Source organism: Tabrizicola sp. (assembly GCF_034366665.1).
Taxonomy (GTDB): domain Bacteria; phylum Pseudomonadota; class Alphaproteobacteria; order Rhodobacterales; family Rhodobacteraceae; genus Tabrizicola.
Genome location: NZ_JAXMMF010000085.1, coordinates 1 through 46,480 on the forward strand (window position 1 = coordinate 1; position 46,480 = coordinate 46,480).

The following is a 46,480-nucleotide window of genomic DNA, read 5'->3' on the forward strand; positions in this document are numbered from 1 at the left end:
AAGTCGGTCTACGTCATGGACGGCAACCGTTGGACCACGGCGGGCGGCATTTCCTCGATCGACCTGATGCTGAAGATCATCGCCGCAGATCATGGCGAGGATCTGGCCAATACCGTGGCCGACCAGATGATCTATTCGACGATCCGCACCGACCAGGACACTCAGCGCCTGTCGATCCCCACCCGGATCGGCGTGCGGCACCCGAAGCTGTCCCAGGTCATCCAGATGATGGAGGGCAACATCGAGGACCCGATGTCCCCGGCCGATCTGGCCGAGGAAGTGGGCATGTCGACCCGCCAGCTGGAACGCCTGTTCCGCCGCTACCTGAACCGCAGCCCAAAGCGCTATTACATGGAGTTGCGGCTGCAAAAGGCGCGCAACCTCTTGATGCAGACCGACATGAGCGTGATCAACGTGGCGCTGGCCTGCGGGTTCGCGTCGCCCTCGCACTTCTCCAAGTGCTACCGCAGTCACTACAGCACCACGCCCTACCGCGAACGTGGGACGCAAGGCATGCCCGGCGTCGTCCCGGTGCGGCTGTCGATCTAGCTGGCCGAGCCTGGCGCCAGCCGATAAACCGCGCCATCGAACACCGACAGAAACCAGATCGACCCGTCCGGGGCCTCGACCACGTCGCGGACCCGGCCGGTTTGCGGAGCAGCTAGCCGTTCCTCGGCAAAGCCGGTCCGGGCGGGGGTGTCCGGGTCCAGGCGACCGATGAAGTCGCTGTTTAGCGAACCGAAGAAGATGTCCCCCTGCCACTCGGGCACCAGCTTTCCCGAGTAGACCATCAGCCCCGACGGCGCGATGGAGGGGTCCCAGTAGTGCAAGGGCTGCTCCATCCCCTGCAGGTCCGTGCCGCGCCCGATCGGGTCGTCATTGTAGTTGCGCCCGTAGGAAATGACGGGCCAACCGTAGTTGCGGCCCAGAGCCGGGGCGTTCAGCTCGTCCCCGCCCTGCGCCCCGTGCTCCACCGTCAGAAGCTGCCCGGTAAGGTCCAGGGCCGCGCCCTGGATGTTGCGATGTCCCAGCGAAAAGGCGCCCGGCAGCCAGCCGTCCTGCGTGATTGCCGGAGTGCCGTCCCGGTTCAGAAGGATCACCTTGCCGGTCATCAGCATCGGGTCCTGCGCCTGCATCCCGCCCGGACCGGTGCCCCGATCACCGGTTGTCAGTGCGACAGTCCCGTCCGGCATCTCGACCAGCCGGGCGCCAAAGTGGCGGCCGCCGGGATAGCCCTCGCCCTGAAACACGATACGGAACCCTTCAAGCCGCGTGCCATCGTCCGACAGCCGCCCCACGCCTGCTGCCGTGGTGCCCCCGCCCTCGACCGCAGCGGCGAAGCTGATCCAGACCTCGCGGCTCGTGGCGAAATCCCGGGGCACCATCACATCAAGCAGCCCGCCCTGCCCTTCGGCCAGAACTTCGGGAACCCCGCCCACAGGCTGAGCCTGACCGTCGCGGACCAACAGAACGCGGCCGCCCCTTTCCGTCACCACGAACGCGCCATCGGGCAGGAAGTCGACGCCCCAGGGTTCATCAAGACCTTGCACCATCGGCGTGATCGCCATGACTCCGGCCGAGGTCTGGATTTCATCAGCCGCAACCGAAAGTGGCAGCAGGGCGAAAAGCGGCACTATTCCGAGCGAAATCTTCAACTGTTGATCCCTTCCTGATGAACGCAAACGCGCCATTGGCAACGCACGATGGAACGCTGTAAAGATAGAAGGCGCAAAGGTTGTGTCGACTCACATGCGGTAACAGTGTCGTCACCCTGTCGACAAAATGGGCCTTTTCTTTTCACGCAGCCCGCACTACCGTCGGCGCAGGATTTCGATCCAATCAGGGAGATACAATCAATGAAGAAACTTCTGCTGGCCGCTTCGGCCTGCGCGCTGATGGCTGGTGCCGCAGCTGCCGAGGACGTCAAGATCGGCATTCTGATCGGCTTCACCGGCCCCATCGAATCTCTGACCTCGCACATGGCGAACGCTGCCGAGACCGCGATGGCCGAAGTGAACGCCTCGGGCAAGGCCAAGAACACCTACACCTCGGTGCGCGGTGACTCGACCTGCACCGACGCCGCCGCTGCCACCGCCGCGGCCGAACGCATGATCACTGCCGAAGGCGTCAAGGGCATCATCGGCGGCGACTGCTCGGGCGTCACCCGCGCTGTCCTGACCAACGTCGCCATGCCAAACGGCATCGTGATGGTCTCGCCCTCGGCCACCTCGCCGGCGCTGACCGCCGACCCGGACAACGGGCTTTTCTTCCGCACCGCACCGTCGGACGCGCGCGAAGGCGAAGTCATGGCCGACATCCTGACCGAAAAGGGCATCAAGTCGATCGCCCTGACCTATTCCAACTCGGACTACGGCAAGGGTCTGGCCGAAGCCATCGCCGCGGCCTTCACCGCCAAGGGCGGCACCGTGACGATCAACGCGGCGCATGACGACGGCAAGGCCGACTACTCGGCCGAAGTCGCGGCACTTGCTGCGGCGGGCGGCGACCTTCTGGTGGTGGCGGGCTATCTGGACCAGGGCGGCAAGGGCATCATCCAGGCCTCGCTCGATACCGGCGCCTTCTCGACCTTCGGTCTGCCGGGCGGCATGGTGGGCGACAGCCTGCCCGCAGCCATCGGTCCGGCTCTGGACGGGTCCTACGGCCAGGTCGCCCAGTCCGACAGCCCCGGCGCTGCCGTGCTGCAGGAAATGGGCAAGACCAACGAGCCCGCTTTCGATGCGACCTCGCCCTACACTCCGGAAAGCTATGACGCCGCTGCGCTGATCATGCTGGCGATGGAAGCCTCGGGCTCGACCGATCCGGCCGTCTACAAGGACAAGATCCTGGAGATCGCCAATGGACCGGCCGACGGTTCGGGCACCAAGATCCTCCCGGGTGAGCTGGGCAAGGCGCTGGAGCTGATCGCTGCCGGCACCGCCATCGACTACGATGGCGCTTCGGGCGTGACGCTGATCGGGCCGGGCGAATCCGCTGGCCGCTACAAGCAGTTCGAGGTCAAGGGCGGCGTCTACGAGACTGTCCAGTTCCGTTGATCTGATCTTGATGTGAAGCGCGGCGCGGCCCGGGACATCCCCGGGCCGTTGCCCAAAAGAAAGCCCCGCCAGAAGGCGCAACGGGCTGCTACGGGGGAAGCGAATGATCCGGGTCGAGAAGCTGCACAAGCATTTCGGCGGCTTTCATGCCGTTGACGGCGCATCGCTGGAGATCAAGACCGGCACGATCACCGGCCTGATCGGTCCGAACGGCGCAGGCAAGACCACGCTGTTCAACGTGATCGCCGGCCGCTACACGCCGACCAGCGGCCAGGTCTTCATGGACGGCGAGGACATCACCGGGCTGCAGCCGCATCAGCTGTTTGCCAAGGGACTTCTGCGCACCTTCCAGATTGCTCATGAATTCAGCTCGATGACTGTACGCGAGAACCTGATGATGGTTCCGCCGCGCCAGACCGGCGAAAAGCTGTGGAACGCCCTCTTCTCGCGCGGGGCCGTGGCCGAGGAAGAAGAGCGCATCCGCCAGAAGGCCGACGAGGTGCTCGAATTCCTGACGATCAGCCATATTGCCGACCAGAAGGCCGGGATGATCTCGGGCGGGCAGAAAAAGCTGGTGGAACTGGGCCGCACGATGATGGTCGACGCCAAGATCGTCTTCCTGGACGAGGTGGGCGCGGGCGTGAACCGGACGCTCCTCAACACCATCGGCGATGCCATCGTGCGGCTGAACAAGGAACGCGGCTACACTTTCTGCGTGATCGAGCATGACATGGATTTCATCGGCCGCCTTTGCGATCCGGTGATCTGCATGGCCGAGGGCAAGGTCCTGGCCGAGGGCACCGTGGACGAGGTCAAGAACGACGAACGTGTGATCGAGGCCTATCTGGGCCGTGGCCTGAAGAACAAACTCAAGGAGGGTGTGGCGTGAAGCTTGGAAACCTGATCCTGGTCGCCTGCCTGGCGCTGCCGGGCGTGGCGCTGGCGCAATCCTCGGTCGGCAAGGCCGTCGTGGGTGGCAAGACGGTGACGCTGTTCGACGACGGCACCTGGAAATACGCGGATGCGGCGGCCGCCCTGACGCCGGGCGCCTGCGAGGATGTGACGCCCACCGTGCAGTTCTGTGCCGCAGCCCTTGGCTGGGCGACCACTCCGCCCGCCAGCCCCGAGATCAACGCCGCTTACCGGATCGACGCGCGCCACTACGCGCAGTATCTGATCGAGGATCTGGGCAGCGATGATGGCCTTACGCCGGAGTTCATGCGTCAGGTCGTGCTGGACAATGCCCAGATGGCGACCGGCAACACGCCCGAAGTCATAGACGTGCAGCCGGTGACCCTGGGCGCGCTGACCGGGGACACCGTGGTCTACAAGGCCAAGATCAATGGCCTGGATGTGGTCTTCGCCAATTCCGTCTTCGTCGAACCGAAGCGGGTCATGCAGATCATGACCTATGCCATCGGAAGCGAGTTCTCGCCGCAGCACGCGGGCTACCAGGCCGATTTCCTGGCGAACACCAAGCTGGCCGACTGATGCGCGCCGGTTCGCCCTTTCGTCTTCCGGCCCTGCAACTGGACCCCTCCGCATGAGCGCACCTTTTCTGATCGGCGAAAACATGACCGGCGGCTACGGCGCGGTCGATATTCTGCATGACTGCACGCTGGCCGTGGAACCGGGCGAGATCGCGGTCATCGTCGGTCCGAACGGCGCGGGCAAGTCCACGGCGATGAAGGCGGTCTTCGGGATGCTGAAGCTGCGCCAGGGCAGCGTGAAGCTGATGGGCGAGGATATCACCGCGCTCAGCCCGCAGGCCCGGGTCCGCAAGGGGATGGGCTTCGTGCCGCAGACCCACAACATCTTCACCGGCATGACCGTGGAAGAGAACCTGGAAATGGGTGCGTTCATCCGGACGGACGACACGATCCGCGACACGATGGAGCAGATCTACGCCCTGTTCCCGATCCTGAAGCAGAAGCGCTACCAGAAGGCGGGGGAACTGTCGGGCGGCCAGCGCCAGCAGGTCGCCGTGGGCCGCGCGCTGATGACCCAGCCCAAGGTGCTGATGCTGGACGAACCCACCGCCGGGGTCAGCCCGATCGTGATGGACGAGCTTTTCGACCGCATCATCGAGATTGCCCGCACCGGGATTTCGATCCTGATGGTGGAACAGAACGCCCGGCAGGCGCTGGACATCGCCGACAAGGGCTTTGTCCTTGTGCAGGGCCGCAACCGCTATACCGACACCGGGCAAGCCCTGCTGGCCGACCCGGATGTCCGCAAATCCTTCCTGGGAGGCTGACGATGACCCGCGCTGCCCTTGCCCTTCTGGCTTTGCTGCCCCTGCCCGCCTTTGCCGGGTTCGAATGCAAGGTCGACCGCCAATGCGGCGGCGGCTCCTGCGAGACCTATCCCGGCGGCCCCTTCGTGATCGAGCAGACCGGCGACACTTGGGCCATCACCGCCGATGGCCAGTCCTGGCAGGCGTTCGAGGCCGGCTTTATCGACGACACCGGCGAGCTGGTTCTGGTCATGCCGCCGCAAGGCGGGATGTCGGGCATGATCAGCATCTTCCCCGAGGGCCAGTTCCTCTTTACCGCCCATGCCGCCGGCCCGGTGGCCATCAGCGGTGAAGGCGCCTGCGTCGCCACCGGCGGCTAAGGCCGTTTCCCCTTTCTCTGACCAGCGTGACCTGATGGACCTCCTGAACGCCCTTGTCGCCTTTCTGAACTTCATCGTCGTGCCTGGCCTTGCCTATGGCAGCCAGCTGGCGCTGGGGGCGCTTGGCATCACGCTGATCTTCAGCGTCCTGCGCTTTTCCAACTTTGCGCATGGCGACACGATGGCCTTCGGCACGGCCTTCGTGATCCTCTTCACATGGTGGTTCCAGTCGATGGGGATCACCGCCGGCCCGCTCCCGACCGCGCTTCTGGCCCTGCCCCTTGGCATCCTCGTCACCATCGCGATGGTGCTGGCGACGGACCGGGTGGTCTACCGCTTCTACCGCAAGCAGCGCGCCAAGCCGATCATCGTGGTCATCGTCTCGACTGGGGTGATGTTCGTGATGAACGGTCTGGTGCGCCTGATCATCGGCACTTCCGAGCAGAACTTCACCGATGGTGAGCGGATGATGCTGAATCCGCAGGACTTCAAGGCCTGGACCGGGCTGGCCGAGCCCTTGGCGATCAAGACGACAGCGGCGATCTCGGTCATCGCGGCGGTCATCTGCTGCGCGGCGCTGTTCTGGTTCCTACAGAAGACGCGGACCGGCAAGTCGATGCGCGCCTATTCCGACAACGAGGACCTGGCGCTGCTGTCCGGGATCAACCCCGAACGCGTGGTGATGATCACCTGGATCATCGCGGGCGCGCTGGCCTGTATCGCGGGCACGCTGTACGGGTTGGACAAGTCCTACCGCGGGATCGTCTATTTCAGCCTTCTGATGCCGATGTTCGCCGCTGCTGTCGTCGGCGGCCTTGGCTCGCCTGTGGGGGCCGTGGTCGGCAGCTTCATCGTCGCCTTCTCAGAGCTGATCGTTACCAGCGCCTGGAGAAAGATCCTGGGCTATCTGGTTCCGCCCGACTGGCTGGGCGACGGGCTCTACCAGGCGCTGTCCACCGACTACAAGGTCGCGGTCAGTTTCTCGATCCTGATCCTGGTCCTGCTGTTCCGCCCGCAGGGCATCTTCGGAGGCAAGTGACATGGCCCAATATCGCAACCTTTTCCTCTTTGCCGGTGTCGCACTCCTGTTCATCCTGACGGGCGTGTTTCAAAGCTGGAACCTGTCACTGAACATCCTGAACCTGGCCCTGCTGTCCTGCATCATGGCGATCGGGGTGAATATCCAGTGGGGCTATGCGGGTCTCTTCTCGACCGGCATCGTCGGGTCGGTGGCGCTTGGAGGGCTGGCGGTCGTTCTGATCTCGGCCAAGCCGGTGCCGGCAGGCTGGGCGGCGGGCGGGTTGCAGATCGTGGAAGCGCTGCTGTTCGCGGCGCTTGCCATCGCCTTCGCAACCTGGCTTTACCGCCGCCTGAAGCCAGGGACCAACCGAGCGCTGGCGTTGGCGCTGTATCTGGTGGTGGCCTTTTTCATCTACCGTCTGCTGCTGGACCCCGGCGTCATCGCCGTGGAATCCAACAACCCCGCTCAGGACGGAAACATTGGCGGGCTGGGTCTGAACTCGCTGGTGGCCTGGCCTGTGGGGGCGCTGATGGCCGCTGCTGCTGCCTGGGTCATCGGCAAGATCGCCCTTGGCCTGCGCGAGGACTACCTGGCCATCGCCACTTTGGGCATCGCCGAGATCATCGTCACTGTCCTGCGCAACGAGGATTGGCTGGCGCGTGGCGTGAAGAACCTGATCGACCTGCCCCGCCCCTGGCCCGTGCCTTACGAGGTCGACCTGCAGGTCAACCCGACCTTCCTTGAACCCGTGGCGAATGCCGGGCTGGACCCGGTCACTGCCTCGACCATATTCGTCAAGCTCCTCTACGCCTTCATGTTCGGCCTTGTCCTGGTCCTGCTGGTCTGGGGCTGCGAACGGGCGCTGAACAGTCCCTGGGGCCGCACTGTCCGCGCCATTCGCGACAACGAGATTTCCGCCGCCGCGATGGGCAAGGACGTGAAGTTCCGCCACCTGCAGATCTTCATCATCGGCTCGGCCGTCGTCGGGCTTGCCGGGGCCATGCTGACCTCGATGGAAGGTCAGCTGACCCCGCCGTCCTACCTGCCCTTGCGCTTTACGTTCCTGATCTGGGTGATGGTGATCGTGGGCGGATCGGGCAACAACTGGGGCTCGATCCTGGGCGGCCTCCTGATCGGCTGGCTTTACCTCGCGGTCGAGTTCCTGGGCCCGCAGGTCATGGGCGCGATCACGGCAGGCCTGCCTGCGGGCGACTTGAAGGACCACCTGCAGGACACCGCCGCGCATATGCGCCTGCTGACCCTGGGCGTCGTCCTCCTTCTCGTCATGCGCTTTGCGCCGAAGGGACTGATCCCCGAGAAGTAAGCCCCTCGCGGCCCGGCAACTGTGTCTGGCCGCGACATTCTTTGTCGCAAATCCTCATGCCAACCGCCCTCTGCCCCGTCATGGTGCGGCAAAACCGGATTTGGCGGAGAGACTTGCAATGAAAACCCATGCGCGCGTGGTGGTGATTGGCGGCGGCGTTGTCGGCTGTTCGGTCCTGTATCACCTGACCAAGCTTGGCTGGTCGGACGTGATGCTGATCGAACGGTCCGAGTTGACCTCGGGCTCGACCTGGCATGCGGCGGGCGGGTTCCATACGCTGAACGGCGACACCAACATGGCGGCGCTGCAGGGCTACACCATCCGGCTTTACAAAGAGCTTGAGGCGATCACCGGCATGTCCTGCGGGCTGCACCATGTGGGCGGCATCACCCTTGCCGACAACAAGGAACGGTTCGACCAGCTGAAGGCCGAACGCGCCAAGCATCGCTACATGGGCCTGGATACCGAAATCCTGGGGCCGGAGGAGATCAACAAGTTTACCGATGGCATGGTGAACCTGGAAGGTATCGTCGGCGCGCTGTATGACCCGCTGGACGGTCACCTTGACCCCTCCGGGACGACCCACGCCTATGCCAAGGCCGCGCGGATGGGCGGGGCGGAAATCGTCCTGCACAACCGTGTGCTGGAGACGAACCCGACCAAGGACGGCTGGGAAGTTGTCACCGAAAAGGGCACCGTCACCTGCGAGCATCTGGTGAACGCAGGCGGCCTTTGGGCGCGGGAGATTGGCGCAATGGCCGGGGTTTACCTGCCACTGTTGCCAATGGCGCACCAATACCTGGTCACCGACGACATCCCCGAGATCATGGAAATCTTGAAATCCGGCCGCGAATTCCCGCATGTCATGGACCCGGGCGGCGAGTCCTACCTGCGCCAGGAAGGCCGGGGCCTTTGCATCGGCTTTTATGAAAAGCCCTGCGAACCCTGGGCCGTCGACGGCACGCCGTGGACCTTCGGGCATGAGCTTCTGAACGAACAGTTCGACAAGATCGAGGACAGCGTCAACTTCGCCTACCGCCGGTTCCCCGTGCTGGAGCGCACCGGCGTCAAGCGGGTGATCCACGGGCCCTTCACCTTCGCCCCCGACGGCAACCCGCTGATCGGCCCGGTGCAGGGCCTGCGTAACTACTGGTCGGCTTGCGCGGTCATGGCGGGCTTCTCCCAGGGTGGCGGCATGGGCCTTGCCCTGGCGCAATGGATGATCGAGGGCGAGGTCGAGCGTGACCCGCGCGGCTTTGACGTCAGCCGCTTCGGCACCTGGACTACTCCGGGCTACACCGTCCCGAAGGTGATCGAGAACTACCAGATGCGCTTTTCGGTCGGCTACCCGAACGAGGAACGCCCCGCCGCCCGCCCCTTCCGCACCACGCCGATGTACGACATCAACGACAAGCTGGGCGCGGTCTGGGGGCAACAATATGGCCTGGAAGTCCCCAACTACTACGCCCTGCCCGGCGAGCCGCGCTATGAAACGCCGACCTTCAAACGCTCCAACGCCTGGGAGGCGACGCGTCAGGAAGTGATGGCGGTCCGCGAAGGTGTCGGCATCAACGAATTGCAGAACTTCGGCAAGTATTCCGTCACCGGCCCCAATGCCCGGGCCTGGCTGGACCGGATCATGGCCGGCCGCATCCCGAAGCCGGGCCGGTTGTCGCTGACCCCGATGTTGGCCCATTCCGGCAAGATCATCGGCGACTTCACCGTGTCCTGCCTGTCCGAGACCGAGTTCCAGCTGACCGCCAGCTATGGTGCGCAAGGCTGGCATCAGCGGTGGTTCGAGCAGCATGAAGAACCGGGCGTAAACGTCCAGAATATCTCGGATTCCCGCTCGGGCTTTCAGATTGCAGGGCCGAAGGCGCGTGAGCTTCTGGCCCGCGTGACCCGGTCCGATGTCAGCGCCGAGGCGTTCAAGTTCATGGATGTGCGCCGCATGACCGTGGGCATGGCCAACTGCATCGTGCAGCGGGTCAGCTACACCGCCGACCTGGGGTATGAAATCTTCACCGACCACATGTCGGTCCGCCAGCTGTGGGACACGCTGTCTGCCGCGGGCCAAGACCTCGGCCTGCGTCCCTTCGGCATGCGCGCGATGATGTCGCTGCGGCTGGACAAGTGGTTCGGCAGCTGGGGCCGCGAGTTCAGCCCCGACTACACCCCGCTTGAGACTGGCCTTGACCGTTTCATCAGCTGGAACAAGCCCGCCGACTGGATCGGCAAGGCCGCCGCGATGAAGGAAAAGGCCGAAGGGCCCAAGCGCAAGCTGGTGCCGATCGTGGTCGATGCCAGCGACGCCGATGTCGTGGCATGGGAGCCGATCTGGCTGGACGGCAACGTGGTCGGCTGGTGCACGAGCGGAGGCTTCAGCCACTGGACCGGCAAGTCCGTCGCGCAGGGCTTCATCCCCGCCGACCGGGTGCAGGACGGGCTGGAGTTGGAGGTCGAAATCCTGGGCGAGCGTCGCAAGGCCCGCGTCCACCTTGCGCCCCTGTGGGATGACGGGGGCCGGATGCGCGCCTGACGTAGCGTCACGCCGCGCTTGACAACCGGACCGGGTCGGATGGAGCATTTGCCCATGCGACCCACCGTCCACATCCTTGTGCTTGCTGCCGGTGCGTCGTCTCGGATGCGCGGGGCCGACAAGCTTTTGCAAGCGGTCAAGGGCCGACCGATCCTGCGGCTGGTGGCCGAGACGGCCCTTGCCAGCGGTGCCCCTGTCCTTGTCACCCTGCCACCCACATCCGAGGCGCGGCGTGCGGCGGTCGCGGACCTTGCGGTCAGGGTGGTGGACATCCCCGATGCAGCGCAGGGCATGTCGCGGTCCATCATCCGCGGGCTGGCCGCTGTGGTCGAGCCGGGGCCGGAAGACGGGCTCATGATCCTGCCCGCTGACATGCCCGGGTTTTCCGCCAAGGCGCTGGCCGACCTTATCTCACGCTTTCGGGCCGAACCCGAGCTGATCTGGCGTGGCGGGACCACGGATGGCACTCCCGGTCATCCGGCGATCATCCCACGTGACTTGTGGCCCGAGCTTGCTGCGATCACCGGCGACGAAGGCGGCCGGTCGGTTCTGAAACGTCACGCCGACCGGGTCCGTCAGGTGCCCCTGCCCGGCCGGATGGCCACGCTGGACCTGGACACGCCCGAGGACTGGACGGCCTTCCGCAGCCGCCCGGCCCCTTAGCCCAGAATTAGCACCCGCGCCTCGTGCGCCTTCAGCGACAGGCGGGCGGCGGGGAAACTGGTTGCGTCCACACCCAGTTCGGGGAACAGCGCCAGCACTTCGGCGCGGGCTGCGTCCTCCAGAGCGTTCAGCGTTCGTTCGGCTGGCTGGAAGCTTTCAGTCCAGATCCCGTCCGACAGCACGATCTCATGCTTGTCGAACAGGATATGCACATAGGTCACCCCCTCGGCCGGCAGTGCGCGCGACACGTCGGACAGACCGATCAGGTGCTTGGCCGGAACCAGGACCTCGCTTTCGCCGAAATACATCTCGGCCCGCGCGCCTTCGACCAACACACGGTGCTGCGGAGACAGCATGATGCTGCGGTCGGGGCCAGAGCTTCCCAAAGCGCCCGCGCTGATCCGCACGGGCTGCAATTCGGGGCGGGCCTGCAAGTCGACCTTGCTGAGGATCCGACGCCCCACCCAGCGCAGCGGCTGCAGACCATTGTCGCGCGTGACCACCATGTCGCCTGCTGCCAGAGATTCGACCGGGACCGGTCCTTGGGCTGTCAGAATGCAGGTGCCGGCGGTAAAGCAGACGATCACCAGGTTTTCGATATCGGTGAAGTTCAGCGTGCCGATCGGGGTGATGCCGTCCGGCGCAAAGAAGGTAAGCGTCCCGTTCTCGGCGTTCAGCGGGTCATAGACCAGATCGATCCGCGCCCAGCCGAAGCCGGTGATGTCCACCCGCAGCGTGTCGTTGTCGTCACCACCGCCGCCGCCAAAGACGTTCTCGGGCCCGGTGACATCGACAAACCCCGCCGAGATCAGATCGCGGTCGTCGCCGCCATAGATCGAATCCGACCCAAGCCCGCCATAGAGGACGTCGTTCCCGACCTCGCCATACAGCGTGTCATTGCCGTCATCGGCAAAAAGCGTGTCGACCCCATCGCCGCCATAAAGCTGATCGTTGCCGGTGCCGCCGAAAACCCGGTCATTCCCGGCCTCGCCGTTAAGGACATCCGGCCCGGCGTCACCATAAAGCGTGTCCGCATCATCCCCTGCCCAGACAGTGTCGCTTCCATCTCCGCCATAGATCAGGTTGCTTCCAGCCAAGGCGGCAAACGGCACGTCGTCGATCGTGTCGTCGCCAGCGCCACCGTAGACCGTATCGTTGCCCGAGCCGAAGATCAGCCGGTCGTTGCCTTCCCCACCATCGACAAGGTCAGCCCCATCGCCGGCCTCTATGCTGTCATTGCCAAGCCCGCCGAAGACCCGATCCGCGCCGTCGCCACCAAGCAACGTGTCGTTACCGACATCGCCGTAAAGCGTGTCCTGGTCGGCCCCGCCGAAGACCTGATCGTCCTCGGTGCCTCCATAGATCAGGTCGTTCTCGACCCCGCCATAGAGCGTGTCGTTGCCCGCCTCACCCGACAGGGTGTCGCGGCCCTCATCGCCGTAGAGAAGATCCTCGCCAAGCCCGGCCTGCAGGAAGTCGTCGCCAAGGCCGCCAGCGACCGTGTCGTCGTCAGCCGTGGCCGCACTTTCCGGGATCGTCGTGAAATGGACATCGGAAACGTTGATGGCCTGGGGTGTTCCAGTTATGCCAGCGTCGCCGTACTGGATGACGATCGAGGCGACAGGTCCCGGAATGTAATAGAGGACCGAGCCGGCTTCCGCACCTGGCGAGGTGTTGAACCCGTCCGGATCGCCGGGTTGCGGGACAGCCGTGACGGTGTTCCCGGTCCGAACCAGCTGTGATGAGCCGACAGTGATCGTGACCGGCAAAAGGTTACCGAAAGCGTCGTAGGCGTTGACCGTGACCGTGTCGCGGAAACCGGTAGCATCGTTCGAGGTGTCAATGTCCGAGATACGGAAATAGACGTTGCTGACCTGATCGGTCACTCCGGATCCGGGCGCTGCCGCGAAGTCGATGGTGACTTCGGACACGCCTGGACCGCCGTCCCGGTAAAGCACACCCGCCGAGCCGGTGTCGAAAGTGCGTCCATCCGGGAAATCCGTCGGACCGGCATAGATCGGACCGGCTGCCCCGCCACCCGGAAGGTCGTCTTCCGTGAACTGGGAAGTCGGGTCATCTTCGGTGTAGGTCACCGAAACGCTTACCCGGGGCGTGCCGCCTGCTCCGGGGACCGTTTGGCTGAAGCCAGCCTCGAAACTTGTTGTCGTGCCACCCGGCTGAGCATCCCAATCCAGCCGCAAGTTTTCGGCTGGGGCGGGCGTCACGGCGGGCGGAGTATCCGGGCCCGCGTCGATGACATCATTTCCACTACCGCCGACGATGGAATCGTTGCCGAAGCCGCCGACAATCGTGTCCGCGCCGTCGCCGCCGAAGATGACGTTTGCATCGGACGTGCCGACCAGGGAATCGTTGAAGGCCGAACCGATCAGGCCTTCGATCCCGGTCAGGATATCGCCTGCCGCATGGGCGCCGCTTTCGGCAGCGCCATCACTCAGGTTGACCTGAACCGAGTTGTTCGATCCGCTGTAGTCGGCAAAGTCGAATCCCTGCCCACCAAACAGCTCGTCGCCGGCTTCACTGCCAACCAGCGTGTCACTACCCGACCCGCCGTAGAGAAAGTCAATGCCAGCGCCGCCATCCAGATAATCGTTGTCGATCCCACCATAAAGCCGGTCCGCATCAGCGCCGCCATAAAGCTGGTCGTTGCCCGCGGAACCCAGCAGGGAATCCGCCCCCGCCTCGCCGGAAATCGTGTCGTCGCCAGCCGCGCCATCAGAGGTATCGGCACCGCCACCCAGCGATATCCGGTTCGCCTGTGCATTCCCGGTTACAAAGTCGGCTCCGCTTCCGGTTAGGACGTTCTCGATGCCCACAAGGGTATCATTGCCAAGCCCGGTGGCCAGGCCTGTTGTCAAGTTGACGGTCACCGCCGATATGTTGGCCGAGAAGATGGGAATTGGCGAAAGGTCGGTCAGATTGCGGCTGTAGTCGGCCGTGTCGACCCCCGCACCGCCGTACAGCAAGTCACTGCCACCACCCGATCCGCCGATCAGCGTATCGTTGCCGGTACCGCCGTAGATGACGTCACTGCCCGTGCCGCCATCCAGGAAATCATCGCCGCCACCGGTACCGGGTCCGCCATACAGGACATCTCCCGAGCCAATGCCCCAAAGAGAGTCGTTCTCGGAATCATTGCCGGTGAGAGTCTCACCCGACCCCGAGCCTTCGATCGTCGCCATGTCTGTCTGTCCCCGTACGCCGTTCAGTCGTAGTCAGCTTTCGTGTCCGATCCGTGACCGAACCCGGTAAGCTTTGCGCCATTCTGATGACGTCTCTACCAATTGCGCGCCAAGTTACTCTGTATCCCGCGCCGCCTGCAACGGCGTTACCCGGACAATCGCAGGTGGCTAGCGACGTTATGCCTCAGGCGACAGCGACGGCGGGATGCGGGCCGTCGGCGAAGAAGCGGCTTTGCCCATAGGCGGCGCGGCCCGCTTCGGTTTTCAGTTCGGGGAAGATCTCGAAGATCTCCAGCCGCTGCGCGTTGCCGATACCCTTCAGCGAGGTGTCCTCGGGATGGAAGGTTTCGGTCCAGACCCCGTTGCTTAGAACCACCTCGTGCCGGTCGCACATGAAGTGGATGTAGGTCGTCCCGCTGGACTGCACCGTATGCACACCTTGCGCGGCCAGGTGCTTTGCGGCGACCAGGACTTCACGCTCGGCAAAGCGGACCGAGGTGCGGTTGTTGGCCACCAGGATACGGTGGTTGGGCGAGACCATCATGTCCCGCTCGGGTAGCCCCTTGCCAAGCGAGCCCTGCTGGATGAACACCGGCAGAAGATGCGGATCGGCCTGGAAGTCATGCAGGAACATCTGGGTCTTTCCCACCCAACGCACCGGCTGGATGCCGTTGTCCCGGGTCACGACCCGGTCACCGGCAGAGAGGAATTCGACCGGCAGTTCGCCGCGCTGCGTGGTGATCAGCGTGCCCGGAGTGAAACAGGGCGTGCACCGCTGGGGCTTGGGGGAATGGGTGGTGTCAAATGTCATTTCTGCATACTCGTCCAGGCGTCATTGTCCTGCTGCTTCAACCTGTCGCCCGGCGCGCCAAGAACCGGGGTCCTGCTTCTGGATAGTCCTGCCAGCCGGGGCATGGGAAGGGAAAAGTTCTTTGCAAAACAAGGACAACACCGGCTGAATTCAGCCGAGACGTGTGTCCGTCGCGGCAGCGATGTCGCCCTGCCTTGCGCCGCCTCGCCGAAACGACGAACCCACCCGAACGAACAGTCCGGCTAACTGGTCGTGACAGAAGTTCTTTCAATCTTGCCGTGTATTTTAATCAATCGCTCAACCCGATTTCAACGACACCCGGAACGGGTACTGTCACGCCTTGGTGAGGCGAAGGTTTGCAGCGCGTTCGGTGTCGCAGCGCGGGGTAGAGTGTTTCCCAAGACCGGGCAAACGGCGCCGGAAACAGGGACTGACCCTGAACCGCGAAGGATGTCCCGTCGCGCCGCCTGCACCCGCCGAATCGCTTTCAGGAGGAAAGTGGTGCCCGAGGCGAGACTCGAACTCGCAAGCCTTGCGGCGGAGGATTTTGAATCCCCTGCGTCTACCATTCCACCACTCGGGCCACCGAAGGCTGATCTACTGCCTTGGAACCGCGCCGTCAACGCGTCACAGATCGTCCGTGCCGAAGGTGTCGCAGTCGGACAGGCGACCGGACTGCAGGCCGATCATGAACCAGCGCGACCGCTGTTCCGAGGTGCCATGCGTGAACGTATGCGGCATCGGGCGCTGCCCGGCGTTGCGCTGCAAGGTGTCGTCGCCGATCTGGCGGGCGGCGTTCACTGCCTCTTCCAGGTCGCCGCGTTCGACCGTGCCCAGGTTTTGCGCCGCCTCACGCGCCCAGATGCCCGACAGGCAGTCGGCCTGCAGCTCGATCCGGACCGAGATCGCGTTCGATTCCTCCTGGCTGACCTGCTGGCGGATGCGGGTCGATTCCTCAAGAATGCCAAGCTCGTTCTGGATGTGGTGGCCGATCTCGTGGGCGACCACGTAGGCGGCGGCAAAGTCGCCCGAGGCGCCAAGCCGCTGGTGCATCGTCGTGAAGAAGGCGGTGTCGAGATAGACCTTGCGGTCCATCGGGCAGTAGAACGGCCCCGTCGCCTCGGACGCGCCGCCGCAGGCGGATCGGGTGGCCTCCTTGAACAGGACCAGGGTCGCGGGGCGGTAGGTCTCGCCCAGCTGGTCGCGGAAGACGCGGGTCCAGATTTCCTCGGTGTCGGCCAGGACGACCGAGACGAATTCACCCTCTGCGCGGTCCTCGGCGGTCAGCTCGACCGGGGTAGAAGAGGTGGTGCCGCCGGTCCCGCCCGGACCCAGAAGCTGGCTGGGGTCCACCCCAAGGAACATGGCGATCAGGAAGATGACGACGGCCCCAGCCCCGCCGATGCCGCCGACCCGGGCTGCCCCGCCGCCGCCCGTCCGGCGCCGGTCTTCGATGTTGCTGCTGCCCCTGCGCCCGCGCCACTGCATGCCGTCACCCTTTCCTGTGGGCGGGTGTCCACGGTGGACACTGCGCCCTTCCCCTGCAAATCCAATGCCTTGGCCGTGGGCATTCACGAATCCTGAACCCGCGGCCACCCCGGTTGCCGGAAATCCTATCCGCCCCGGGGCCACATCGGAAGCCGGAATGAGAACCCTTGCCCCGCGACTTCGGTTCCTCTTTCCCTTGCCGGTCCCCCGGCCTATGGTCGCGCCGCGCAGTTTAGTCCGAGAGAAGCCATGTCCTTGTCCAGCCGCACCCTTATCCTGGCCGCAACTCTGGGCTCGGCGGGCCTTCTGGCCGGAGCCTTCGCCTTCCAGTACATCGGCGGCCTTGCGCCCTGCCAGCTGTGCCTCTGGCAGCGCTGGCCACATGCCGCGGCAGTGCTGATTGGCCTGGTGGCGCTGCTGACGGGCTGGCGCGGTCTGGCCTGGCTGGGCGCGCTGGCCGCCCTTGCGACTGCCGGGATCGGGATCTTCCATGTCGGTGTCGAGCAGCTGTGGTGGGAAGGTCTGGCCTCGTGCACGGCGGGGTCGATCGAGGGGATCTCGGCGGCCGACCTTCTGGACCCGTCAAAGGATGTCGCGGCCGTCGTGCGCTGCGACGAGATTGCCTGGCAACTGCTTGGCATCTCGATGGCCGGGTGGAACGCGATCCTCTCGGTGATCTTCGCCGGGATCTGGGTCAAGGCGGCGCGGACGGTCTGAGACACGTCCCCCGGACAGCGCGCCACCCCGGATCAGGTCCTGCTCGGTAAGGCCGAGCTGAAAAGCCGGGCGTGTTCCTGAATGGCGAAGCGATCGGTCATCCCCGCCACGTAATCGGCGACCACACGGGCAAGCTGGGTCTCGTCCGTCGCGGACCGCACGTCGCCCTGCCATTCCGGGGGCAAGAGGTCGGGCTGTCGCAAAAACAGCGGGAAAAGGTCATCCACCATCCGCGTCACCTCGGCCCGGACCGCCATCACCGAAGGCGCGCGATACATGCGGTGGAACAGGAAACTGCGGACCGCTTTCAGCTCCTGATAAAGCGGCTTCGAGAAGCGGATCACGGTCGTGCCCATCTGGCGGATGTCGTCGACGGACTTCGGCTGAGCCGAGGTCAGGCGGTTCTGGGCGACGGCGATCACATCTTCGACCATGCGGCCAAAGACGCGGCGCAGGGCCTCGTGCCGGCGGCGCATCTTGTCCAGACCGGGATAGGTACGGTCCACCTCTTCGAAAGCCGGGCCGGTGACCGGAAGTTCCATCAGGTCGTCTTCGCTGAACAGGCCCGAGCGCAGCCCGTCGTGCAGGTCGTGGTGCGAATAGGCCACGTCGTCGGCAATGGCCGCGACCTGCGCCTCGGCGCTGGCATGAGTGTCAAGCCCAAGGTCCCACTGGGCGTTGACCTCGGCCAGGGCGTAGGGAAGCGGTCCGTCGTGTTTGGCATCGGCGTTCGGACCAGTGACCGGCCCGTTATGTTTCGCAATGCCTTCAAGGGTTTCCCAGGTAAGGTTCAACCCGTCGAAATCGGCGTAGTGGCGCTCCAGGCGCGTCACGATCCGCAGCGCCTGCGCGTTGTGGTCAAAGCCGCCATAGGGGGCCATCAGCCGCTCCATCGCGTCCTCGCCGGTGTGGCCGAAGGGGGTGTGTCCAAGATCGTGGGCCAGGGCCACGGCCTCGGCAAGGTCGGTGTTCAGGCCAAGCACCCCGGCGATGGTGCGGGCGACCTGCGCCACCTCGATCGTGTGGGTCAGGCGGGTGCGATAGTAGTCGCCCTCATGTTCCACGAAGACTTGCGTCTTGTGCTTCAGCCTGCGGAAAGCGCTGGAATGAATGATCCGGTCTCGGTCACGCTGAAAGGGCGAACGGAACGACGACAGGCGTTCCGGCCAAAGCCTGCCGCGGCTGGCATCGGGTTGGCAGGCAAAGGGGGCGAGCATGCGGGGCTTGTCCTTGTGAGGCGCGGTCAGAGTCCATATATTTGTCAGGCACGCCGAAGGATACGGGAACAGTCATGGAACTGACGCTGCCGCCGAAAGTCACCGACCGGGCCTTTGCACGGCTGGCCGAAATCGCAGAAGCCACGGGCGAGGTGAAGCCGCTGCGCGTTGCCGTGGATGGTGGGGGCTGTTCGGGCTTTCAGTATTCGATCACGCTGGACGCCCCTGCCGCCGATGATCTGGTGCTGGAAAAGGACGGCCAGCGTGTGCTGGTCGACCAGGTCAGCCTGCCTTTCCTGTCCAACGCGGTGATCGACTTCACCGACGAGCTGATCGGGGCCCGCTTCGTGGTGGAAAACCCGAACGCCAAGACCAGTTGCGGCTGCGGCACCAGTTTTTCGCTGTGACCCCTCGCCGCGCTGCAAGGGCGGGCTAGCTTTTGCAGCGTTGGTCGATTGAGGGACAGTCATGCGTATCCTGATGCTGGGCTCGGCGCCGATGGCGGCGTCGGCGGCGACTTGGCCGCGAGAACCATTCGATCTTGTGCTGGCGATCAACAACGCCTGGCGGATCAGGCCCGACTGGGACGTGGCGATCCATCCCTATGATTTCCCGCAGGACCGCCAGGCGGTGGCAGGGGTTGGCCAGCGCGTCGTGACCGAGGAGGAGTTTGTTCCGGCGCAAAATGACTACGGTGGGTTTGTATACGCTGGCGCAACAATGGCCTTCACGGCTGCCTATTGGGCGCTGCATGCGTTGAAGCCAAGCGTCATCGCGGTCTATGGCTGTGACATGCACTACCCGAAATCCGGCCCGACGCATTTCTACGGGACCGGGACTCCCGATCCCCTGCGCCAGGACGTCACTCTGCGCTGTCTTGAGGCAAAGGCGGCCCGGCTGATGCTTCTTGCCGCTCGGCAGGATTGCGCGATGCTGAATCTGTCCAGTGGCCCGTCGCGGCTGGTCTTCCCAAGGGCTCGGCAAAGCGATGTGGCGGGGGCGGTGCCTTTTGCGGGGAACGGGGCGGCGGTAAAGGCGGCACTGCGGTTCGAGGCCGAACTGGGCTATGTCGTGCCCTCGGGCCGCTACTGGGAAGAGCCGGGACGGTTCGACGTGGCCGCGCTGGACCGGCTGGATGCGATGTGGCTTGCGGCCGCGGCGCTGCCCTTGCGCCAGACAGCTTGAGCCTTGCGGTCGGTCGGCCTAGGGTTCCAGAGTGGAGGACCTGGGCATGAAACTGGCGACGTTCAACATCAACGGGATCAAGGCGCGGATCGAGGCGCTGAAGGCGTGGCTTGAACAGTCCGCGCCGGACGTGGTCTGCCTGCAAGAGATCAAGTCGGTGGACGAAGGCTTTCCCCGCGCCGAGATCGAAGCGATGGGCTACCGGGTCGAAACGCACGGGCAGAAGGGGTTCAACGGGGTCGCGATCCTGTCGAAGCTGCCTCTGTCCGACGTCCGCCGGGGGTTGCCGGGGGACGACAGCGACGAACAGGCGCGGTGGATCGAGGCGGTCGTGGATGCGGGGCGGCCGGTTCGTGTCTGCGGGCTTTACCTGCCGAACGGCAATCCGGCCCCGGGTCCGAAGTACGACTACAAGCTGGCCTGGATGGCGCGGATGGAAGCGCGGGTTCGCGCGCTGCTGGCGTCCGAAGCGCCGTTCATCTGTCTGGGGGACTACAACGTGATCCCGCAGCCGGTGGATGCGGCAAGGCCGGAGGTCTGGGTCAATGACGCCCTGTTCCTGCCGGAAAGCCGGGCCGCGTTCCGGCGTCTGGCAAACCTGGGGCTGACGGATGCGGTGCGGGTGCGTGACCCCTCACCCGGGGTCTACACGTTCTGGGACTATCAGGCCGGGGCGTGGGAGCGGAACAACGGAATCCGGATCGACCATGTGATGTGCAGCCCCCAGGCGGCGGACCGGCTGGAGGCGGTGGGGATCGACAAGGCGGTCAGGGGCGGGGACAAGCCCAGCGACCACGTGCCGGTCTGGGTGAAGATCGCGGCCTGAGGTCTCTTCCTGTGCGGACCGGTCGGGGACATTTCATCGGCTGGGCTGCAGGTGTTCCCGAACTGGAAAGGTTTCCTGGATGACAAGCAGCGAATTGAAGACGGGTGAAGTGCGACTGTCGGGTCGGCTGATCTGCGCTTCGGACACCGAGGCCGAGACCGTTCGGCGCCACCTGCCAGAGCATGTCCGCCTGTCGCGCGCCGAGCCGGGGTGCCTGTCGTTCAGCGTTGAGCCGACCGAAGACCCGCTGATCTGGCAGGTCGAGGAAAGCTATGTCGACCGGGACGCGTTTCGGCACCACCAGGATCGGCTGCGCGCCGCGACATGGGGCAGCGTCACGGTCGGGATCGGGCGGGAGTATCAGGTCTTCGGACTGGACTGACCCGCGCAACGCCAACCCAGGGCAAATGAAATCCTCAAGGCAGGATTGCGCCAAATTTCCTCGTCAGGAGACTTGGGTGACATCGTGACCGTAAAGCCATTCGAAGCGGCTGAGCATTCTACCAGGGGAAACGCGCCCCAGCACTCTTAGTCCGGCATGGCCCAGCATCCGCGGCAGGCCCGACAGGTGATAAGCCCGGGCATTGGCCGTAGCCGCGGCGACGATCCGGCTGGTGCGGGGTATTCTCAGCGACTGGTAGGCGGCAAATGCAGCGGCGGCGGTGTCGTGGGTGGCAAGCGCCTGGGCAAGGAGCCAGGCGTCCTCCAGTCCCATCGACGCGCCCTGCGCAAGGAAGGGCAGCGTCGGGTGGGCGGCATCCCCCAGAAGGGCGACGCCACCCTGCCCCATCGGTTTTACCCAGGTCTGCGCCACCGTGTGGCGGAACAGACCCCAAAGCCAGGGGTCCTCGACCCGGTCAAGCCAGGTGCGGACGCGGGGGGAAAAGCCTTCGAACGCCAGCCGCAGGTCCATGCTGTCGTCGCGCAGGGTCCAGCTTTCCTCGGCCCATTTCGCGCGCTCTTCGACGGCGACGATGTTTCGAAGGGTGCCGCCGCGCAAGGGATAGCTGACCAGGTGGCGGCCGGGGCCCATGTGGACCTCGGCGACGGGGGCCGCGCCGGGTTCGCAGGGGATCACCGCGCGCCAGGCGACCTGGTGGGTAAAGAAGGGCTGCTCCGCCCCGTTCAGCGCCGTGCGGGTCCTGGAGTGCAAGCCATCGGCACCGACCAGCAGCGGGGTCTCGATCCGCTCGCCTGACTCCAGGGTCACGGCCGGATGCGGGCCGGAAAGATCGACCGCCGCCACACGCGACAGCAGGCGAAGGGTGACGCCCGCCTCGGTCGCGCCCTGCAACAGGATCTGGATCAGGTCGGCCCGGTGCAGGAAGTGGTAGCCTTGGTCGGGACGCAAACGGACAAGGTCCAGGCGGGTGACCGGATCGCCGGTGGGGCCGTCGATCAGTTGCACCGCCTCGGCCCGCATCGAGGCCGCGTCCAGAGCCGCCTGCAGACCAAGCGCGCGCAGCACACAGGCCCCGTTGGGCGAGATCTGCAGGCCCGCGCCAACCTCGCGGATCGCATCGGCCTGTTCCAGGACGGTGACTTGCGCACCGCGCAGCGCCAAGGCGCGGGCGGCGGCGAGGCCCGCGACGCCTGCCCCGATGATGGTGACGGGTTGGCCGATCAATGACATCGTAAGGACCCCCGGAATCCTAGGACCCCTGACATGACAACGCCGGACCACCGGCCCGGCGTCAAGTGCGCATAGTGTCGCCGTCCGCCGTCAGTCGTCGCGGTGAACCTTTTCGCGGCGTTCGTGCTTTTCCTGGGCTTCCAGCGTCATCGTCGCGATGGGCCGCGCGTCAAGCCGCTTGAGGCTGATCGGCTCGCCCGTCACTTCGCAATAGCCGAATTCGCCGTTCTCGATCCGGCGCAGGGCCGCGTCGATCTTGGCGACCAGCTTGCGCTGGCGGTCGCGGGTGCGAAGTTCCAGAGCCCGGTCGGTTTCCTCGGACGCGCGGTCGGCGATGTCGGGAACATTGCGGGCGCTGTCCTGCAGGCTGTCGATGGTTTCTGCGGACTGGTCCAGCAGTTCCTGCTTCCACACCAACAGCTTGCGGCGGAAATATTCCAGCTGGCGGTCGTTCATGAACGGCTCGTCCTCGGCGGGACGATAGTCGTCGGGGAGGAAAACCTCGGCCTTCATCGAAACACTCTCCTTCGCGCCGGATGCCTCCGACAGGTGGGCTTCTGTCATCGACGCGCTCCTGTTGGGCGGGCATGTATCGCAAGCGATCCGGATTGTCACTAGCGGTTGCGACATTTTCTGGCCACAGGTAGGGTTTGTGAAACTGCGCCTGTCAGGATGTTGTAATCCCCATGAAATTCGCCACGACACCCACTTACGTCGCCTCGGACGATCTGGCGCTGGCCGTGAATGCGGCAGTCACCTTGCAGCGCCCCTTGCTGGTCAAGGGCGAACCCGGGACCGGCAAGACGGAACTCGCGCGGCAAGTGGCGGCGTCGCTTGGGCTGCCACTGATCGAATGGCATGTGAAGTCCACGACCAAGGCGCAGCAGGGGCTTTACGAATATGATGCGGTCAGCCGGTTGCGCGACAGCCAGCTGGGTGAGGCCCGTGTGCACGACGTGCGCAACTATATCCGCAAGGGCAAGCTCTGGCAGGCCTTCGAGGCCGAGGGCCGCGTGGTCCTTCTGATCGACGAGATCGACAAGGCTGACATCGAATTTCCGAACGACCTGCTGCAAGAGCTGGACCGGATGGAGTTCCACGTCTACGAGACCGGAGAGATGGTCCGGGCGCGGCACCGTCCGGTGGTGATAATCACCTCGAACAACGAAAAAGAGCTGCCGGATGCCTTCCTGCGGCGCTGCTTTTTCCACTACATCCGGTTTCCCGACGCAGACACCCTGGCGGCCATCGTGCGGGTGCATTTTCCCGACATCAAGGACCGCCTGCTGACAGCGGCGCTGACCCAGTTCTACGAGCTGCGCGAGGTGCCGGGGCTGAAGAAGAAACCTTCGACATCAGAAGTGCTGGACTGGCTGCGGCTGCTTCTGGCCGAGGACCTGGCACCCGAGGATCTGCGCCGGGACGCGAAGTCGGCGCTGCCGAAGTTGCACGGGGCGCTTTTGAAGAACGAACAGGATGTGCAGCTGTTCGAACGGCTCGCCTTCATGGCGCGCGGGCAGCGCTGAGGGCGCGTCGCGAATCGGCTCTTGGCAGGTTTGGGCCGCCGGACCCATTCCCGGCACGTCGCATTTGTAACATTCCGTGATGCGGCAGGACACATCCTGCGCCCGTCCCCACTTCAACCGCGAGGGGTAGTGGCCGGTAAAGTCGTGACTTTTCCCGAATTGACTCGATGGGGTCACCACCCGGACACTTGGCGCTGTCCCTGCTGCCCGGGGCCTGCTGCCTGACGGTACCCTTGATGCGCCTGCCCGCGATGATCGCCGCGCTTTGCGTGGTTTCAGCCTGTGCCCCCCCGGCGCAGGTGTCGAAGAACCGCCCTCTGGCCGAGGTGGGCGTGGGCTTCGGCACACCCGGTGCGCTGCGGCTGGCGGCGGCGCCGGTGGCGGGGGGCTCGGTCGTACGGGACTTCATGGACCTGACCTTCGCGATGGAAAGCGGGCGCGGGCTTGAGGTTTTCAGCCGGTTCGAGGGGCCGGTGACTGTCGCGATGACGGGCGATGTTCCGGCCAGCGCTCCGCGTGACCTGGGGGTGCTGATCGGGCGGCTGCAATCCGAGGCGGGGATCGACATCCGGCCCGCACAAGGTCCGGCGACGATCACGGTGGAATTCGCCTCGCGGGCCGACCTGCGCCGCCTGGCACCGACAGCCGCCTGCTTCGTGGTGCCGAACGTCGGTTCGCTGGCCGAGTATCGCCGCAAACGCGGGCAGGACGCGGTGGACTGGGCGCTGGTCACCCGGCGCGAGCGGGCGGCGATCTTCATCCCATCGGACACCAGCCCGCAGGAAATCCGCGACTGCCTGCATGAGGAACTGGCCCAGGCGCTGGGACCGCTGAATGACCTTTACCGACTGTCCGACAGCGTCTTCAACGACGACAATTTCCATTCGGTGCTGACCGGCTTCGACATGCAGATCCTGCGCCTGACCTATTCCCCCGCCCTCTCCAGCGGGATGAGCCGCGACGAGGTGGCCGCGCGTCTGGGGGCCGGACCGGGGGCTCGGGCGGGCAATCCGGCGGACTGGACGCGGGCGATCGAGACCTCGCTTGGCCGGACCGGGTCGGTCACGGCGCGGCGGGCGGCAGCGGAACGCGCGCTTGAGATCGCGCTTGCCTCGGGGTGGCGCGACAGCCGGTTGGGCTTCAGCTACTTCGCGGTCGGGCGCCTGATGGCTGGCAGCAATCCCGCCCAGGCGCTGGACGCCTTTGACCGGGCCAGGGGCGTCTTTGCCAGCCTGCCGGGTGGCGATCTGCAACTGGCCCATGTCGACATGCAGATGGCGGCAATGGCCCTGGCCAGCGGGCTTGCCGAAGAGGCCGTACGCCTGACCGACCGGGCGATCCCGGTGGTCGAGCGGCACCAGAACGCGGCACTGCTGGCGACGCTTCTTCTGATCAAGGCCGAGGCGCTGGAGGCTTTGGGCAACCCCCAGGCTGCGGCGGCGCTGCGCATGGACAGCGCAGGTCCCGCGCGCTATGGCTTCGGCCCTGACAAGGTGGTTCAGGCCCGGATGCGCGATATCGCGGCCGTGGCAGACCGCGCAGACAAGGGCTGAGGGGCGCAGGTGCGTCCCGGAAATGGGGCGGCATGTTCGTGATCGGCGGATTTCTGTTGGGGGCGCTTGCCGGGGGCTACCGTGCCCGGGCGCGGGGCGGCAAGACGGCGGACATGCTGCAATATGCCTTCGTCCACGGCCTGATCCTCGCCATCCTTGGCCTTTTCGTCACCATCGGCCTTGACCGGATGCTGCGGGCCTGATGCCGGGCGCAGTGGTCTTGCGACTTCCGGTTCGGAGCCATCGAAGGCTCCGGGCCGATCGTCGCAAAGAAGTCGGGGCCTAGACCATGTTCCTGCCATTCTTCCAGACGCTGCGGGAAGAAGGGGTACCGGTCTCCCTGCGGGAGTTCCTGAGCTTTCTGGAAGCGATGGCGGCGGGGCTGGTGATCTATGACCCGGAGGGTTTCTATCACCTCGCCCGACTGACTTTGGTCAAGGACGAACGCCATATCGACCGCTTTGACCGGGCCTTCGCGCGGGCCTTCTCGGGTCTGGAGAGCGTGACGGCGGACCAGGTGCTTGACGCCCTGGACCTGCCGCGCGACTGGCTGGAAAAGCTGGCCGAACGGCATTTGTCAGCCGAGGAGCGGGCGGCGATCCAGGCGATGGGCGGCTTTGACAAGCTGATGGAGACGCTGCGGCAGCGGCTGGAGGAACAGAAGGGTCGGCATCAGGGCGGGTCGAAATGGATTGGCACGGCAGGGACTTCGCCCTTCGGAGCCTACGGCTACAACCCGGAAGGGGTGCGGATTGGCCAGGACCAAAGCCGCCACCAGCGCGCCGTCAAGGTCTGGGACAAGCGCGAGTTCCGCAATCTGGACGGCGACGCCGAGATCGGCACCCGGACGATGAAGCTGGCCCTGCGCCGGCTACGTCGCTGGGCGCGCGAGGGCGCGGCCGAAGAGCTGGACCTGGATGGCACGATCCGTGTGACGGCGGCGCAGGGCTGGCTGGACGTGCAGACCCGGCCGGAACGGCGCAATGCGGTGAAGGTGCTGCTTTTCCTCGACATTGGCGGGTCGATGGACCCGCATGTCCGGGTGATGGAAGAGCTTTTCACTGCCGCCAAGGCCGAGTTCCGCCATCTGGAGGTCTTCTACTTCCACAACTGCATTTATGAGGGTCTGTGGCGCGACAATCGGCGGCGCTGGGACCTCCAGACCCCGACCTGGGACGTGATCCGTACCTATGGGTCCGACTGGCGGCTGATCGTGGTCGGCGACGCGGCGATGTCACCTTACGAGGTGACCCATCCCGGCGGGGCCAACGAACACTGGAACCCCGAGGCGGGCGAGGTCTGGCTGCGTCGGATCAGGGCGCAATGGCCGCATCATGTCTGGATCAACCCGGTCGAGGAACGCGCCTGGGGATATGCGCGATCCACCGCACTGATCCGCGAGATCATCGAGGATCGCATGGTGCCGATGACGCTGGACGGATTGGCGCGCGGCATACGGGAGCTGAGATGAAAAGACTTTTCACGGCCTGGCGGGCGCGGCCCTGGCTGACCTCGGCCTTCGTGCTGTCTTGCGCGGTCACGCTGTTCTTTGCCGGGCGTCTGATCTTCTTCACTGCCTACTGGGCCACCCACCGCGAAATGCCGGTCGAGCCCTGGATGACGGTGGGCTATGTCGCGCGGTCCTGGGGGCTGGACCCGCGCGCGCTGGACGCGGCGGCAGGCCTGCCAGAGCCGGAGGTGAAGGGCCGCCCGCAACCCCTGGCCGAGATCGCCCGGGATCGCGGCGTCCCGGTGGCACAGGTCATCGCCGACGTCGAAGCGGCCTTGCGGGACTTGCGGGCCGCTGAGGCCTCGGAATGACCGACTGGCTGCTGGCCCTGGTGCCGCAATACGGGCTTTGGCTGCTGGCGGCGACCACGTTCCTGTCCTGCCTGGCCCTGCCGTTCCCGGCCTCGATCCTGATGCTGACGGCGGGGGGCTTTGCGGCCGCGGGAGATATTGTGCTGTGGCAGGCCTTTCTGGCTGCAGCGACGGGGGCGGTGGCGGGGGATCAGCTGGGCTATTGGGCCGGGCGGGTTCTGGGGGTGTCGTTTCTGACCCGGCTGCGGCGTGATCCGGGACGCGACCGTCTTCTGGCGCGGGCGGATGGGCTGATGGACCGGCGCGGGGTGCTGGCGGTCTTCTTTTCGCGCTGGCTGGTCAGTCCGCTGGGACCTTGGGTGAACCTGCTGGCGGGCAGCACGGGCTATGGCTGGGTCCGTTTCACCGCAGCGGGCGTCGCGGGCGAGGCGGTCTGGGCCGGACTTTACGTCGGCACGGGGTACGGCTTTGCCGGGAATATCCAGGCGGCAAGCGACATGCTCGGCTCGGTCCTGGGGATGGTCGGGGGACTTGGGGCCGTGGTCGCGCTGGGATACTGGCTGTTCGGGGGCGCGCGGGATGGGGTTTGAACCGCACCGCGCCTGCCATATATCCGCAGCATGAGCGCAGTTGTTCTCTCTCTTCTGGTGGCGGTCGCCTATGCGATCGTGATGATGCAGGTCTCGGTCTGGCGCACACGCAAGATGCTGGACGAAAAGTCGGTGCCCCTTCGCGACCCGCAGTTGGCGCGGCTGGCTGACCGGATGGCCGCGGCGCTGGGGGTGCCGACAATCGAAGTGCGGGTCTTCGAGGTCGAGCCGGTGAACGGCCTCGCCTCGCCCGACGGCCGGATCTACCTGACACGCGGGTTTCTGGACCGGAGGGCGCAGGGCGAGGTCACGGATGAAGAGCTTGCCTCGGTCATCGCGCACGAGCTGGGCCATGTGGCAATGGGGCACATGCGGCGGCGGATGATCGACTTTACCGGGCAGAACGCGGTCTTCGTGATGCTGTCGGCGCTCTTGAACCGCTTTCTGCCGATCATCGGGATCTGGATCGCCAATCTGATCTCGACGGCCCTGATGGCGCGGCTATCGCGGCGTGATGAGTTCGAGGCGGATGCCTATGCGTCTGCGCTTCTGATCAAGGCGGGGATCGGGACGGGGCCGCAGAAGTCGCTGTTCCGCAAGTTGGGCGCGCTGACCCGGAACGCCGGTCAGGGAATACCGGCGTGGCTGATGAGCCACCCCAGGACCGAAGAGCGGATCGCGGCGATCGAAGCCAATGAGGCGCGCTGGGTCGGGTGAGGGCAAATTTCTTAAGCAAGAAATTTGACAAAATCCTTGCTTAAGGATTTTGGGTCCTAGACGCCCAACGCCTTTCCCAGGCGATAAAGCCGCGCGCGTTTCAGCAGCGGTTTCAACGCTTGTGGCTGTCCCGAGATTGCCTCGGCCTTCGCGCGCACAGCCTCGACGATCCGGGCCATGATGTCGGGGTGACGCGACTGCAGTTCCCACAGAAAACCGTCGGGATCGCGGCGGGTGATCTTTTCGGCGGCAAGGACGTGGCCAGGGAAATCCTGGGCGTTGAAGGTGACGATGGCATCGGCCCCGCTGGCGATGGCGCTGGCCAGGACGTGGCGGTCGTTGACGTCGGGAAGGATCAGGCGCGCCTCGATCTCGGGATGGTCGCGGACGAGGGCGCGGGGAAAGCTGGCGCGAAGCTGTGCCGCCTCACCTTCCGCGATGACTGGGGCGGCAGGGCCAAGCTTGGCTGTCGCCAGCACCCATTCCCGCAGGATGCGGTCCGAGAAGACCGGCTGGTAAAGCCCGGCCTCGGCAGCACCTTGCAGGATCTCGCGCAAGATGGTTGGGTAAAGCACGCAGGCATCGAGGACCGCCTTCGGCGCACCTGGGCCGGGCGTAGGGTGGGCAGTATTGCCCACCTTACCCGTCCAGCCGGAAGGCCAGCGCCTTGAGGTACGACGACTCCGCCAGTTGCGGCAGGACCGGGTGGTCGGGTCCGGCAAACCCGGTGTGGATGATCTGTCCCCGCCGCCCGCCGCGCCCGATGCCGCGCGCGCAGGCGTTGCGGAACGACTGCAGGTCCGCCGCATGGCTGCAGGAGCACAGGACCAGGTACCCCCCCGGCGCCACCAGCGGTGCCGCCAGCCGGGCGACGCGTTCGTAGGCGCGCAGACCCGCTTCCAGCGCGGGTTTGGCCGGCGCGAAGGCCGGAGGATCGCAGATCACCAGATCGAAGCGCGCGCCTTCGGTGCCAAGCGCCTCGAGCACCTCGAACGCGTCGCCCTGGCGGGTGGTCAAGCGGTCGCCCGTGCCCGAGGCCCCTGCCCCGGCTTTCGCCAGTTCCAGCGCCGCAGCCGAGGCGTCAACCGCCAGCGCGCTTTCCGCCCCACTGGCCAAAGCGGCAAGAGCAAAGCCGCCGACATGGCTGAACACGTCCAGCACCGTCGCCCCACGGGCAAGCCGGGCCGCAAAGCGATGGTTTTCGCGCTGGTCGAAGAAAAGGCCGGTTTTCTGACCGCCCAGAAGGTCGGCCATGTACGTCGCACCATTCATCGGCACCGGGATCGGACCCGCAGGCCCCGGCCCGTGGATCACCGCCATCTCCTCGGCCAGCCCTTCCAGCCCGCGCGACCGGCCCGAGCCGTTCTTGATGACCGTCGCAACCCCGGTCACCGCAATCAGGCCCGCAACCAGGTCGGAGAGGTGGCTCTCGGCCCAGGCGGCGTTGGGCTGGACCACGGCGACATCCCCGAAACGGTCGATCACCACGCCCGGCAAGCCGTCGGATTCGGCATGGACAAGGCGGTAGTACGGGTCCGCGTAAAGCCGCGAGCGGTGGGCCAGCGCGCGAGCAAGCCGGGTCTCGAACCATGCCTGGTCGATCACCGCATCCGGGTCGCGGTCCAGCATCCGGGCGATGATCTTCGATTTCACATTGACGGTCACGAGGCCCAGGGGCCGCCGCTCGCCATCCTCCAGCACCGCAAGCGCGCCGGGGTCCAGCCCTTGCGTCCTGCGGTCGGTCACCAGTTCGTCGGCATAGACCCAGGGAAACCCGTGCCGGATCGCCCGCGCCTCGGCCTTTGGCTTCAGCCGCACGACGGGATAAGCCCGGACCTGACCTTCATCTTCCGACATGGCTCTCCCTTTCGCGCGGACGCTGCTTTGCGCTCGCATAGCCGCTTTTGCGGCCACCCGGAAGGCATCGTTGGCCGAAGTGCATCCCATGCCGCTGTCCTGGCTTTTTGTGTGAAAGCAGCCATGCTGCGATCGGCACCCGGTCTTGCGGATGCAGGACCGCCCCCATGCCCTTTGGCAAGATTGTGAAGGGGTCACACCCGATTGCCGGTTGTTAGCGCTAACAGGTAATGGTATATCCCGCAGGACTGACCTCGGCAGGACCTGACCATGACACTGAATCCCAAGATTGCCCGCGTCACTGACCGCATCCGCGCCCGATCAGAAGCCAGCCGCGGTCTCTATCTGGAGCGGATGGCAAAGGCCGTGTCGAATGGCCCGGTGCGCGCGCACCTCAGCTGTGGCAACCAGGCCCATGCCTACGCCGCGATGGGTCAGGCCAAGGACGCCCTGGTTGCGGCCCGGGTGCCGAACCTGGGCATCGTGACGGCCTACAACGACATGCTGTCGGCGCACCAGCCGTTCGAGCGCTATCCCGACCTGATCCGGGCAGCGGCGGCGAAGGCAGGGGTGACTGTGCAGGTCGCGGGCGGGGTTCCGGCGATGTGCGACGGGGTCACCCAGGGCCAGCCGGGGATGGAGCTGTCGCTTTTTTCCCGCGACGTGATCGCCCTGGCGGCGGGCGTGGCGCTCAGCCACAACTGCTTTGACGCGACCTTGTATCTGGGCGTCTGCGACAAGATCGTCCCCGGCCTGATCATGGCGGCGGCGACCTTCGGGCATATCCCTGCGGTCTTCGTGCCTGCGGGCCCGATGACATCCGGCATCGCCAATGACGAAAAGTCGCGGGTCCGGAACGCCTATGCCGAGGGCAAGGCAACCCGCGAAGAGCTGATGGCCGCCGAAATGGCCAGCTACCACGGGCCGGGGACCTGCACCTTCTACGGCACGGCGAACACAAACCAGATGCTGATGGAGGTGATGGGTCTTCACCTGCCGGGCGCCAGCTTCGTGAATCCGGGCACCCCATTGCGCGATGCGCTGACCACCGCTGCGGTCGAGCGCGCGGCGGCGATCACGGCCTTGGGCAATGATTTCCGCCCGGCGGGCGAGATCCTGGACGAGCGGGCCTATGTCAACGGCATCGTCGGGCTGATGGCAACGGGGGGATCGACGAACCTGGTGCTGCATCTGCCGGCAATGGCGCGGGCCTCGGGCGTGATCCTGGACCTGCAGGATTTCGCGGACCTGTCCGAAGCGGTGCCGCTGATGGCGAAGGTCTATCCGAACGGCTTGGCGGATGTGAACCATTTCCACGCGGCGGGCGGCCTGCAGTTCCTGATCGGCGAGCTTCTGGACGCGGGCCTTTTGCACCCAGACGCAAAGACCATCGCGGGCGACGGCCTGGCAGCCTACCGGCAAGAGCCGGTGCTGGACGCAGGCCGCCTGGCCTGGCGCGACGGGCCGAAGACCAGCCTCAATGAAAAGGTGGTGCGCCCGGCGCAAGACCCATTCGCGCCGCAGGGTGGATTGAAGCAGCTGACCGGCAACCTCGGGCGCGGGGTGATCAAGGTTTCGGCCGTAGCCCCCGATCGGCAGGTGATCGAGGCCCCCGCGCGGGTGTTCCACAGCCAGGACGCGGTGAAGGCCGCGTTCAAGGCGGGCGAATTCACTGGTGACACGGTTGTGGTTGTCCGGTTCCAGGGCCCGCAGGCCAACGGCATGCCGGAACTGCACTCGCTGACGCCGACGCTTTCGGTCCTGCAAGACCGCGGGCTGCGCGTGGCCCTGGTGACGGATGGTCGCATGTCGGGGGCATCGGGCAAGGTGCCCGCAGCAATCCATGTCGCCCCCGAGGCCGCCGCGGGCGGCCCGCTGGCGCGCGTGCGGGATGGCGACATCCTCCGGCTGGACGCGGTTGTGGGGACGCTGTCGGTGCTGGCCGAGGATTTCGAGCAGCGCCTCGCCGTGACGGCAGACCTTACAGCGAACGAATTCGGCATCGGCCGCGAGCTTTTCGCTGCTTTCCGCCGCCATGCCGGCTCTGCCGATACCGGTGGCGCCCTCGTCCTTTGACCGGCGCGCCCGGTCGCACTGTCGCTGCCTCCGGCGGGGATATTTTAACCAGTATGAAAGGATTTGGCGCATAGGCTGACAGGGCGGTACAGGCGGGGACGCCGATGACCGTCCAGTGTGAAAGGCCCCCTGCCTCCCCCCGATATCGGGCCCGAGGTGGGGGGTCAGCACTGCCCATGCGTTTTCATACTGGCGCAAATATCCCCGCCGGAGGCTCCCGCACCATCCACTTCCCCGACGCCGGGGCCTGAAGGAGCCTGCCCATGACACCCGCCCAGCAATCGCTGAAAGCCGCTGAAATCTGCCGCCTGGCCCCTGTGGTTCCGGTCCTGGTGATCGATGACCTCGCCCACGCCCGCCCGCTGGCCGAGGCGCTGGTGGCGGGTGGCTTGCCTGCGCTGGAGGTGACGCTGCGGACGCCGGTGGCGCTGGATGCGATCCGGGCGATGGCCGAGGTCCCCGGTGGCATGGTGGGCGCAGGGACATTGTTGTCCCCGTCAGACGTGAAGGCTGCAAAGGCGGCGGGGGCGATGTTCGGCGTGTCTCCCGGCGCGACCGAGCGGATCATCGCCGCCTGCGAGGACGAGGGGCTGCCCCTTCTGCCCGGTGCCGCCACGGCCTCCGAGATCATGGCCCTGCTGGAGAAGGGCTATACGGTGCAGAAGTTCTTCCCGGCCGAACAGGCTGGCGGGGCGGCTTACCTGAAATCGATCGGCTCGCCCCTTCCGCAGGTGAAGTTCTGTCCGACGGGCGGGATCAGCCTGAAGATCGCGCCCGATTACCTGGCCTTGAAGAACATCCTTTGCGTCGGCGGCAGCTGGGTGGCCCCAAAAGACGCGATGGCCCGGAGTGACTGGGCGGCGATCACCACGCTTGCGCGGGAAGCCGCGGCCCTGCCCCGCAGCGCTTAAGGGGTCAGGCCCTGCCGCCCGGTGCGCCCCCCCCGGCGGCGGGGGGCCTCGGGCGCGGTCAGGGCCTGGCTCAGCACGCCGGACATCGGATGATCCGGCTCGGCCAGGGCATAGGTCGCGATCAAGGTGCGCACCGCATCGGTGACCGGCGCGCCGACCGGGATCGACAGCGCCCAGTCCATGAAGATCGACCGGCACTCGCCCGCCGTGATCCCCTCGATCCGGTAGCTTTCCCGCACCAGACCCTTCGGGTCAGCCTCGCCCAGATCCATCGCCCGTCTCCCCATCTGTCGTCCCCACCAGCCGCGCCACAGCGGCTTCCGCTTCGTCCACCGCCTGCGCCAGGTTCTGCGCCAGCGCGTCCGCATCTGCCGCCCCGGTTTCGCGCAAGACGAAGGCGCGACCGCCCTCGCCCAGGCTCTCCCACTCCAGCGCGCGGTTGTTCAGGAGCCGCGCCGCGGAATGCAGCCGCCACATCAGCCTGTAGCCAGAGGTCAGCGCCTGCGCGTCCGATTGCGGCAGTTCGCGGCCCGCCCCCGCCGCGATCTGGCGTTCCACGCTGCGGGCGGGGCTGCCAGACAGAAGGGCCAGGGTCTGCGCCGCAAGCTCGATGTCCATGATCCGGCCCGGACCATTCTTCGCATCCCATCCGCCCTGCGCCGGTTTTGCGGCGGCCAACCGCGCGCGCATTTCGGCGACGTCGGGCCTGACCCGCGCGCCCTGACCTTTGCGCACCAGAAGGTCGCGGCGGAATGCCTCGACTTCGCCCGCCAGCGTCGGCTCGCCCGCCAGGACCCGGGCACGGGTCAGGGCCAGGTGTTCCCAGGTCCAGGCCTCGGTCTCCTGATAGGTGGTGAAGCTGTGCAGGCTGGTGGCCACCGGGCCCGCCCGGCCCGAGGGGCGCAGGCGCATGTCCACCTCGTACAGACGGCCTTCGGGCATCTGGGCGGTCAGGGCGGTAACCAGCGCCTGGGTCAGGCGGGCGTAATAGGGCCGCGTCGCCAAGGGGCGCGGCCCGTCCGAGCCTTCGACCCCATGGTCATCGTAGATCACGATCAGGTCCAGGTCCGAGCCCGCGTTCAGCCGCGCAGCCCCCATCGAGCCCATCCCGATCACCACCGCCCCCCGGCCCGGCATCGACCCGTGCTTGCGGGTGAAATCGGCGCTGACTTCGGCCCAGATCACCTGGACCACGGCCTCGGCCAGGTCGGCATATTGCTTGCCCGCCTCGAACCCGTCGATCAAGCCGCGCAGGTGGTGGACGCCGACGCGGAAGTGCCACTCCTTCATCCAGCGCCGCGCCATGTCCAGACGCCCTTCATAGTCCGGGGCAGGGGAAAGGCGGGACTGCAGTTCGGCCCGCAGCGCAGCAGTCCCGGGCCAGTCGCCCCAGAAGCTGCCGCCGATCACGCCGTCCAGCACGCTTGCGTTCCGCGCAAGGTATTGCGCCAGCGCAGGCGCCGATCCGGCGATGTCGATGATCAGGTCGATCAGCGTCGGATTCGCCTCGAAGAGCGCGAAAAGCTGCACCCCGGCGGGAAGTTTCGCCAGGAACGCGTCCAGCGCTGACAGCGCCTCGTCCGGGTTAGCAGCGCGGGCGAGGCCCTTGAGGAAGCGCGGGCGCAGGCGGCGGAAGATGGCTTGCGCGCGGTCCGACCGGAAGGCGGGATAGTTTTCCCAGCCCCGGGTAATCTCGCGCGCGGTGTCGGAAAGTTCAGGGCCGTCCTCGACGGGGCTTGGGGAAAAGAAGCCCTCGGTCAGCCGGTCCGTCCGGTTCAGGCGGTCCAGAAGGTCGCGGCGGAAGTCCGCCTCGGTCTGGCCGCAGAAGGCCGCGATGCGGGCGACGCCCTCGGACGTTGTGGGCATCGAATGGGTCTGGGCGTCATTGACCATCTGCAGCCGGTGTTCCACCTCGCGGTGGGCGCGGTAGAGGGTGGTCAGGTCCTCGGCCACGTCGGGTGGCACCCAGCCTTTGGCGGCCAGCGCGGCCAGGCCCCCCACCGTGGTGCGGTCGCGAAGCGACGGGTCGCGGCCCCCGGCGATCAGCTGGCGGGTCTGGGTGAAGAATTCGATCTCGCGGATGCCACCCGCGCCAAGCTTCATGTTGTGGCCCTCGACCGTGATCGGGCCGTGCAGGCCGCGGTGGTCGCGGATGCGCAGGCGCATGTCGTGGGCATCCTGGATCGCCACGAAATCCAGATGCTTGCGCCAGACGAAGGGGGTCAGGGTCTTCAGGAAGCGGTCCCCGGCGGCCAGGTCCCCGCCGCAGGGCCGTGCCTTGATATAGGCGGCGCGTTCCCAGGTGCGGCCCTCGGCCTCGTAATAGGCCTCGGCGGCGGCCATCGACAGGCAGACCGGGGTGACGCTGGCATCGGGGCGCAGGCGCAGGTCGCTGCGGAAGACATAGCCGTCGGTGGGGTCCGACAGGATCGCGGTCATCCGGCGGGTGACCTTGATGAAGCTGGCGCGGGCCTCGTGTTCCTCGCCGGGATAGCGGCTTTCGTCGAAGAGACAGATCAGGTCGATGTCCGAGGAATAGTTCAGCTCGCCCGCCCCCATCTTGCCCATGGCAAGGGCGACCATTCCGCCTGCGGTGGCGGCATCGTCGGGGCAGGCGCCGGGCAGCTTGCCGCGGCGGATCTCTTCGGCGACGAGGGTGGTGAGGCTGAGGTGGACCGCCCGGTCGGCCAGTCGGGTCAGGGCGCCCGTTACCTGCTCCAGCTGCCAGACACCACCGACGTCGCAGAGGGCTGCCAGCAGGGCGACGCGGCGCTTGGCTTGGCGTAGTGCCAGCGGCAGCGCGTCGGCCGCCAGACCATCAGCGGCGCAAAGCGTGGCGTCCAGTGCGGCTTCGGGGGCCTCGACCGCATCGCGCAGCCAGTCGGCCTCGCGCAGCATAAGGTCGCGCAGGTAGGGGCTGCAGGCGGCAGTGGCCGACATCAGGTCCAGCACCGGGGGCGCAAAGCCGGGCACGTTGGCGCGCAGGTCGGCGGCGGCGGCGGGGTCGAGCGGGATGGGCAGGCGGGTGATGCGGTCAGCTAGGGTCATGGCGCGACCTTGCTGTGGTGGGGCGGAAGGGTCAACCGTTGACCGGTGGCAAGGGGGACGCTTAGCTTTCGGAAAGCCGGGAGGGATGCATGTCGAAATCGCTGGCCCGGGTGGCGGCGGCCTTGAAGGCGGCGGGGCTACACTCCACGCCAGTGGAAGCCAGGACCGAGATTCGGACCGCCGATGCGGCTGCGGCAGAGGCGGGCGTGGCCGTGGACCAGATCGTCAAGTCGATCCTTCTGCAGGGAAGAACGGGGCTGGTTCTGTTCCTTACCGCCGGTGGAAACCGGATCGACCTTGCAAAGGCGGCGGCACTGGCCGGGGAAACCCTGTCGCGCGCCGAGGTCGAGGTGGTGCGCGCCGTCACCGGCTTTGCCATCGGCGGGGTGGCCCCGCTTGGACACCTGACCCCCTTGCCCAGTTTCGCCGACCCCCGGCTTCTGGACTTTGCCGAGGTCTGGGCCGCCGCGGGCACCCCGCGCCACATGTTCCGCGTGGACCCCAGGGCGCTGGTGCGGGTGACGGGCGCGCAGGTGGCAGACTTCACCGGCTAGGCGGAAAGAAGCCGAGCACACCCTTATGTAAAGTTTCTTCACATAACCTCTTGCAAGGACGCCGGACCGGGTCCATCTACTGTCATGTGAAAGCCATTCACATAAACTGGAGACCCGCCGATGTACATGAGTTCCGACACCGCCCGGCCTGGCGGGATCCGCAACGCCTTTCGTCGTGCCGAGGCCTGGCTTGACCAGCGCGGCACCTGGGCCTGGATCACCGCGATGGTCCTGGGCTTCATCTTCGTCTGGCCCTTGGGGCTTGCCCTTCTGGCCTACATGATCTGGGGAAAAAAGATGTTCGCACGGTCCTGCGGCATGCGCCGCAACACCCATGACCACTCCTGGGGCCGCCACGCGATGCGCGCGGGCCAGCCCACCGGCAACCACGCCTTCGACGACTACAAGGCTCAGGCGCTGCGTCGCCTGGAAGAAGAGCAGGAGGCGTTCGAGGCTTTCCTGCAGCGGCTGCGGACCTCGAAGGACAAGTCCGAGTTTGACAGCTTCATGGACGAACGCGCCCGGGCGACCTCTGCCCAGGATGCGGCTGTCGCGGAAGCCAAGCCCGATACCAAGCCCGAACCGGGGGCGCGGCCGGGCGAATACTGATCGCCTGATGCCATGATCCCTGCCCCGCCCGTGTCCCCGCACGGGCGGGTTCTTCATTTGCCGCACGGGGACGCTTGGCGGATGGCGTTTCGCTTGCTAGGCTCTGCCCCGACCCAGTCCTGACCTGAAACCGATGCGCCATTCTCTTCCCCTGACGCCCCAGTTCTACGTGACGGCGCCGCAACCCTGCCCGTACCTGCCCGGGCGGATGGAGCGGAAGCTGTTCACTGCCCTTCAGGGGGAACACGCGCAGAAGCTGAACGACACCCTTTCCAAGCAGGGCTTCCGCCGCAGCCAGAACGTGCTGTACCGGCCCTCCTGCGCGGAATGTTCGGCCTGCCTTTCGGCCCGCATCCGGGTGGCGGATTTCGAACCCTCGCGGACGCAGAAGAAGGTGATGAAGCGGGCTGCGGGCCTGCGCCGCAATGCGACCTCTCCCTGGGCGACCGAAGATCAGTTCACCCTCTTTCGCCGCTACCTTGACCAGCGCCACGCCGATGGGGGCATGGCCGACATGGACATCTTCGAATTCGCCGCGATGATCGAAGAGACCCCGATCAAGAGCCGCGTCATCGAATATACCCGCCCTCCCGCCGAGGGCGAGCGGGGCCGCCCGTTGTCGGCGGTCTGCCTGACCGATGTCTTCGACGACGGGTTGTCGATGGTCTACAGTTTCTACGACCCCGACCTGACCGACATGAGCCTGGGGACCTATGTCATCCTGGACCACATCGCCATCGCGCGCGAGGCGGGGCTGCCCTACGTCTACCTTGGCTACTGGGTGCCCGGCAGCCGCAAGATGGGCTACAAGGCCGGCTTCTCGGCGCTGGAGATCTACAAGGGCGGCGAATGGGTGCCGATGGGCCAGCCTTCGGATCATGCCGCCGATCTGCACCCCCTGTCGGTTGACCCCATCGCCGAACAGGTGGCCCGGATCAGCCTGCCCGACACCCGGCTGTGACCGCGCGCATCTCGGCCCTGGCGCTGGTCGTTCCCGATTATGACGAAGCGCTCGCATTCTACGTCGCCAAGCTGGGCTTCCGGCTGGTCGAGGATATCGACCAGGGCCGCAAGCGCTGGGTCACGGTCGAGCCTTCGGGGGGCGGAGTGCGGCTGCTGCTGGCGCGGGCCGATACGCCGGAACAGGCACGGGCCATCGGCAATCAGGCCGGGGGCTGGGTCTTTCTGTTCCTGCAGACCGACGACTTTGCCGGCGACCATGCTGCGATGCTGGCAGCAGGGGTCACTTTCGAGGAAGCGCCGCGGCACGAAGCCTATGGCAGCGTCGCGGTCTGGCGAGACCCCTTCGGCAACCGCTGGGACCTGATCGGACCGCGCGCGGATTGAACCCGGGGCACGCGACGCAAACCAAGGTCGGATTTCTGCATGGCAATCGGCTAGCCGCGTTGGCTTAGGACAATCCCTGCAGCCATCACCGCAAGTCCAAGCATTCGCGTCCCGCTGACCGGCCGCGCGGCAAGCCCCATCAGCCCGGTGGCGTCAATCACGGTCGAGCTGACGATCTGCCCCAGAAGCACGAACAGGATCGCGTTCCCAAGGCCGAAGCGCGGCGCGACGAAGGTGATGGACAGAAGATAGAAGACCATCAGCCCTCCGGCCAGAAACAGGACGGGAGGCTGGCCAGGCGCCTTGGCCAGTGCCGCCCCCTGCCCCGTCACGACCAGAACGACAACCGCCGTGGCGAAAGCCACCGCGAACATCACCGCCCCGGCGGCAATGGGCGAGCCGATGCGTTGCCCCAGCGCCGCATTCAGCGCGGCCAGCAAGGGCACCCCCATCCCCGCCGCGAACATCAGCGCCGCATGGCGGATGCCGTCACCCATGCGACTGACCCCGCGCCCTGCGCCCTGTGCAATATGCGTCGACAGGCCGTTGACAGCCTTTGTGCAAGGCCCGCAGCACCAGGTCGGTGGCGCCGACGGACTTCTGTGCGGGAGTGGCCCTCTTGCGGGTGATGTTGATGGTGAGGTCAGGCATTGGCTTTCCTTCTGAAGGTGCAGCCCCTTGGACATCACCTGCCCGCGCGCGTCCAGCCGGATCGGCATCGGGACATCGGCAAAACCTGACGTCGTCCCCGCGGCTTGGGACACGAGACCCTCTGGCGCGCAAGGACGGTCACCATTGGTAACGCGGTAACTTGCGGTAACGTCCGCAAGGGCCTATCTGTCGGAAACCGCATCAGAGGCCCGCGATGCAGCCGATCCGCCGCAAGAACCGCACTCCACATCCGCTTTGTCCGTTGTCGGACTGCATGGCCTTCATCGGCGGGGCCTGGACGCCGAACATCCTTTGGTCTTTGTCCTTTGGTTCCCGGCGGTTTTCCGAACTGCGCGCCGACATTCCGCTGGTCTCGGCCAAGGTGCTGACCCAGCGCCTGCGCGAGCTGGAAGATCGCGGAATCCTGTCCCGCACCGTCACCGGCACCTCGGTCCCGTCGGAATATGCCCTGACCCCGCTGGGCCAGGAGTTCATGCCGGTGATCCAGGCCATCGCCGCCGTGGGGCAGCGGCTGCGGGATGCGTCGGCAGCAAGCTGACGCTACGGCAATTCCGACCCACCCGCTGGTTGAGTTCTTGGCGGAAACCGCTAGATCGCCTAGGAAGGGTATGGGCACGCCGAACAAAGGGCGGCCGTCACAGGGAGGGGTAAGGGATGCAGGCTTTGCTTGCGATCTCGCGCGGGATTGACCGCGTGAATGCGTTCATCGGCAAGTCCGTGATCTGGATGATCCTGTTTGCGGTCCTCGTCAGTGCCGCCAATGCCGTAAGCCGCAAGCTGTTCAACCTGTCGTCCAACGCCTGGCTTGAGCTGCAGTGGTATCTCTTCGGCGCGGCATTCATGGGTGCGGCCGCCTACACGCTGCAGCAGAACGAACATATCCGGATCGACGTCTTCTACGGCTCACGCAGTCGCAGGACCCAGCACTGGATCGACCTGCTGGGCCACATCTTCTTTCTCTTGCCCTTCGTCGCGCTGATGGCCTGGTATCTGTGGCCCTACACCATCCAGGCCATCTACTCGGGCCAGGTCTCGACCAACGCGGGCGGGCTGCTGATCTGGCCGGCGCGGGCAATCCTTTTGGCCGGCTTCTTGATGCTGACCTTTCAGGCCCTGGCCGAGATCATCAAGAAGATCGCCGTGATGCGCGGGTTGATCGAGGACCCGCATCCGTTCATCTCGCCCAAGGAACAGGCCGCTAAGGACGCCGAGGATCTGGCCGCCGAAATCGCAGCCAAAGCCGCCGAGGTAACTGCCGCCGCCGCCGCCACAGCTGCCGCCGAGGGGAAAAAATGATCGAGATCATCGCGCACAACATGGCTCCGATCATCTTCGTGAGCCTCGTCGTCTTTCTGCTTTACGGCTATCCGGTCAGCTTCGCCCTTGCCGCGAACGGGTTGATCTTCTTCGTCATCGGCGTCTGGCTTGCGCCCTATTCCAATGGCGAGATCACGCTGGACTGGCCGCTTCTGGGGACCATGCCGCAACGGTTGTGGGGGGTCCTGTCGAACGAGACGTTGCTGGCCATCCCCTTCTTCACCTTCATGGGGATCATACTTGAACGAAGCGGGATGGCCGAGGATCTTCTGGACACCATCGGCCAGCTTTTCGGGCCGATCCGTGGGGGCCTTGCCTTTGCGGTGATCCTGGTCGGCGCACTGCTGGCCGCGACCACCGGGGTCGTTGCGGCATCGGTGATCGCGATGGGTCTGATCTCGCTGCCGATCATGCTGCGCTATGGCTACGACCGGCGCACGGCGACGGGGGTCATCGCGGCCTCGGGCACCCTGGCGCAGATCATTCCGCCGTCGCTTGTCCTGATCGTGCTGGCCGACCAGCTGGGCCGGTCGGTGGGCGACATGTACAAGGGCGCGCTGATCCCCGGGATGATCCTGACCGGCATGTACCTTGGTTACATCTGCATGGTCGCGATCTTCCAGCCGCACAAGGTCCCTGCCCTGCCGCCCGAGGCGCGGACGCTGGGCGGGGGTGTCACCTCGCTTCTGGTCGCGCTGACGGGCGGCATCGCCATCGGCTACGCCGCGCATTACCTGTGGTATGACGCCTGGGGAGCCAACGCTGACGTGCTGGGTGCGACCGTCGCCACGCTGGTCGTCTACTTCTACGCGCTGGCGGACCGCTACCTGGCCTTCAACCTGCTGTCGCGGCTGGCGCAGCAGGTCATCATGGTGCTGATCCCGCCCCTGGCGCTGATCTTCCTGGTGCTGGGCACGATCTTCATCGGCCTGGCGACCCCGACCGAGGGCGGCGCGATGGGGGCCGTGGGCGCGATGATCCTGGCCTGGGCCAAGGGGCGCTTCAAGTTCCCGGTCCTGCAATCGGCCCTGACCGCCACCACGCGGCTGTCGGCCTTCGTCATGTTCGTCCTGATCGGCGCGCGGATGTTCAGCCTGACCTTCTACGGTGTGAACGGCCACGTCTGGGTTGAAGAGCTGCTGACCGCTGTCCCCGGGGGCCAGTATGGCTTCCTTCTGGTGGTCAACCTGGTCATCTTCGTCCTGGGCTTCTTCCTGGACTTCTTCGAGATCGCCTTCGTCCTGGTGCCCCTGCTGATCGCCCCGGCGCAAACGCTTGGCATCGACCTGATCTGGCTGGGCGTGATCATCGGGGTGAACCTGCAGACCAGCTTCCTGACCCCGCCCTTCGGCTTTGCACTCTTTTACCTGCGCTCGGTCGCGGCCAAGGTGCCTTACCTTGACAAGGTCACGGGCAAGAAGATGGACGGGATCAAGACCGGCGAGATCTACAAGGGTGCGATCCCCTTCATCCTGATCCAGGTGGTGATGATCTTCGCCGTGGTCTTCTTCCCGCAGATGGTGATGCACTACAAGGGGCCGGTGGTCGATGCAGCAACCATCGAGATCAAGGTGCCCACGCTGACGCCACTGGGGACAACGGGTGGGGCCACTCCCGCACCGGGCGGCTTGCCGGGACTGCCTGGCGCGCCGCAGCTGGGGGCGCCGAACCTTGGCGGGCCGTCTCCGGCCGAGAACGCCCTTCCCGCTCCAGGCGGGTTGCCAAGGCTTGGGGCGCCGGTCATCAATCCCTGACGGTCCCCAGAAAGCAAAAGGCCCCGGAGACGATCCGGGGCCTTCCGATTTTCGGTCTTCCGAAAGCCTTACAGCTTGCCGGCCTGCTGTTGCGTCATCATGAAGACGTCGTAGTTGTATTCGGCGATCTGGGCATTCAGGTAGGCGTCCCGACGGAACGCATCCTGGCTGTCCTTGATCTTCTTGAAGGTCGCGTTGGTGGCGCTGACCTCGTCATAGGTTGCCTTGGCCGCGTCGAAAGCGGCCAACAGCACATCCTGCGGCAAGGGCCGCAGCTGCGTACCGTTGGCGACCAGAGACTTCAGCGCTGTCGGGTTTTTCCAGTCATAGTTCGACAGCATGTCGGTGTTGGCCACCACGCAGCCTGCCTTCAGGATGGCCTGATAGGCCGGCGTCAGCTCGTTCCACTTGGCAAGGTTGATCATCGTGGCGATCGCCGGGCCACCTTCCCACCAGCCGGGATAGTAGTAGTAGGGAGCGACCTTGTAGAAGCCGAGCTTTTCGTCGTCATACGGCCCGACCCATTCGGTCGCGTCGATGGTGCCCTTTTCCAGCGACGGGTAGATATCGCCTGCTGCGATCTGCTGCGGCACGACGCCCAGCTTCTCGATCACCTTGCCGGCGAAGCCGCCGATCCGCATCTTCAGACCCTGAAGATCGGCGACCGAATTGATCTCTTTCTTGTACCACCCCGCCATCTGCACCCCGGTGTTGCCGGCCGGGAAGGCGATCATGTTCTGGGTGGCGTAGAATTCGTTCATCATGTCGATGCCGCCGCCATGATAGAACCAGGCGTTCATCATGCGCGCGTTCAGACCGAAGGGCACCGCCGCGCCCAGGGCGAAGGTCGGGTCCTTGCCCCAGAAGTAATAGGGGACGGTATGGGTCATCTCGACGGTCCCGGCCGAAACGGCATCCGCAGTTTCCAGGCCCGGCACCAGTTCGCCCGCCGGGAAGACCTGCAGCGTGAACTTGCCGTCGGTCGCCTCCGAGACGTACTTCGACATCGTCTCGGCAGCGCCATAGATTGTGTCAAGCGACTTGGGGAAGGACGAGGCGATACGCCAGGTCACAGTCGGGGATTCCTGGGCAATCGCGGGCGCGGCCAGCGTTGCGGCACCAGCGGCTGCGATGCCACCCACCGAGGCCTTGGTCAGAAAGGAACGTCGATCCATGCAGTACTCCTCCTGTTGGTTGCCCGGTTCACGCCAGCACGACGGCGGCCGGGATTGTCGTGAGATAAACCCTATTGTCCGTCATGCAAGATAGGAACCCCAAACCTCGCGTCATGCGCGAATTCTGCAGCAGCTCGCGCCTCTGAGGTGAGTAAGGGTCTTGGCAATCCGGACGCCCGCGCCACAATACCCGTCGGTATCGCAAGAGGGGGAACCGGATGTTCAGCTATGTCTCGCTTGGCACCCGCGACCTTGCGCGCGCCCTGCCCTTCTATGATGCCGTGCTTGCCCCGCTTGGCCACACCCGTATCGAGGATTACGACCCCGAGGACCGCTCGGCCGCCTGGGGGCTGGACGATCCCGGCCCGCATCTTTGGGTGACGCAGCCCTTCGACGGCGGACCCGCAAGCCCCGGGAATGGGACGATGGTCAGCTTCCTGGCCCAAAGCCGCGCGGCGGTGGACGCCTTCCACGCAGCAGCCCTAGCGCATGGCGGCACGGATGAGGGCGCTCCGGGCCTTCGTGCGCACTATGGCCCGCATTTCTACGCCGCCTATGTCCGCGACCCGGACGGCAACAAACTGAACGCAGTCTGTTACCGCGCCGACACGGAACCTGCACAACCCTAGGCAATCGAACGCAAAACGGACAAAATCGGCGGGGTCACCCCTTGCATTCCTCTACGGCCACCCAACCTTGCCCCTGAACAAACCGGGGGATCCCTTTGACCTATCTTATGTTCTGTATCGGCCTTGTCATCCTTGTGGTGGGCGGGGAATTTCTTGTCCGCGGCGCTTCATCGATCGCGCGCGCCTTCCATCTGTCACCCCTGCTGATCGGCCTGACCATCGTCGGCTTCGGCACCTCCGCGCCCGAGCTGATCGTTTCGGTCCAGGCCGCGCTGGCCGATCAGCCGGGCATCGCCATCGGCAATGTCATCGGGTCGAACATCGGCAACATCCTGTTGATCCTCGGCATCTCTGCCATGATCGCACCGCTGATCATCCCCGGCCGCAAGCTTTGGCGCGACCTTGGCTTCATGCTGCTTGCCACGGCGACGATCTGGGTCATGCTGCTGGACGGACAGGTGACCCGCGTGGACGGGATGATCCTGCTGGCGGGCCTGATTGCCTTTCTTGTCGTCGCCTTCGTTGCCGGTCAGGGTCACCCGCCCGAAGAAGATCACGCCTCCTCCGGCCCGAAGTGGATGCCCTGGGTGATGACCGGAGCGGGCCTTGTCGCGCTGGTGATCGGCGCGCGGTTCCTGGTCGACAGCGCCACAATCATCGCCCGCGAGTTCGGGATTTCCGAGGCGGTGATCGGCCTGACCATCGTTGCCATCGGCACCTCGCTGCCGGAACTGGCGACCAGCGTGATCGCCGCCTTCCGCAAGCATACCGAGATCGCGGTGGGCAACATCGTCGGCTCGAACATCTTCAACATCTTCGGTATTCTAGGGGTTACCGCCCTGATCGCGCCGATCCCGGCCGAGGCCCGTTTTGCCGCCATCGACATGTGGTGGGTTGCGGCTTCGTCGGTGGGTCTTGCAGTTGTGGCTTTCGTGCTGGGCGGGTTGCCGCGGATCGCCGGGGCTCTGCTGCTGGTCGCCTATGGTGCCTATCTGTGGTTCATCGGCTGAACCACTGTCGGGCGGGGGGCCTTGCATGGCCCCCCGCTTTTGCTCAGGCCGCCAGACCTTCGGCCTGCAGCGCCTTCTGCACCGCCGGGCGTGCGGCGACCTTGGCCCGCAGCGCGGTGATGCGCGGGAACTTCGACAGGTCATGGCCCGCAAACTGCGACCAGTTGGTCACCGTGAAGAAATAGGCGTCCGCCGGGGTGTAGGCATCGCCCGCGAGATACTCGCGTCCTGACAGCCGGTCCTCGATCACTTGCAGCCGGGCGTCAAGCAAGGCCAACTGCTTGGCCTTCGCCTCGCCCTCAAGGCCATAGAAGAACGGCGAATAGGTCTTGTGAACCTCGGTCGAGACGTAGTTCAGCGCCTCGGCCAGACGGGCGCGCGCCACGGTGCCGGGGGCAGGAAGCACGCCGGGGGCAGCGCTGTCCATCACGTGCTGCATGATCGCCACGCCTTCGGTCAGCACATCGCCGTTCCCAAGGTCCAGCGCCGGGACCGCCCCCCGCGGGTTGATCGCCGTGAAGTCGGCGCCCGTCTCGGTGCGCTTGGCGCGGATGTCCACCTTCTCGGCGGTGAAGTCGACTCCAGCTTCGTGCAGGGTGATGTGCGAGGCCAGCGAACACGCGCCCGGCGAATAATACAGCTTCATTGCAGTCTCCCGTGCGGCAGGACCAGCCCCGCCGTTCCGGCGACCGTCATAGCCGGACCCGCCGGGGGATTCACTTGCCCATGTCGGCACAGCCAGAGTGCCCCAGCGCACTTTGTTGTGAAAGTTGCGCAGCGTGGCATCCAGTCGCAACAAAAGTTCAAAAATACCGGCACCCTGCGACATTTTCGTATTGCAAATCCCGTTGACGCCCGGCATATCCGCGCCTAAGTTCCAACCGAACGTGAAGGGGATGGGCCAATGGCCAGACTTCTTGTCATCGTAGGAAGGACGCGCATGGGCCGGTGACGGTTGACCATAGTGGTTCCCATGCGCCCCCGAAGGAAACTTCCGGGGGCTTTTTGTTGCGCTAAGGAG

Annotated in this window: 47 protein-coding genes and 1 tRNA gene; 33 read left to right on the forward strand and 15 right to left on the reverse strand. The window is 65.7% G+C overall.

The genetic code is table 11. From position 1 onward, the window contains the following. Positions 1–549 (forward strand): GlxA family transcriptional regulator (locus U1E69_RS11505; RefSeq protein ID WP_322244518.1); only part of this gene is annotated, 549 nt, incomplete at its 5' end. Here the strand turns inward: U1E69_RS11505 and U1E69_RS11510 are convergent. Continuing rightward, entirely contained in the window at positions 546–1,655 is a 1,110-nt protein-coding gene (locus U1E69_RS11510) for a PQQ-dependent sugar dehydrogenase (protein WP_322244519.1), read from the reverse strand. The genes U1E69_RS11505 and U1E69_RS11510 overlap by 4 nt on opposite strands. Before the next feature lie 201 nt (positions 1,656–1,856). On the opposite strand from U1E69_RS11510, the gene U1E69_RS11515 reads away from it, so the two are divergent. From U1E69_RS11515 to U1E69_RS11555, 9 genes are all read left to right on the forward strand, one after another. Then, positions 1,857–3,053, forward strand: coding sequence for an ABC transporter substrate-binding protein (locus U1E69_RS11515; protein ID WP_322244520.1), 1,197 nt, complete (start codon positions 1,857–1,859; stop codon positions 3,051–3,053). 103 nt (positions 3,054–3,156) lie between these two features. Then, on the forward strand, positions 3,157–3,942 hold the full coding sequence (locus U1E69_RS11520; protein ID WP_322244521.1) for an ABC transporter ATP-binding protein: 786 nt from the start codon (positions 3,157–3,159) through the stop codon (positions 3,940–3,942). After that, positions 3,939–4,544: a hypothetical protein gene (locus U1E69_RS11525; RefSeq protein ID WP_322244522.1), complete on the forward strand. Its 606-nt coding sequence runs from the start codon at positions 3,939–3,941 to the stop codon at positions 4,542–4,544. Before U1E69_RS11520 ends, U1E69_RS11525 begins: the two co-directional genes overlap by 4 nt. A gap of 52 nt (positions 4,545–4,596) precedes the next feature. After that, entirely contained in the window at positions 4,597–5,310 is a 714-nt protein-coding gene (locus U1E69_RS11530) for an ABC transporter ATP-binding protein (protein WP_322244523.1), read from the forward strand. Positions 5,311–5,312: 2 nt separating this feature from the next. Continuing rightward, entirely contained in the window at positions 5,313–5,669 is a 357-nt protein-coding gene (locus U1E69_RS11535) for a hypothetical protein (RefSeq protein ID WP_322244524.1), read from the forward strand. A gap of 34 nt (positions 5,670–5,703) precedes the next feature. Beyond that, positions 5,704–6,708 (forward strand): branched-chain amino acid ABC transporter permease, encoded by a 1,005-nt coding sequence (locus U1E69_RS11540; RefSeq protein ID WP_322244525.1) that lies wholly within the window; start codon positions 5,704–5,706, stop codon positions 6,706–6,708. A gap of 1 nt (position 6,709) precedes the next feature. Further along, positions 6,710–8,014, forward strand: coding sequence for a branched-chain amino acid ABC transporter permease (locus U1E69_RS11545; RefSeq protein ID WP_322244526.1), 1,305 nt, complete (start codon positions 6,710–6,712; stop codon positions 8,012–8,014). Positions 8,015–8,132: 118 nt separating this feature from the next. Next, a complete protein-coding gene (locus U1E69_RS11550) occupies positions 8,133–10,553 on the forward strand; it encodes an FAD-dependent oxidoreductase (protein WP_322244527.1) in 2,421 nt (806 codons plus the stop codon). A 54-nt stretch (positions 10,554–10,607) separates the two neighbouring features. Continuing rightward, positions 10,608–11,216 (forward strand): nucleotidyltransferase family protein, encoded by a 609-nt coding sequence (locus U1E69_RS11555; protein ID WP_322244528.1) that lies wholly within the window; start codon positions 10,608–10,610, stop codon positions 11,214–11,216. Here the strand turns inward: U1E69_RS11555 and U1E69_RS11560 are convergent. From U1E69_RS11560 to U1E69_RS11575, 4 genes are all read right to left on the reverse strand, one after another. Then, positions 11,213–14,416: a Hint domain-containing protein gene (locus U1E69_RS11560; RefSeq protein WP_322244529.1), complete on the reverse strand. Its 3,204-nt coding sequence runs from the start codon at positions 14,414–14,416 to the stop codon at positions 11,213–11,215. The two genes, U1E69_RS11555 and U1E69_RS11560, sit on opposite strands and share 4 nt — an antisense overlap. A gap of 184 nt (positions 14,417–14,600) precedes the next feature. Continuing rightward, complete coding sequence (locus U1E69_RS11565) at positions 14,601–15,227, reverse strand: Hint domain-containing protein (RefSeq protein ID WP_322244530.1); 627 nt, start codon at positions 15,225–15,227, stop codon at positions 14,601–14,603. Between the two features lie 499 nt (positions 15,228–15,726). Next, positions 15,727–15,810 (reverse strand) — tRNA-Leu (locus U1E69_RS11570). A 44-nt stretch (positions 15,811–15,854) separates the two neighbouring features. Beyond that, positions 15,855–16,715 (reverse strand): neutral zinc metallopeptidase, encoded by an 861-nt coding sequence (locus U1E69_RS11575; protein WP_322244531.1) that lies wholly within the window; start codon positions 16,713–16,715, stop codon positions 15,855–15,857. 255 nt (positions 16,716–16,970) lie between these two features. Between U1E69_RS11575 and U1E69_RS11580 the strand changes: the two genes are divergently transcribed. Further along, positions 16,971–17,432, forward strand: a complete 462-nt coding sequence (locus tag U1E69_RS11580; RefSeq protein WP_322244561.1) for a disulfide bond formation protein B — start codon at positions 16,971–16,973, stop codon at positions 17,430–17,432. Positions 17,433–17,464: 32 nt separating this feature from the next. Here the strand turns inward: U1E69_RS11580 and U1E69_RS11585 are convergent, their stop codons facing one another. Continuing rightward, positions 17,465–18,649, reverse strand: a complete 1,185-nt coding sequence (locus tag U1E69_RS11585) for a deoxyguanosinetriphosphate triphosphohydrolase (protein WP_322244532.1) — start codon at positions 18,647–18,649, stop codon at positions 17,465–17,467. Positions 18,650–18,729: 80 nt separating this feature from the next. On the opposite strand from U1E69_RS11585, the gene U1E69_RS11590 reads away from it, so the two are divergent. The 4 genes from U1E69_RS11590 (at position 18,730) to U1E69_RS11605 (ending at position 21,042) form a co-directional block, all read left to right on the forward strand. Beyond that, the gene (locus tag U1E69_RS11590; protein WP_322244562.1) at positions 18,730–19,056 is read left to right on the forward strand and encodes an iron-sulfur cluster assembly accessory protein; all 327 of its coding nucleotides are present in this window, start codon (positions 18,730–18,732) and stop codon (positions 19,054–19,056) included. 61 nt (positions 19,057–19,117) lie between these two features. Continuing rightward, a complete protein-coding gene (locus U1E69_RS11595; protein ID WP_322244533.1) occupies positions 19,118–19,834 on the forward strand; it encodes a hypothetical protein in 717 nt (238 codons plus the stop codon). 46 nt (positions 19,835–19,880) lie between these two features. Then, on the forward strand, positions 19,881–20,660 hold the full coding sequence (gene xth / locus U1E69_RS11600; protein WP_322244534.1) for an exodeoxyribonuclease III: 780 nt from the start codon (positions 19,881–19,883) through the stop codon (positions 20,658–20,660). Positions 20,661–20,739: 79 nt separating this feature from the next. Next, on the forward strand, positions 20,740–21,042 hold the full coding sequence (locus tag U1E69_RS11605; RefSeq protein WP_322244535.1) for a putative quinol monooxygenase: 303 nt from the start codon (positions 20,740–20,742) through the stop codon (positions 21,040–21,042). 63 nt (positions 21,043–21,105) lie between these two features. Here U1E69_RS11605 and U1E69_RS11610 read toward each other — a convergent pair whose 3' ends face one another. Both U1E69_RS11610 and dksA read right to left on the reverse strand, forming a co-directional pair. After that, positions 21,106–22,293, reverse strand: coding sequence for an FAD-dependent oxidoreductase (locus tag U1E69_RS11610; protein ID WP_322244536.1), 1,188 nt, complete (start codon positions 22,291–22,293; stop codon positions 21,106–21,108). Positions 22,294–22,383: 90 nt separating this feature from the next. Then, the gene (gene dksA, locus U1E69_RS11615; RefSeq protein ID WP_322244563.1) at positions 22,384–22,806 is read right to left on the reverse strand and encodes an RNA polymerase-binding protein DksA; all 423 of its coding nucleotides are present in this window, start codon (positions 22,804–22,806) and stop codon (positions 22,384–22,386) included. 173 nt (positions 22,807–22,979) lie between these two features. On the opposite strand from dksA, the gene U1E69_RS11620 reads away from it, so the two are divergent. From U1E69_RS11620 to U1E69_RS11650, 7 genes are all read left to right on the forward strand, one after another. Further along, positions 22,980–23,819 carry a MoxR family ATPase gene (locus tag U1E69_RS11620; RefSeq protein ID WP_322244537.1) on the forward strand — a complete coding sequence of 280 codons (840 nt, stop codon included), beginning with the start codon at positions 22,980–22,982 and terminating at the stop codon, positions 23,817–23,819. 236 nt (positions 23,820–24,055) lie between these two features. Further along, positions 24,056–25,372 carry a DUF2927 domain-containing protein gene (locus U1E69_RS11625; RefSeq protein ID WP_416200280.1) on the forward strand — a complete coding sequence of 439 codons (1,317 nt, stop codon included), beginning with the start codon at positions 24,056–24,058 and terminating at the stop codon, positions 25,370–25,372. Between the two features lie 32 nt (positions 25,373–25,404). Beyond that, positions 25,405–25,575: a hypothetical protein gene (locus U1E69_RS11630; protein WP_322244539.1), complete on the forward strand. Its 171-nt coding sequence runs from the start codon at positions 25,405–25,407 to the stop codon at positions 25,573–25,575. An 86-nt stretch (positions 25,576–25,661) separates the two neighbouring features. Then, entirely contained in the window at positions 25,662–26,843 is a 1,182-nt protein-coding gene (locus tag U1E69_RS11635) for a vWA domain-containing protein (protein ID WP_322244540.1), read from the forward strand. Beyond that, entirely contained in the window at positions 26,840–27,193 is a 354-nt protein-coding gene (locus U1E69_RS11640; RefSeq protein ID WP_322244541.1) for a hypothetical protein, read from the forward strand. The genes U1E69_RS11635 and U1E69_RS11640 overlap by 4 nt, the downstream gene beginning before the upstream one ends. Beyond that, positions 27,190–27,783, forward strand: coding sequence for a DedA family protein (locus tag U1E69_RS11645; protein WP_322244542.1), 594 nt, complete (start codon positions 27,190–27,192; stop codon positions 27,781–27,783). Before U1E69_RS11640 ends, U1E69_RS11645 begins: the two co-directional genes overlap by 4 nt. A gap of 30 nt (positions 27,784–27,813) precedes the next feature. Further along, a complete protein-coding gene (locus U1E69_RS11650) occupies positions 27,814–28,500 on the forward strand; it encodes a M48 family metallopeptidase (protein WP_322244543.1) in 687 nt (228 codons plus the stop codon). Between the two features lie 56 nt (positions 28,501–28,556). Here U1E69_RS11650 and U1E69_RS11655 read toward each other — a convergent pair whose 3' ends face one another. Beyond that, positions 28,557–29,138, reverse strand: a complete 582-nt coding sequence (locus U1E69_RS11655) for an RSP_2648 family PIN domain-containing protein (protein ID WP_322244544.1) — start codon at positions 29,136–29,138, stop codon at positions 28,557–28,559. Between the two features lies 1 nt (position 29,139). After that, positions 29,140–30,357 (reverse strand): RSP_2647 family RNA methyltransferase, encoded by a 1,218-nt coding sequence (locus tag U1E69_RS11660; RefSeq protein ID WP_322244545.1) that lies wholly within the window; start codon positions 30,355–30,357, stop codon positions 29,140–29,142. 270 nt (positions 30,358–30,627) lie between these two features. Here U1E69_RS11660 and edd point away from each other — a divergent pair, with 270 nt between their 5' ends. Further along, positions 30,628–32,433, forward strand: a complete 1,806-nt coding sequence (edd, locus tag U1E69_RS11665) for a phosphogluconate dehydratase (protein ID WP_322244546.1) — start codon at positions 30,628–30,630, stop codon at positions 32,431–32,433. A 263-nt stretch (positions 32,434–32,696) separates the two neighbouring features. Beyond that, complete coding sequence (locus U1E69_RS11670) at positions 32,697–33,344, forward strand: bifunctional 4-hydroxy-2-oxoglutarate aldolase/2-dehydro-3-deoxy-phosphogluconate aldolase (protein WP_322244547.1); 648 nt, start codon at positions 32,697–32,699, stop codon at positions 33,342–33,344. Here the strand turns inward: U1E69_RS11670 and U1E69_RS11675 are convergent. Then, positions 33,341–33,616 carry a hypothetical protein gene (locus U1E69_RS11675; RefSeq protein WP_322244548.1) on the reverse strand — a complete coding sequence of 92 codons (276 nt, stop codon included), beginning with the start codon at positions 33,614–33,616 and terminating at the stop codon, positions 33,341–33,343. The two genes, U1E69_RS11670 and U1E69_RS11675, sit on opposite strands and share 4 nt — an antisense overlap. Continuing rightward, entirely contained in the window at positions 33,597–36,392 is a 2,796-nt protein-coding gene (locus U1E69_RS11680; RefSeq protein ID WP_322244549.1) for a glutamine-synthetase adenylyltransferase, read from the reverse strand. The genes U1E69_RS11675 and U1E69_RS11680 overlap by 20 nt, the downstream gene beginning before the upstream one ends. Positions 36,393–36,481: 89 nt before the next feature. Between U1E69_RS11680 and U1E69_RS11685 the strand changes: the two genes are divergently transcribed. The 4 genes from U1E69_RS11685 to U1E69_RS11700 all read left to right on the forward strand — a co-directional run bounded on the left by U1E69_RS11685 (position 36,482) and on the right by U1E69_RS11700 (position 38,902). Continuing rightward, on the forward strand, positions 36,482–36,946 hold the full coding sequence (locus U1E69_RS11685; protein WP_322244550.1) for a YbaK/EbsC family protein: 465 nt from the start codon (positions 36,482–36,484) through the stop codon (positions 36,944–36,946). 120 nt (positions 36,947–37,066) lie between these two features. Continuing rightward, the gene (locus U1E69_RS11690) at positions 37,067–37,555 is read left to right on the forward strand and encodes a DUF2852 domain-containing protein (protein WP_416200279.1); all 489 of its coding nucleotides are present in this window, start codon (positions 37,067–37,069) and stop codon (positions 37,553–37,555) included. Between the two features lie 133 nt (positions 37,556–37,688). After that, complete coding sequence (locus U1E69_RS11695) at positions 37,689–38,516, forward strand: arginyltransferase (RefSeq protein ID WP_322244551.1); 828 nt, start codon at positions 37,689–37,691, stop codon at positions 38,514–38,516. Next, complete coding sequence (locus tag U1E69_RS11700; RefSeq protein ID WP_322244552.1) at positions 38,513–38,902, forward strand: VOC family protein; 390 nt, start codon at positions 38,513–38,515, stop codon at positions 38,900–38,902. The genes U1E69_RS11695 and U1E69_RS11700 overlap by 4 nt, the downstream gene beginning before the upstream one ends. 50 nt (positions 38,903–38,952) lie before the next feature. Here U1E69_RS11700 and U1E69_RS11705 read toward each other — a convergent pair whose 3' ends face one another. Then, a complete protein-coding gene (locus U1E69_RS11705) occupies positions 38,953–39,399 on the reverse strand; it encodes a DMT family transporter (protein WP_322244553.1) in 447 nt (148 codons plus the stop codon). A gap of 368 nt (positions 39,400–39,767) precedes the next feature. Between U1E69_RS11705 and U1E69_RS11710 the strand changes: the two genes are divergently transcribed. The 3 genes from U1E69_RS11710 (at position 39,768) to U1E69_RS11720 (ending at position 42,645) form a co-directional block, all read left to right on the forward strand. Then, entirely contained in the window at positions 39,768–40,112 is a 345-nt protein-coding gene (locus U1E69_RS11710; protein WP_322244554.1) for a helix-turn-helix domain-containing protein, read from the forward strand. A gap of 116 nt (positions 40,113–40,228) precedes the next feature. Further along, the gene (locus U1E69_RS11715; protein ID WP_322244555.1) at positions 40,229–40,870 is read left to right on the forward strand and encodes a TRAP transporter small permease subunit; all 642 of its coding nucleotides are present in this window, start codon (positions 40,229–40,231) and stop codon (positions 40,868–40,870) included. Next, positions 40,867–42,645 (forward strand): TRAP transporter large permease subunit, encoded by a 1,779-nt coding sequence (locus U1E69_RS11720; protein ID WP_322244556.1) that lies wholly within the window; start codon positions 40,867–40,869, stop codon positions 42,643–42,645. Before U1E69_RS11715 ends, U1E69_RS11720 begins: the two co-directional genes overlap by 4 nt. Positions 42,646–42,713: 68 nt before the next feature. Here U1E69_RS11720 and U1E69_RS11725 read toward each other — a convergent pair whose 3' ends face one another. After that, positions 42,714–43,820 (reverse strand): TRAP transporter substrate-binding protein, encoded by a 1,107-nt coding sequence (locus U1E69_RS11725; protein ID WP_322244557.1) that lies wholly within the window; start codon positions 43,818–43,820, stop codon positions 42,714–42,716. A 218-nt stretch (positions 43,821–44,038) separates the two neighbouring features. Between U1E69_RS11725 and U1E69_RS11730 the strand changes: the two genes are divergently transcribed. Together U1E69_RS11730 and U1E69_RS11735 are read left to right on the forward strand one after the other, a co-directional pair. Continuing rightward, positions 44,039–44,449, forward strand: coding sequence for a VOC family protein (locus tag U1E69_RS11730; protein WP_322244558.1), 411 nt, complete (start codon positions 44,039–44,041; stop codon positions 44,447–44,449). 95 nt (positions 44,450–44,544) lie between these two features. After that, positions 44,545–45,459, forward strand: coding sequence for a calcium/sodium antiporter (locus U1E69_RS11735; protein ID WP_322244559.1), 915 nt, complete (start codon positions 44,545–44,547; stop codon positions 45,457–45,459). 43 nt (positions 45,460–45,502) lie between these two features. Here U1E69_RS11735 and gstA read toward each other — a convergent pair whose 3' ends face one another. Beyond that, on the reverse strand, positions 45,503–46,105 hold the full coding sequence (gene gstA, locus U1E69_RS11740) for a glutathione transferase GstA (protein WP_322244560.1): 603 nt from the start codon (positions 46,103–46,105) through the stop codon (positions 45,503–45,505). Positions 46,106–46,480: the final 375 nt, after the last annotated feature.

What these genes read in the sequence shown, in the direction of transcription:
- U1E69_RS11640 (WP_322244541.1), top strand. Translation starts at nt 26,840, where the DNA reads ATGAAAAGACTTTTCACGGCCTGGCGGGCGCGGCCCTGGCTGACCTCG.
- U1E69_RS11685 (WP_322244550.1), top strand. Translation starts at nt 36,482, where the DNA reads ATGTCGAAATCGCTGGCCCGGGTGGCGGCGGCCTTGAAGGCGGCGGGG.
- U1E69_RS11530 (WP_322244523.1), top strand. Translation starts at nt 4,597, where the DNA reads ATGAGCGCACCTTTTCTGATCGGCGAAAACATGACCGGCGGCTACGGC.
- U1E69_RS11650 (WP_322244543.1), top strand. Translation starts at nt 27,814, where the DNA reads ATGAGCGCAGTTGTTCTCTCTCTTCTGGTGGCGGTCGCCTATGCGATC.
- U1E69_RS11555 (WP_322244528.1), top strand. Translation starts at nt 10,608, where the DNA reads ATGCGACCCACCGTCCACATCCTTGTGCTTGCTGCCGGTGCGTCGTCT.
- U1E69_RS11725 (WP_322244557.1), bottom strand. Translation starts at nt 43,820, where the DNA reads ATGGATCGACGTTCCTTTCTGACCAAGGCCTCGGTGGGTGGCATCGCA.
- U1E69_RS11550 (WP_322244527.1), top strand. Translation starts at nt 8,133, where the DNA reads ATGAAAACCCATGCGCGCGTGGTGGTGATTGGCGGCGGCGTTGTCGGC.
- U1E69_RS11535 (WP_322244524.1), top strand. Translation starts at nt 5,313, where the DNA reads ATGACCCGCGCTGCCCTTGCCCTTCTGGCTTTGCTGCCCCTGCCCGCC.
- U1E69_RS11705 (WP_322244553.1), bottom strand. Translation starts at nt 39,399, where the DNA reads ATGGGTGACGGCATCCGCCATGCGGCGCTGATGTTCGCGGCGGGGATG.
- U1E69_RS11515 (WP_322244520.1), top strand. Translation starts at nt 1,857, where the DNA reads ATGAAGAAACTTCTGCTGGCCGCTTCGGCCTGCGCGCTGATGGCTGGT.
- dksA (WP_322244563.1), bottom strand. Translation starts at nt 22,806, where the DNA reads ATGAAGGCCGAGGTTTTCCTCCCCGACGACTATCGTCCCGCCGAGGAC.
- U1E69_RS11565 (WP_322244530.1), bottom strand. Translation starts at nt 15,227, where the DNA reads ATGACATTTGACACCACCCATTCCCCCAAGCCCCAGCGGTGCACGCCC.
- edd (WP_322244546.1), top strand. Translation starts at nt 30,628, where the DNA reads ATGACACTGAATCCCAAGATTGCCCGCGTCACTGACCGCATCCGCGCC.
- U1E69_RS11645 (WP_322244542.1), top strand. Translation starts at nt 27,190, where the DNA reads ATGACCGACTGGCTGCTGGCCCTGGTGCCGCAATACGGGCTTTGGCTG.
- U1E69_RS11520 (WP_322244521.1), top strand. Translation starts at nt 3,157, where the DNA reads ATGATCCGGGTCGAGAAGCTGCACAAGCATTTCGGCGGCTTTCATGCC.
- U1E69_RS11630 (WP_322244539.1), top strand. Translation starts at nt 25,405, where the DNA reads ATGTTCGTGATCGGCGGATTTCTGTTGGGGGCGCTTGCCGGGGGCTAC.
- U1E69_RS11545 (WP_322244526.1), top strand. Translation starts at nt 6,710, where the DNA reads ATGGCCCAATATCGCAACCTTTTCCTCTTTGCCGGTGTCGCACTCCTG.
- U1E69_RS11560 (WP_322244529.1), bottom strand. Translation starts at nt 14,416, where the DNA reads ATGGCGACGATCGAAGGCTCGGGGTCGGGTGAGACTCTCACCGGCAAT.
- U1E69_RS11625 (WP_416200280.1), top strand. Translation starts at nt 24,056, where the DNA reads ATGCGCCTGCCCGCGATGATCGCCGCGCTTTGCGTGGTTTCAGCCTGT.
- U1E69_RS11710 (WP_322244554.1), top strand. Translation starts at nt 39,768, where the DNA reads ATGCAGCCGATCCGCCGCAAGAACCGCACTCCACATCCGCTTTGTCCG.
- U1E69_RS11680 (WP_322244549.1), bottom strand. Translation starts at nt 36,392, where the DNA reads ATGACCCTAGCTGACCGCATCACCCGCCTGCCCATCCCGCTCGACCCC.
- U1E69_RS11610 (WP_322244536.1), bottom strand. Translation starts at nt 22,293, where the DNA reads ATGTCATTGATCGGCCAACCCGTCACCATCATCGGGGCAGGCGTCGCG.
- U1E69_RS11720 (WP_322244556.1), top strand. Translation starts at nt 40,867, where the DNA reads ATGATCGAGATCATCGCGCACAACATGGCTCCGATCATCTTCGTGAGC.
- U1E69_RS11540 (WP_322244525.1), top strand. Translation starts at nt 5,704, where the DNA reads ATGGACCTCCTGAACGCCCTTGTCGCCTTTCTGAACTTCATCGTCGTG.
- U1E69_RS11605 (WP_322244535.1), top strand. Translation starts at nt 20,740, where the DNA reads ATGACAAGCAGCGAATTGAAGACGGGTGAAGTGCGACTGTCGGGTCGG.
- U1E69_RS11675 (WP_322244548.1), bottom strand. Translation starts at nt 33,616, where the DNA reads ATGGATCTGGGCGAGGCTGACCCGAAGGGTCTGGTGCGGGAAAGCTAC.
- gstA (WP_322244560.1), bottom strand. Translation starts at nt 46,105, where the DNA reads ATGAAGCTGTATTATTCGCCGGGCGCGTGTTCGCTGGCCTCGCACATC.
- U1E69_RS11670 (WP_322244547.1), top strand. Translation starts at nt 32,697, where the DNA reads ATGACACCCGCCCAGCAATCGCTGAAAGCCGCTGAAATCTGCCGCCTG.
- U1E69_RS11695 (WP_322244551.1), top strand. Translation starts at nt 37,689, where the DNA reads ATGCGCCATTCTCTTCCCCTGACGCCCCAGTTCTACGTGACGGCGCCG.
- U1E69_RS11620 (WP_322244537.1), top strand. Translation starts at nt 22,980, where the DNA reads ATGAAATTCGCCACGACACCCACTTACGTCGCCTCGGACGATCTGGCG.
- U1E69_RS11660 (WP_322244545.1), bottom strand. Translation starts at nt 30,357, where the DNA reads ATGTCGGAAGATGAAGGTCAGGTCCGGGCTTATCCCGTCGTGCGGCTG.
- U1E69_RS11715 (WP_322244555.1), top strand. Translation starts at nt 40,229, where the DNA reads ATGCAGGCTTTGCTTGCGATCTCGCGCGGGATTGACCGCGTGAATGCG.
- U1E69_RS11595 (WP_322244533.1), top strand. Translation starts at nt 19,118, where the DNA reads ATGCGTATCCTGATGCTGGGCTCGGCGCCGATGGCGGCGTCGGCGGCG.
- U1E69_RS11730 (WP_322244558.1), top strand. Translation starts at nt 44,039, where the DNA reads ATGTTCAGCTATGTCTCGCTTGGCACCCGCGACCTTGCGCGCGCCCTG.
- xth (WP_322244534.1), top strand. Translation starts at nt 19,881, where the DNA reads ATGAAACTGGCGACGTTCAACATCAACGGGATCAAGGCGCGGATCGAG.
- U1E69_RS11635 (WP_322244540.1), top strand. Translation starts at nt 25,662, where the DNA reads ATGTTCCTGCCATTCTTCCAGACGCTGCGGGAAGAAGGGGTACCGGTC.
- U1E69_RS11690 (WP_416200279.1), top strand. Translation starts at nt 37,067, where the DNA reads ATGTACATGAGTTCCGACACCGCCCGGCCTGGCGGGATCCGCAACGCC.
- U1E69_RS11575 (WP_322244531.1), bottom strand. Translation starts at nt 16,715, where the DNA reads ATGCAGTGGCGCGGGCGCAGGGGCAGCAGCAACATCGAAGACCGGCGC.
- U1E69_RS11585 (WP_322244532.1), bottom strand. Translation starts at nt 18,649, where the DNA reads ATGCTCGCCCCCTTTGCCTGCCAACCCGATGCCAGCCGCGGCAGGCTT.